Source organism: Bradyrhizobium sp. SZCCHNS2022, from assembly GCF_032377575.1.
Taxonomy (GTDB): Bacteria; Pseudomonadota; Alphaproteobacteria; order Rhizobiales; family Xanthobacteraceae; genus Bradyrhizobium; species Bradyrhizobium aeschynomenes.
Window position 1 is genome coordinate 3,017,522 of the sequence record NZ_JAUHHZ010000001.1, and the last position, 57,212, is coordinate 3,074,733.

Genomic DNA, 57,212 nt, shown 5'->3' on the forward strand with positions numbered 1-57,212 from the left:
ATCTCATCCCCCGCCAAAGTTGGAGGGATCAAGATTTCGGTTCTCGCTTGGCGGGATGGGCGGGTAACCAGGAAATTTGTACCAGCCCGGCGGGACGCCGGGATCGGAGCCGAAGGACAAGGGGCGCCGTGCATTGGCAGGATGAACCACGGCATGCCGCCACTCTTGATCGCGATGTGCCGCGGCGGATGCACTCTCCGGAAGACATAGCGCGACCAGGAGCCCAAGCATCCAAACAGAACACGCTGCAATCGAAGACATGACCCGCACTCCATCGCCTCTCTGCATGATCTCGATCTAAGGTGGCCGGCGCCTCGTCCCAATCATGTTTTATTTGCGCGCTTCACTTCCGCGTCATCTCCGCCTGAAACGGGTTTTCCGGTGTCGACAACGAGCTGGGCGGAGCCTTCCCTGGACCAACAGCCATCACCTCGGCGGCGACCTTGGCACGACCGTGCAGAGATTGAAGGATACGATCTGGGCCGGCGTGCTCCTCGGCAGCGCCGCTCGCGCGATGGCTCCACTACCGATGCGTCCGAATACGTCCTACTTCCTCTCCGACCCGGCAGCCGATGGTGTCTGCTCGGCACTCCTCCGCGGTCTGAGAATTGACGTCAGGGCGTCGCCTGCAGCGGCAGGGTGACGCGAAATTTCGCTCCATTGCGGAACGACATGTCCGGCTCGATCGAGCCGCCGTGCGAGGTCACGATGGAGCGGCAGAGCGTCAGACCGATGCCCATACCTCCCGGCTTCGTCGTCTCAAATGCTCTGAACAGCTTGTCGAGATGTTCAGGCGGAATTCCCGGGCCAGTGTCTTCGACGTCGATACGAAGGCAGTCGCCGTGACGCGCAGTCGAAACGGTCACGCGCCGAGGCCAACATTGGCCATCGGCAATCGCCTGGGCACTGTTTCTGATCAGATTGTGCATGACCTGCTGCAATTGCACTTCGTCGCCTGACACAATCGGTCGCCCCTTCTCGAGATCGAGCACCAACTCGACCTGCCGGACTTGCAAATCGTGTCTGAGAAAGATTGCGGTATCGGCAATCGCGGCGTTGATGTCGACGCTGGTCCACTGAGCCGCCTCATTGATCGCCATTCTGTGAATGCGCTGTATGATGGCGCTCGCGCGGCCCGACGCTTTCTCGATGCTGTCCAGGTCTTTGAGTACCTGATCGATGGCAGGTGGCGTCGCGCCGAGCCATCGTGCCGAAGCGCCGCTATGCGTCGTGATCGCCGCCAGGGGTTGCCTGAGTTCATGGGCAATCGATGCCGTCAATTCGCTGAGCATCGAAATGCGGGTCGCATGCGCGAATTCGTCCTGCAACTCGCGAAGCTGCGCTTCCGCATTCAGGCGGTCCGTAATGTCGAGCATGCCGACCAGACAATCGCCATCCGCATCGTCGGCCGGTGGAAATGCCATCGACATCAGGACGTTGACGACCCGCCCGTCGATGCCGCAGACCTGCGTCTCCTCGACGTAATTTGGGAAGCCGCGAAATCTGGCGTCAATCACCCGCCGCAGCGTGTCGGGGCGGGCCGTCCAATAGGTGCGAATGGGACGAATGAAATCGACGCTCGACCTGCCGCCGAAGAGTTGCACCGTCAGGTCGTTGACCTCCGCGATGGTGATGCAATCCATCGCAAAGTCGAGGAGCTCTGGATGGCGATGGAAGTGAGCCACAAGATCGCTCACGCCGGCTTCGCGGGCCTCGCCCAGGATCGCCTTTATGCCCCGCGAATCGACGCGCCACAGCGCAATCGGCATTCGCTGAAACAGCCGGCGATATCGCTCCTCGCTCTTGATCAGCTCTTCAACAGCCGCGTCGGGAAGCGGCCCTTCACAGCCCAGCAGAAGCAGGCGGTCATCGGCTTCCCGCATTCGTGCGGCCGCAAGGCGAAGCCCGACGGGACTACCCGACTTCGTCAAGAGACATACCGATACCGGCGTCACCACCGACAACTCGTCACGTCCTTTCTGCAGAAGCTCGGCCACCGCGGGACGCGATGACGTCGCAACGAAGCGAACCAGGCTAGCGCCGGCCAGTTCATCGGCTGACGAAGCCCGCATCAACCGCAGAGCCTCGCCATTCAAATCAATCAGACGAGTGTTGACCAGAAGTTCCTCGATCGAGAGGTGCTCAGCTCTCGGCAGGAACTGGCTCGGAAGCTCCACGCACCACCGGCCGACGAACTGATCGGCGAGTACCGGGTCAAGCCAATTTCGGCTCCCGGCAACCGAGTTCTCCGACGCAACCAGAAGACGACCGCGCACTTGCGCAACTGCGTCCATTGTTAAGCCCGCCTTTGACGAAATTCGAAGTCTTCTCTCGACGCCCGTCGCGCGTTACGACACCGCCTTCTCAGCCCGTAAGCGCTCATTTGTGCACGTGTCGGAAAGAGAAACCGCACTGGCATTCCGCCATTCGGATCACAGGAAACATGTTCAAGTTCTGACCGTAATCGTCAGACCGCAAACGTAGCTCCGATGCACCCGTCCATGATAAAAGCCCCGAGCGCGGCATCAATGCCGCCAGATGACTCGATTCTCACGAATTGGTGAGGGCCGAAAGCGAGCGGCGTTTCGTGATGACGGACCTTTGCGCAGATCAAGCTGGGCGAATGTGCCGCGGCGCCGCCCTATAGGTGAGGGCTTCAGATCTACGCTTCCTTTCCATGACACTGACCATTCGCATCACCAGCGTGAACTGCGCGCAAGGGCAGCGACACCATGATCGATGCGCCGGTGTGATCGCGCACGGCGACCTCTCGACCAGATCTCTCCGATGGCAGCGTCGACGCTGAAATCGGCGCGGTTGGGGATGCCGGATGGACCGTCCGAGGCCGGACACGCCATCACGACCAAAGCGATCGAGCTGGACGACAGCTTTGACAAGCATCAGGCGGGGCCATCCGTGGAAGTTCAGCCCGACGCCATGCGACTTATATTGCCGCCCCCACATGCCTTCGCTTGGCACCTCGGTCAAACATGCTGCCCTGCGGCCTCAAGAATGAGGCGGGAGATCTTTTCGGGATGGGAGATCAGCGAAAGGTGGCTTGACTGCACTTCGAGCGTCTTGGCGCCCATCCGTTTGGCCATGAAGCGCTGCAGGTCCGGATTGATCGTCCGATCCTCCGTGGAGACGGCATACCAACTTGGCTTGGAACGCCAGGCGGCCTGCGTGGTCTTGCCCGCGAGGAGCATTCTATGGAACGGCTCCTGGACAGCATAGAGCACCTTTGCCTTCGCTTCCGGCAGGTCGCCTGCGAAATCCCGCAGGAACGCCGCCTCGCTGAGGCGTCCTTCATCGCCGTCAAAGACGACGCCGGCGGACGCCGGTGGGGTCGGATAGGTCTTCGCCAATTCGGCATAGTCCTCATCTGCATCAGGCGCACGAGCGGCCACATAGACCAGAGCGGATACGTTGGGGTGCACACCTGCTTCCGTGACGATCATCCCCGCAAAGGAATGGCCGACCAGAACCGTCGGACCATCCTGGCGCGCGAGCACGCGCTGAGCCGAGGCGACGGCGTCAGGCAGGGTGGTCAGAGGGTTTTGTACGGCGGTGGCGTCCAGGCCGGCCGCCTGCAGATGCGCAATCACTTCAGACCAGCATGATCCGTCCGCGAACAACCCATGCACGAGGACGACATTGCGCGCCTTCACCGGAGCACTGGTCGCGGCCATGCCGCGGGTGGAAATGAGAGAAGCGGCGGCGCCGGCTACGAGGGTGGCAGAGAACGTCCGTCGGTTCATATTCATGATTGGTTTCCCTGTTGATCGATCGGTATCGATTGATGGACTTCAGACGCTATTGTCCCGCTGAGGGCAACCCCGACGCGTTTCAGGCTCATACGAACTAAGAGGGAAGCCGCTCACAGCGATGATCGCACTTCCAAAGTGCATCATCACGTTCAGCTGCCCGTTATTTGCCGGCGAACGTCAGCCGCATATGCTTTAACGGTGAATGCGTTAGGCAACTGGTCGATCAGAACTATATCGGAGATCGCGCTATGCACACGCAACGGACGGATTTTTTGATAGGCCGCCGAGCTGTACCAGTTCTCAGCCTGTTCTCGACTGGGAAACTCCATCAGCACGACAGCTCCGGGCCAAGCACCTTCAGTGACCGTCACCGGACCCATTGCCAACCACTTGCCGTCGTAGGGAGCTACGGTCGCCTCGACCTGATCCAGATAGTCGACGGCCGAAAGGTTCGGTACATCGCCGGGGATACGAAGGTGGTTTATGAGGTATGTTTTCATGATCCTGCCTTGCCATTGTTCAGTCCACGATGCATCCGGCCTGCTGGCCTAACTCGTTGCGCCTGTCGCAGGGGCTTGCAAATACCCAAGCCAAGCACGATTCTCATCCGCACTCATGGCCGATGCGCTGCGGCTTGAGATCCTCACTCGGACATTCCGCCAGCACACGCTTCGCGCACAAGGCGCGCTTGACGCGGCCATGCTCCTCGCCCATTTTTATCCGGCCAAGCATGATTGGCTTGCCCCGCACGCCATGAGATCAGAGTAATTCGGCGATCGGTGCGATCCATTCTACGTGTGGGTGCGCTGATAGCTTTTCGGGTTGCCCCCGTCATACCGAGGTATGATACATGGCATGTTCGTCAGATGAGCACACCGGCGCTGCACGTCCCTGCGGCCTCGCCGCTCACTGACGTCGCCGACTACGAAGGATCCCTCGATCGGCAAACGCATTTGGCGGCTCAATCCGGAATCCGAATGGATCGTCACCGAGCTGCCAGCGCTGCGCATCGTCGATGACGAGCTGTGGCAGGCGGTGAAGGCGAGGCAGACGGAGATTGCAGAAAAACACGTCATCGTGACCCGGCAGTCCGCGAGCACCATACGAACAAGCGGACGAACAGCGCACGGCGTCCGAAGTCGCAGTTCTCCGGGCTCGTCTTCTGCGGCTGTTGCGACGGTCAGTACACGTTACGGATCGCCGACCGCTTGTCTGCTCGGCCCATGTCAGCAACGGCTCATGCTCGAACGGAGGCATCCTGGCGCGGAGCGAGCTAGAACGGCGCGTCCCGGACGGACGGGCTCGGGTCCTGGCGGCCGATGTCGTTGCCGAAGCCATGCGCGCCTATGCTGAGGAGACGAACCGGCTGAACCGCGAGCGGCGGTCCAGCTGCGAGGATGGCGTGCCGAACTAGGCCGTGTACTCATAAACCGGCGGCGGCGTCCGCTTCGCTCCGATATCGACCTCCTTTGCGCAACCGCAGCAAATGTCGCGATGGGCCAACAGCGGAAGTCCGGATTCGCGCGCGGGGGCGAGGCCTACCTATCAATGGGCGAGAATGTGCGCACGACCTCATACATGCCCGGCTCAAATTTCGCGATCGTGAGCGCCTCTTCGAGAAAGGGTAGCGGTCCAGGATCCTGGCGCATGGCCTCATAGTCTTCCGCGCTGCGCCACTGCGCATACATGGTCACCTTAGTGCCGTCGAGGCTCCTATGAAGGGTCGAGGAAACAAAGCCAGGTGCCCGGCTGACGAATTCATCGGTCGCGCGCGCAAGCAAATCGAGAAGCCGGTCCTGGTTGGCTGGATCTACCGTGAAGACATTTATTAGGCTGATCATGCCGGTTCGGTCCTTTCTTTTGTTGCCTGATGCCTTGCCTATCACGAAGGGGGGAGTTCCAATAGGACCGTCACCATTTCAGCCTCGCGCCGGATCGCCCCCCCGAGGTCGTTGCTGGACGCAAATGACGCGCCCCTGAGAGAACCCTATCAAACCAAAGGTAGGCCGCACCGGGTCAAGGCCATTGATGCCCGTTGCGGGTCATTTTCGGCGCATTTGGCAGAGATTGAGGACTGGTTGATGTCGGCTCCTATCCGTAAGTGCCCTACGAAGAGAGCGGGCCAGGATCGTTGCGTTTGGCCGGACTGCCGTGATTCAAACTCCCGAACTGGGAGCTCAAATCATGCGCTACGAACTTGCCGACCATGAATGGACCGCCATCAAGCCGATGCTGCCGGACAAGCCACGTGGCGTTCCTCGGGTGAACGACAGACGGGTCCTTAATGGCATCTTTAGGGTCCTCCGATCAGGAGCACCTTGGCGTGATCTGCCGACGGCGTTTGGCCCATACACCACTTGCTACAAAGAGATAGCCACGTGCGGTCCGCGCCGCGTCAGAACCACCGGTGCACAGGGAGTGAGAAAACGCTTACTTCGTTCTGCTGGCCTTCGGCTGCAAGTTTACGCGGAAACAGGTTTGCTGCTCGTCGATTCAATCAAAACCCGTATCGCGCGAAGAGCTTGCCTAGATACGAAACGGCAACGATCAGAATGAATCCGCGCGCCTAGCCTGAACTCCGGCAGCCAGCAGCAGCGTCACTACCATCGGATCAAGGACGGCAACAAGCGCCAGCGTGAGCAGCCGGACGGCTCGCTCAAGGTCCGTGGCGGGTATGCCAACCAGCTCGGCGAGATACCGTATCGGTCCGACCTCGGCCTCGGCACGCCTGCGTTGCGCGTCAATCTTGGCTTTTTCGATCTGTAGATTGGCGAGAGTCCGGGACTCACGCTGGCGTTCCGCCGCGATGTCGGCACGTTCGCGACGCCTCTGGTCAGCAATCGTCATCGCTCCAACAGGCCGGCCAAGGCGCGTCGCCTCGTCGATGGCCGCGTCGATCTGGGCAATACGCCGGTCAATGTCGATGACCACTCGGCTCTGCATCCCGAGGCGGGCCTCAACGTCTGCGATTCTGTCGGCAATGGTCAGATCTATGGATGCGATATGGTCGAGGTGAGCGCGGGTGAGGAAGCCGAATACGCCAACGGCGTTCAGGCCCATCAACACGCCAATCATCAGGACGAGGACGAACCTCAGGAGAGACGGCGCAGACCTCCAATGCTCCGTCAGCCAGGCTGCCGCGACGAGCTTTCCGGCCTCCAGCACGGCGCCCATGATGATGACAGGCCAGAAGGCTCCGGCAAAGATCGCGGTCAGGCCGTCGATGGAAAAGGCAGCCGATACACAGGCCAGCGCGCCAGAGCCACAATCAAAGCAGCGAGCTTGACGCGTGTCGGGGAACGATGGGCTTTCTCCGCTCCGGACATCCCTGTGACGCCGGCGGCGTCGGTAACGCCGGCGGTACCATCTGTAACCGTCGGTGTTACGGTCCTAGTTACAATGATCGCTTCAGAGTTACGACTGATCAGGCCGCCGCGCTCCCAGGCTTTCAGGCGACGACTGGTCCGCATCCTATTCCAGCCCCATTGGCGTCCGAGCTCGGCGGCGCTGAAAGTCACGTGTCCCTCGGGCTGGGAGCGCAGCCAGGCCAGCGCCTCTATGTCATCGAATGGATGGGGCGGGACGGACTCGGTCATGATCAGATGCTGCTCCTTGCGTCTCGGCCCCGCGCGATCGCAGGCGCGCGAAAGCCGGTTGCTCCAAAACGATGACGCTGATCGCAGTGGCCGGAAACGGGAGCTGCCTGGCCAGACCGGCATCGGTCATTCCTCCTGCTCGGCCCGTGGAGAGAATACGGAGGAGCCATTGCGCGTAGTAATGCCGGACGGCGGGTGATTTCGCCCGCCGCTCGAAGGCGAATCGAGCCTCGCGAAACCTGCCCTGCGCGCCGGTGTCCCGCAAAGATGGCATGTCCGAATCCAGAGCGGAACGACCGAATTGCGCGACGTCGCACGCTACAGCCCTGCGGTTAACGGCCACGACGCGCGCTGTTGCTGCAGATCTGCCGCCGATCGACGCTCCATCTGAGCCACCGATATCGAGATTTGCGTGCGGCTTTAACACCAGTTTTGCTCGATGTCGGACCGGTCCGTGTTGATTTGATGCTGGCGGGCAGTCCGACAATCCATCTCGGATCTGCGGACGAATAGCATCGCCAATGCAGTTCGATCACCCTGGTTTCTGTCGATAAGTCGCTAAGAGCCTGCCCCCGGGTCCGACCGTAGCGGCAGCAAAGATGCTGCCTGCTACCCACTACTCATGTGCTACCGCGCGGTGTCTAAGCGCAGTTCGGCCTGAGATTGGAGAGGAGCGAACGTAGGGCGGGTAAGCGTCCGGCCGCTGCACATGCCTCAAGTCTTGACATGATCAGCCGGCTCCAACTCCACGGCAGCAACTCGTCGAGGCGGTTGACGGGATGGCCGTCGATCATCCGCTGCAGGACGTCCCGCAGATAGGCGTAGGGCTCGACGTCGTTCAGCTTGCTGGTCGTGATGAGCGAGCCGACCACTTCCCAGCGATGTCCGCCACCGTCGCTGCCGGCAAACAGATGGTTCTTGCGGCCAAGAGTGACGGGACGGATCGCGCGCTCGACCGGATTGGTGTCGAGCTCGACGGGGCCATCGTTCAGGAAGCGCGTCAGTCCGTGCCAACGCGAGAGCGCATAGCGGATTGCCTCGGCAAGCGTGCTGCGGCCAGACACCAGGTGGAGCTGGGCATCGAGCCTGACGTTCAGAGCATCGACGATCGGTTTGGAGAAGGTCCTGCGTTCGGCAAGACGGTAGTCAGGCGATTGGCCGCGGATGCGCGCCTCGATCGCATAGAGTTCGCCGATCCGGCGCAGGGCTTCCGTTGCCACGGGAGACGCCATGGCTTCGACGACATCGTAAAACTTGCGTCGCGAGTGGCTCCAACACGCTGCGAGCGCAATGCCCTCCTTGTCGGCCAGTTGCTCGAAGCCGGCATATCCATCGACATGCAGGATGCCCTTGAAGGCAGCAAGATGTGCGGCTGGTCGCTCGGCCTTGCGATCGGGTGCGAACAGGTAGATGGCGGCCGGAGGTTCGGGTCCGCTCCACGGCCGTTGCTCGCGCGCGTACACCCAAAGCCGTCCCGTCTTGGTTCGTCCGCGACCAGGGTCGAGTACCGGGATCGGCGTGTCATAGGCAAAGAGATGGTTGGAGGCGAACACGTTCTTGCACAGCCGTTCGTGCAAGGCCTCGAGCCACCAGCATGCGCCGCCAACCCAGTCCGCGAGCGTCGAGCGGCAGAGATCGACGCCATGACGGTCGAAGATCTGCGACTGCCGATAGAGCGGAAGGTGATCGCAGTATTTGCTGATCAACCCGTGCGCGAGCAGCGCCGGCGTCGCCAGACCGCCAGCGATCAACCGCTCCGGCGCGCCGGCTTGCACGACCTTGTTGCAGGCTCGGCAGGCGTTTTTGGGTCTGGTTGTGCGCACGACGCGAAGTGACGCTCTCACCAATCAGATGGAGAGCGCCGACTGGCCACACGAAGCCGCCCTGATCGATGCGTTTCGTGAACAGACAAAGCCCATTTCCGTCCCAGAACAGAACCTTCAGGATCGATGCCTTCTTGCCGCGGAAGGCAAACAGATGGCCGGAGAACGGATCCTTCTTGAGCGTGTCCTGGACCAGCATTGCAAGCCCGTCCATGCCCTTGCGCATGTCGGTGTGGCCGAGCGCCAGGTGCACTTTCACGCCCGCTGGAACGAACATCATGATGCTGTCTCTCCGCTCTCGATCTGCGCTCGCACGGCATCCGGATCGCTGCCGGCGGGAGCGAAGACACGCCGTCCATCATGGAGGTCGACGGCCATCATGCCCTCCGGTGGATGCACCAGATCGCGCAGGGCGCGCGCGGCGGGCATGTCGTCGGGCAGCAGGACGCGGGCGAGCTTGGAGCGCTTCTTTTGCGCAATGCCGAACTGCGCGCGCCAGCGGAACAGCAGCCCGGTGACGATCCCATGCTTGCGCGCGACGGCAGAGACCTTGGCGCCCGGCAGCTCAGTCTCCCTGGCGATCGCGAGCTTCTCCTCGTCGCTGAAGAAGCGCCGGGCCGGCATTTTAGGCGCGGCCGGATCGCCGATTTCGGCGGCTGTCAAGCGGCGTTCGGGCTGTGAGTTCCTAGCACTAGTGCTAACGGCGGGACTGGGGAGGAGATGAAGATGGCGCGCTAGTCAATCGTGACCTCGCCGGCGGCCAGTCGATCGCGCCATTTGCGCAGCGAATGCGGCGACAACTGCATCGCCGCGGCATAGGTGCGGAGCTCCATTCCGCTCCAGTTCAGCGCCTCGACATGCATGGCCCAGAACGCCTGAGACGCCCGGTTGCGTACATCCGAGGTGATCGTGAACCTGCGCTGCTTCTGCTTTCGGAGCGCCTTTTCCCGCTCGTCCCGGGCGCGCTCGCGGCGCAATTCCGTCTGATATTTCTCGAGCTTAAGCGCGGTCTCGTTGCCGGCCAGCCGCTTCAGCCAACGCCGCAGAGTGTTCTCGGTCAGACGTTGTTGTTGGCAGTATCTGCGGATTCCGAGACCGCTGCGACGCCACGCTTCGATGTGCAGCGACCACCATTCGCGGCGCGCTCTGTTCTCGAAATGTTTGGATCCCACCGGAGAATCTCCACAGCAGCAGAGAACTCGAAATGGAACGACAACACACGAGGGGGAAGGTGTGCAGAGACCGGACGGTTACAAGGCGAGAATCGAAGGCAAGATAAAAGCGCCTCTCCGCGGCGTAGAATCGGCGGTCGTAAGTTTTTGTGCTCACTCATCGCAGCATGGCACTATTCAAAGAGCTATGGTGTTGTTAGAAACAAAAATGCCTGAGAACTCAACGTCCCGAATGGCACTATTCGCAGATTGGCGAACTGCTTCGCAGAATAGGGACACACTTAGCCATGAGCGCGCGGAAAGCCCCTGGCCGACCACTGGAGCCCGGTAAAGGCTCGCGCCTTCAGCGCGACCGGCGATGCCGGTTAACCGGCCTTGGCCGGGTTACGGATGGCCTGGCCTTTGGCTTCAACGCACTCATGGCTTCTTGTGAGCGGGGCGCTCCGCTGATCACAAGGCGAAGCAGCCGAGCAGGTGTTCTTTCTGAAGGATGGAGGTTGGGAAGCGATCAAAGTGGATCGGAGTCGACGCGAATGGCCAGGAAAAGACAAACGCTGCCCGCCTAGAATCGGCTTGATTGAACCTCTACCGTTCGCCGCGCCTCAAGCCCCGCCTAATGCGTGACCTGTAGCTCAGAAGGGGAGGTGCAGCATGCCTTGGAAGTCAAATACGCTTCGTGAGGCCCGTAGCGAATTCGTGCAACTGGCTCTCGCCCCGAATGCCAACATTCAGAGCCTTTGTCGACGCTTCAATATCAGCCGGCAGACGGGCTATCAAACGCTAGAACGATATCGACTCGCTGGTGCAGAAGGTCTGGAAAGCCGATCCCGCCGGCCGCACCATACACCCCATCGCTGTCCGGATACTACCGAAACAGCTGTGCTCACCGTACGTGCGAACCACCCAACCTGGGGCGGGCGAAAAATAGCGTCCCATCTTCGATCTACGGGTAGCGTCGCCGTACCCGCGCCCTCAACCATCACCGCGATTTTGGCCCGCCATAACCAGTTGGATGGCTCTCCCGCTCAAGGCAAGTTTCTGCGCCTGCTAGGCCAGTTGCACACTCCCATAAGTCAGGAAGATCTGCCGACTTCCCTTGTGTGCCATCCAGACCTCAAAATCCTAATCGAGAAACTTGAAAAAGGTCGTCCCATCGAGCGCCGTCGCGCTCTGGCCGTTGTCGCTTCGCGCAGCGGGCTGCGGACAAGCTTGGCTTGCCGCATTCTCAAGCAGTGCCGGTCAAGCTATGTACGATCGGTTCGTCTCTTCGAGGATGGTGGGGCGGAACAGCTTTTTGCTCTTCGCATCAATCCTCACCGCAAGTTCGACAGTGAACAAATCAAACAGGCTCTGTTCAACATCCTGCACCAGCCGCCGGCTAATTTTGGCATCAATCGTACAACCTGGAAGATGGCTGATTTGGCGCGCGTCATGAGCGAGACCGGACAGCCCGCTTGCGAAGATGTAATCCGGACGATCGTAAAACGAGCCGGCTACCGCTGGCGCAAAGCGAGGATTGTGCTGACCTCGAACGACCCGGAGTTCTCGCAAAAGCTCCAGCGTATCCGTTCAATTCTTTGCAATCTCACTGCCGAGGAAGCCTTCTTCTCAATTGACGAATTCGGACCTTTTGCTGTCAAAGCCCAGCCCGGGCGCATGTTGATCGGTCCAGGGGAGCAACGTTTTGTGTCGCAATGGCAGAGATCGAAGGGCTCAATTATCGTCACTGCGGCCATCGAATTGTCATCCAACCAAGTCACGCATTTCTACAGCGTGGAAAAGAACACTGACGAAATGATCCGCATGATGGAGGCTCTCGTTGCCGAGTATAGCGATCGCAGAAAGCTTTATCTTTCGTGGGACGCTGCCTCCTGGCACGTCTCAAAGAAGCTGTTCGAACGCATCGATACACACAACGCCAGTATTGGCGGCAACGGCCCGCAGATTGATACGGCGGCGCTCCCAGCACGCGCGCAGTTCCTCAACGTGATCGAGTCGGTGTTCAGCGGTATGGCTCGTGCGATCATTCACAACAGCAACTACGAAACGGTTGACGAAGCCAAGAGGGCTATCGACCGGTACTTCTGCGAACGTAACATACACTTTAGACGCAACCCTGGGCGCGCGGGCGGCAAGCTCTGGGGCAAGGAAAGAGTGCCGGCCGAGTTCTCTCCTTCGAACAACTGTAAAGACCCTCGGCTTGGATGAACGCTTGGGAGTTCTCGCTTATCCAAGCTGCTAAGACCGTTGCGGCGGACACAGCCTCGGATGGGTTAGATGTCTCTCCCCAGCGACATGACCGCAATTGGCACAAAGCTGATGATCTCACCCGTCGAACCGGGTATCGCTGTCTTGAGACACAACGGACACCGCGCCGCTCGCCGCGACGTAGAGGATACGCCTTTGCGCCGCCATTCGCTTTCTCTTGCACGAACTACGACTTTTCCCGCTTCCATGCGTGATCGGGACCGTGAATTACTCCGTTCATGCTCGCGTAATCGGGAGTGCGGCAATGGACGATCGGAAATACCTGACTGTAGAGGAAGTCTCGGAGCGGTACCGTGGCGCAGTGAGCGTCGGGACGCTCCGCAACTGGCGAGCGCTGCGCATTGGCCCGGCCTTCGTCAAAATCGGGAAAGCGGTCCTATATCCAATTGGTGAACTCGATGCGTGGGACAAGAGAAACATGGTGTCTTGCCGTGCGCCAGGACGCCCCCCGATGACCGGGCCTGATCAGGCGTGACGATCACGATTTGTCGCGCACTACCGTCCCCACTCTCCGTCCCCACTTCATCGTCAGCCTCCAAAAGTTTACGTGTTATCAACTAGATAGCTGCCGCGCTGCGCTCATGCACAACAACCCCTCCGGCGACCCTCGCCGTCGCAAACGGATGTGCAAGACGAACAAGGCGTTCGTCCACACCGCCAACCACTCGGCATTCCCGTGACACCATGACGGCCAAGAGCAGCATCCCGACAAAGCTTCAATGCAGGACGGGACAGTTTTCGGCGAGCGTCGGCGGCAATGTCGTGAGAACGAAAGCGAAAGAATAGTAGAACATGCGTGCACAGGATTTGCACACGCCCTCCACTTAACTATTTGATTTCAAAAATCTCTCTGTCCAATCCATCATCGGCGCCACGGAGAAGCGCCAAGCCGCCATCCCTGTTTTTTCTGTAATTTCAAATCATTTAGGTGCCGCACCGAAGGCATCCGATCTCCGCCTGTGTTCGCCGATTTCCATCCCCCGCCTGTACCACAATGTCGTAACGCGGGGACCGCTTGGAGCGGAAACCGGCAACCCGGGAGGCACCTAGTGGGAATGATCTCCGCTCGCAAGCGCAAAGTCGGCACCATGCCCCTCCGGCCCAGTCCGCCTCATCAAGCGCGGCGCGGAGATCCGATCAAGCCCGGCCTTGCAATGCCCTCACGCCAACGGCTTCCGATCATACGCCAGTCTGCGAGATGAACTTGGTATTGAAGTAACCTTCCATCGCCTCGGTGCCGCCTTCTGAGCCGTAGCCGGAATCCTTGATCCCGCCGAACGGGACTTCAGGGAGCGCGAGACCGAAGCTGTTGATCGACATCATGCCGGCTTCGACCGCCGCGCCGATCGCAGTTGCAGTCTTCGTCGAGCCGGTGAAGGCATAGGAGGCGAGACCAAACGGCAGGCGGTTGGCCTCCTCGACCACTTCATCGAAGGTGGAGAAGCGCGAGATCAGCGCCAGGGGTCCGAACGGTTCCTCATTCATGGCGCGCGCCTCCTTCGGCACGTCGCTGACCACGGTAGGGGCGTAGAAATAGCCCTTGTTGCCGATCCGGTGGCCGCCGGTCTCCAGCCTGGCTCCCTTGCCAACCGCGTCCTGCACCATACCCTCGATCGCAGCAACACGGCGCGGGTTGGCGAGCGAACCCATTTTGGACTCCGGATCGAGGCCGTTGCCGACCTTGAACGCCTTGGCGCTGTCCACGAATGTGTCGACGAACTCACTGAATACCTCGTCCTGCACCAGCATGCGCGTCGGCGAGATGCAGACCTGGCCGGCATTGCGATACTTCGCCGCCGCCAGGATCTTTGCAGCCGAGGCGACATCGGCGTCCTTGAACACGATTGCCGGCGCGTGGCCGCCGAGCTCCATGGTGGCACGCTTCATGTGCAGGCCGGCGAGCGCGTTGAGCTGCTTGCCGACATGAGTGGAGCCGGTGAAGGAGATCTTCCGGATCACCGGGTGCGGGATCAGATATTCGGAGATCTCCGACGGCACGCCGTAGACGAGATTGACGACGCCATCGGGCACGCCCGCGTCCGCGAACGCCCGGATGAGTTGCGCCGGCGAGGCCGGCGTCTCCTCCGGCGCCTTGACGATGATCGAGCAGCCTGCGGCGAGCGCGGCCGAGAGCTTACGCACGACCTGGTTGATCGGGAAATTCCAGGGCGTGAACGCCGCGACTGGACCGACCGGCTCCTTCATCGCAAGCTGGTAGATGCCGGGACCGCGCGCCGGGATCAGGCGGCCATAGGCGCGCTTGGCTTCTTCGGCAAACCATTCGATGACATCGGCGGCGGCCATCGCCTCCATCTTGGCCTCGGCTAACGTCTTGCCTTGCTCCATCGTCAGCAGCGGCGCGATCTCGTCATTGCGCTCGCGCATGATCGCGGCGGCCTTGCGCATGATGCGGCAGCGCTCGAACGGCGCGACGCTGCGCCAGAGCTTGAAGCCCGCGGCCGCGGCGGCCAGCGCCTCGTCGAGGTCGGCCTTGCCAGCGTGGGCGACGGTGCCGATGACCTCTTCGGTCGCTGGATTTCTGATATCGAGGACGTTGCCCGATTGGGCGGGCCGCCACCGGCCGCCGATGAAGAGCTGCGTGTTCGAATAGGCCAATGGACTCTCCCTGTCGTTCCGTGTTGCCGGCTTCAAGCGGCGCCATGACAAATCGTATCCGCCGCCTGCGTCATCTCCGGTCCGAGGTAGAGGCGGAAGCGCGGTTCGGCGACGAGCGAGCGGAAGTCCGCCACCGGGGTGACACCACCGCCGGCCACGAACAGAAAACGGCCGGCGATCTCGGCGAGAATGTCGAGATGCCAGGAGGCCGTCGGATGCATGCAGAGGATCACCAGCCGGCCCTCGCCTGCGAGCTTGCGGAAGAAGTCGAGCATGAAGCCGATATAGCCGTCCTGGAGATTGAACTGCGGCTCGTCGAACAGATGCACGAGCGGAGTCGCCGTGGGCGACGGCGCCAGGAGCACCGACGGAACCCGCTTGCGAAAGCGCCTGACTTGATAGGACTGGTGATAGTGGATCGCGAGCCGGTCACGCTCGCGATATTTGACGGCATGGATATCGGTGCCCCCGACCAGCACGCGGCCCGAGGTCGGCGCGTTCGAGCCCGTCATCATTTCGAACAGGGTGGTCTTGCCTGCCCCGTTCGGGCCGACAACACCGACGATCCCCGACTCGTTCAGCGACAGATCGGCGTCGAGCGTGAAGGTCGGGCGGCGGACAACGCGTCCGCTGGTGTAGACCTTGCGGACGCGATCGAGGACGAGCAGAGGCGCGGACATTCAATGCACTCCCAGCAGGCGCTGCCGAAACAAGCGGTCATCGCGCAGCGCTGCCGCCTCGCCGGTCCAGACGATCCGGCCGCGGTCGAGCACGGCGGCATTGTCGGCAACCGACAGCGCAATCTCCGCATTCTGCTCGACCACCAGCGATGCGATGCCTTCCTGCTTCATGCGGGTGATGGTCGCGAGCACATCACCGACGATCTTTGGCGCAAGCCCCTGGCTCGGCTCGTCGAACAGCACCAGTCCTGGCGAGCCGACCAGCGCACGCGCGATCGCCACCATCTGCATCTCACCGCCCGACAGGTTTTCGCAGTCGCGCTCCATCAGATAGGCGAGCGGCGAGAAGATCTCGCTCGCTTCCTTGACGGTCCAGCGCCGGAAGCGCGTGCGCTTCTGCGCAATCGCGAGGTTGCGCGCCACCGAGAGGGTTGGACATAGCCGCCGGTCGTCGGGCACCCAGCCGATGCCCGCGCGAGCGATCTCATGGGTCTGTTCGCGCGTCACCTCACGGCCGTCGAACCGGACCGCGCCGCGCCGCGGTCGCGTCAGCCCGAGGATCGAGCGGAGCATGGTGGTCTTGCCGGCGCCGTTCGGCCCGAGCAGCGCAAAGACCTTTGCGTGCGCGATCGCGAGCGAGGCGCCGAACAGCGCCTGGGTCTCGCCATAGTAGGTGTCGATCGCGTCCACCTCGAGGATCACGCGAATTTTCCCAGGTTCGAACGGCGGACCCATTCGTTCCGCTGCAACTCCTGCGGCGTACCGCGCGCCACCACCTGCCCCCAATGGATGACCGAGATGCGGTCGGCGAGCGAGAACAGGAATTCCATGTCATGCTCGATGGCGACGATCGTGAGCTTGCCCTTCAGCTGCGCGACCAGGGCGGCGAGCCGCTGCACGCCGTCGGAGCCAAGGCCGGAGGTCGGCTCGTCCAGGCAGAGCACCCGTGGCGCCTGGGCCAGCGCGACCGCGATCTCCAGCGCGCGACGATCGCCATAGGAGAGATCCTTGGCGCGAACGCCCCCTTTGTCGGCAAGCCCGACCGCTGCGAGCGCTCCGGAGGCCTGGTCGAGGAGGCTGCGGTCGCCCGCCGCCGCGCGGATCATGTCGAGGCCGCGCGCGCGAAACGCGGGCAAGCCCATCATGACATTGTCGCGGGCGGAGAACTCGTCGAACAGCGTCATGATCTGGAACGAGCGGGCAATGCCCTTGGCGGCGATGCGATGCGGGCTCAGGCCGGTGACGTCCTCGCCGCCGAGCCGGATCGATCCGCGGTCAGGCTTCACGCGTCCCGTCAGAACGTTGAAGAAGGTGGTCTTGCCAGCGCCGTTCGGTCCCATCACGCCGTGGAATTCGCCTTCGGCAACGGCAAGGTCGACGCTTTCCAGCACCACGCGATCGCCGAAACGGACATGCACGCCAGCGGCCTCGATCATGCTCATCGGCCGCCTCCGAACAACAGCCGCATGGCGGAGCTGCCGCGTCGGCGCAGCGCATTCAACGAATGCTGCTGCATGGCGGCTGCGATCGCCCCCGCGATGCCCTCGGGGCGGAACAGCACGATCGCCATGAACAACAGCCCGAAATAGAGCATCCAGGCATTGGTGAACGCGCCGATCACGTCGCGTGCGGTGAGAAACAGCAGCACGCCGATCACCGGGCCCCAGAAACTGACGAGGCCGCCGCCGACCAGCGTCATCATCACGACGTAGCCGGACTGATGGAGGCTCATGACATCCGGGAATGCGGCGAGTTGCGCCATCGCGAACAGGCCGCCGGCAAAGCCGGACAGCGCGGCCGACAGCGTGAAGACCGAGGCCTTGTAGAGCCACACGTTGTATCCGAGATGGGCGGCGCGGACCTCGCTCTGCTTGATCGCCGCGATCACGCGGCCGTAGGGCGAGTGCACCAGGCGCCACAGCACGACGATGCCGACCGCGAAGACGGCGAGCACGAAATAGTAGAACGCGACATTGTCGGTGAGATCGAACGACACCACGCCGAAATCGGCCGGCAGCCGCCTGATCTTGAGCAGGCCATCCTCGCCGCCGGTGATGCGGTGCGACTTGATCGACAGCGTCCAGAAGATCTGACCGAAGGCGATCGTCATGAAGGCGTAGTAGATGCCGCGGCGATGGGAGATGAACAGCGCGACGATCGCTCCGGCGACCCCTGCGGCGAGCGCGGCGGCGGCGAGGCAGATCCAGAGATTGGCGACGATATCGAACTGGCACATCCCGAACGCGTAGGCGCCGATGCCGAAATACGCGCCGTGCCCGAACGACGGCAATCCGGCGGTGCCCAGCACCAGATTGAAGGCCAGCGCATAGAGCGCCCAGATCAGGATCTCGATCCCGAGATAGGGATACAACCCGATCCGCGCAATCCAGAGCGGCACCGTTGCAAGCACGAGCCAGAGCAGCAGCATCGTCGGCGTGACGAGGCGCACAGCATCGGACGAGGTGGTCGAACCCACGGTCATGTCCTACACCTCGAGCACGCTTTTCTTGCCCCAGAGGCCGCGCGCACGGAACGTCACGACGGCAACGAGCAGAATGTACATTGACAGCAGCGACCATTCGGACGCGTAGGCTCCGGCAAGACCGACGCACAGCCCGACCAGCAGGCCGGCCACGACGGCGCCCCAGAAGCTTCCGACGCCGCCGAGCACGATCACGAGGAACGCCGGGATGACGGCATCGACGCCCATATGCGGGCGAATGCCCCAGATCGGCGCGACGATGATGCCCGCCACCGCAGCGAGCATGGTGCCGAACACGAAGACCAGCAACCGGAGCCGCGCCAGATTGATGCCGAGCGCGCGTACGATCTCGCTGTCATGGGCGCCCGCCTTCACGGTCGCGCCGAACGAGGTCTTCTCGATCAGCAGCCAGACCAGACCGATGATCCCCGCCGCAATGCCGGCCGCGTAGAACCGATAGCTCGACCAGATCAGGTCGCCGAACAGGAAGCCGCCGTTGACGGCGGACGGCACCTGCAGGACATAGTCGCGCGTGCCCCAGACAAGGCGGATGAGTTCCTCGATCACCATCGCCGCGCCGAACGTCAACAGCAGGCCATAGAGCGGGTCCTTGCCGTAGGTGCGCCGCATGCAGACTTCGATGACCATGCCGACGAGGCTGACGACGAGGGGCGCGACGAGCAGCGCCGCCGCGTAGCGCCAGCCGAGCGGCAGCGCGAGCCACACTTTGGCGACATCCGCCGGCAGCGGCGGGCGCGGCCCGGTGAGCTGCATGGCGACATACGCTCCCAGGGCAAACAGCGAGCCATGCGCCAGATTGATCTGCTCCATCAGCCCGACGATGAGCATGAATCCGAGCGCGATCAGCGCGAACAACAGGCCGAGCGTCAGCCCGTTGACGAGGTGCGGAAGAAGGTCGAACACGGATTGTGGTCTCGCAACTTGGCATGGTCCCCGCCCGGTGCGCTTGGCCCCGGGCCGGCGGCGCGAGCGGCGCGCCGCCTTCTGCGACTTGACGAACCGCCGTCAGGAGTCGACCGTCGGCACCTGCTCATAGGGCATCAGCTTGCATTTGGCAGGCGCCGCATCGTCGGCCGCCGATTTCGGCTCCGTCCAGCTGATGATCTCGTACAGATCGGTGGCGTCGGCAGGTTTGGCATTGCGCCGTGCGAGATAGATCGTCTGCTGCATCTGGTGGGTCGCCGGGTCCATGTAGGCGTCGAAATGCTGCATGCGGTCGGTCGCGGAGACCTTGAGGGTCTCCAGCTCCTTGATGATCTTGACGTTGTTGGTCGAACCGGCGCGTTCGATGGCGCGCAGCAATTCGCGCGTTGCCATGTAGCCGTTGTAGGACACATTGCCGGGCACCGGAATCGGGCCGTCCTTGTTGACGGCCTGCCACTTCTTGACGAACTCGGCGACGCCCGGCAGCGGAAGCTTGTGATACCAAGTCGTTCCGAACACGCCAAACAAGCTGTCCGGCGCGCCCCAGACGTCCGGCCAGTCCTGCTGATTGTTGATCCAGGCCGGCTTGCCGTCGAGCTTGAGCTGCGCCACCTGCTCGCGCAGTGCCTTGATGTCGTCGCCCCCGATCGCGGTCGCAACGACATCCGGCTTGGCCTGCTGGATCTTCAGCAGATAGGCCGTGAAGTCGCGCGTATTCTGAGGCACCAGCAGATTATCGATGATCTTTCCGCCGGCCCCCTCGACCTGCGCCTTGGTGGCGGCCGACGTCGTATGGCCCCAGACATAGTCGTTGGTCAGCAGCATCCAGTTCTTGCCGATGGACTCAACCGCGTTCTTGACCGACGCCTTGGAAAAATTGGTGCCGTTGCCGTCCCAGACGAACTTGACGCGCGAGCAGTTCTCGCCTGCCTCGCTCGGCGCCGAGGAGTTGGTGTTGAGGTAGATCACGCCGTATTTGCTGGCGACCTGGGTGATCGCATTGGCGACACCGGAATGCAGCGCGCCAATGAGGATCGTGCAGTCCTCGCGGGTGATGAAGCGTTCGGCAACACGGCTGCCCGTCGCCGGGGTGGTCTCGGTATCGGCGGTGATGTAGGTGACCGGACGACCGAGCACGCCGCCTTTGGCGTTGAACTCGTCGATGGCCATCTTGATGCCGCGGAAATCATCCTGCCCGCTGTTGCCGTACTGGCCGCTGGCATCGCAGGTCAGGCCGAGCTTGATCGGCTTCGCGCCCTGCGCCCAGGCATGGTTCGCCTGCCACGGGCCAAAGAAACTCCCGCTGCCGCCGATGACGGCGGTCATCAGACTGCCCTTCAGAACGCCTCGACGTGAAATCTGACGCCTCTTCATCGTTCCCTCCCGACCGTGAAGTGTCTTGTTGTTGGCGATCAGAATATTCATTTCATTTTATGTGTAAAGTGGAATATTTGATCCACGCGACAAAATGTCGTTAGAGAGCGGACCGACCTGGAGATTCGATTGATGAACAAGGCATCCGGCCCCACGAACTATGACGAGTTGCGCGGCGCGATCGCGCAGCGTCATAGAACTCTCTCCGGCCGCCTCCAGCAGATCGCGGAGTTCGTGCTCGACCACCCGACGGACGTCGCACTCGGGACCGTCGCAGAGGTGGCCCAGCGCTCGGGCGTGCCGCCGTCTGCCATCGTGCGCTTCGCGCACGCCCTGGGCTTTGGCGGCTTCACCGAGATGCAGCAGGTATTCCGCTCGCGCCTCGTCGCCGGGGTGGCGCCAAGCTACAAGGCGCGGCTTGCGCGGATGAAGAGCGAGGAGAAGTCAGTGCTCGGCCGACAGCCGGCCGCGGTGCTGTCGCGCTTCGTCTCGGAAGCGCAATCGGCGCTGGCGGCGCTGAGCCAGTCCGTGCACGCGCGCGAGCTCGACGCCGCGACCGCGATCCTCGCCAAAGCGCGCGACATCTACCTGGTCGGCCTCGGCGGCTCGTTTCCGGTCGCAACCCACCTCGCCTACGTGCTGCGCAAGCTGGGACGGCGCGTGGTCCTGCTCGACGGCACCGGCGGCAGCATTCACGAGCAGTCGCACGCGGCGACGCGCGACGATGCGCTGGTCGCGATCAGCTTCCGCAACTACTATACCGATACGGCCCGGCTGTTTGCTGAGCTCGTCGGGCGTGGGGTGCCGACCATTTCCATCACCGACAGCCTGCTGAGCCCCATCGCCGAAGGTGCGAGCGTCGTGTTCGAGATCCAGGATATGCCCGAACCTGCGCTGCGCACGCTGGTGGCGCCGATGTGCCTGGTGCAGGCCCTGGCGATCGGCCTCGATCTCGCGGTCGACTGACATTCGTGAATGGAGAAGATCATGGCATCGCATGAGGCGACGAAGATTCTGACTGGCCGGGTCGCGCTGGTGACGGGCGCGGGACGCGGACTGGGCCGCGCCTTTGCGGAGAAGCTGGCCGCGCTCGGCGCCGACGTCGCCATCCATGGCATGCGCGAGAATGGCCCGGCGGAATACGGCGAGGGCACCACGCTGACCGCCGTCGCCGCGGAGATCGGCAACACCTTCGGCGCCCGCACCGTACGCGCGCTGGGCGACCTCACCCAGGCCGCCGACATTTCAAGAGTGGTCGCGGAAACCGAGGCGGCCCTCGGTCCGATCGACATTCTCGTCCACAATGCCGGGGGCGACATCGCGTCCGGCGGCGGCAAACCCGACCCGAACGACGCCGTCAACATCAAGGAGGCCGACGTGCGCGCGGTGCTGGACCGCAACCTGCTTTCGACGATCCTGACCTGCCAGGCCGTCGCGCGCGGCATGATGGAGCGTCGGCGCGGCCGCATCGTCACGCTGGGCTCGGTCGCCGCGTTCAAGGGCCGCACCAACAGCGCGATCTATGCGGTGGCGAAGGCGGGCGTGACGCACTACACGCGCTGCCTCGCCGATCAGCTCCGCCCCTACGACATCGCGGTCAACTGCATCGCGCCCGGCGATACCCGCACCGGCCGCTTCCTCGGCACCCGCGCCGTCGACGCGAACCGTCTGGTCGAGACCGGCACGCTCGACCGCATCGCCGCTGTCGACGAGGTCGCGCGCGTCGTCGAATTCTTCGCCGGTCCGATGGGAGCATTCGTTTCGGGTCAAGTGCTGCGCATCGACGGCGGCACTCAGTGCTGGCCGGCCTGATAGGAGCGAGGCACGCCTACCCTAACCTACGAATGGCGTCCCGTTGGATTCGACATCCGCGGGCAATGTCGATGTCGACTACGACAAATCGTGAGGCTTCTCGGATTTCTTAAGCCCGGCCAACGAATGAGCCAGGCGTTGCTCGAGGCCAACCGCCACGGAACTCCGTGGCGGCCCTTGCCTGCTTACGCAGAATGGGACCGCGGAAAGGCTAGGACCCCGCCCGAGCCTTGCTCGCGGCGATCTGGTGCAGTGCCCATCGCGCGTTCTTGCGCACGTCGGGATCGAGATCGTTGGCGACCAGCGCAAGGAATGGCTCGCCATCGGGCGCGGCGATCTCGCCGAGCGCGGCCGCTGCCTCCTTGCGCAGATTGGCCTGCTCGTGGGTAATGCAATGACCGATCGGACGCACGGCCTGCGCGATCTTCATGCGCCCGAGGCTGCGGATCGCCTTCAGGCGCACCTGCCAGAATTCATCCGCCAGGCATGCCATCAACGGATCGGCCGCGACCGCGCCATTGGCGTTGAGGCCGAGCGTCTCGGCCGCCATCTCGCGCACCATCCAGTCGGAATCCGCGAGCGCCCTGGTGATGGTCTCGGCCGCGATCCTCATGTGCGAGAACGCGAGCGCACTGACCGCGGCGCGCCGGACATGCGCGTCGGGATCGCCGATCAGCGCCGTCAGCGCCGGAATTGACTCTTCCAGCTTGAGGAAGCCGATGACGCCGATCGCCTGCACGCGGACCGCGGCATCCGGATCCTGCAATGCCTCCAGCGCCGGCTTGAGCGTATCCTTGCGCCGCAGCTCCTTCAGCGCGCGCAGCGCGCCCGTGCGAACGAAGGCATGGGCATGCTTCACGAGCGGCAGGATGGCATCGGCCGACGCGGGATCCTTGAACTCGGCCAGGCTGTCGGCAGCGGCCGCGGCGACGATCCGCTCGGGATCGACGAGCAGTTGAACCAGCGCCTCCGCCGCCTCCGGTCCATCGAACTCGCCGAGCGCCATCGCGACCTGCTGGCGCACGCCGGCGTCGGGATCGGCGACCATCTTCGCCAGATGCGCCACGGCGGCCGGATCGCCGGAATGTCCCAACGCGATGATCGCAACCCGCCGCTCCGCCGGATCGGCGGCGCCGAGCCGCTCGTCGGCGTCGTCGAGATCGTCATAGGATTCGAACGGGCTCGACATGATCACCTCAGCAGATAGGGAATGTTGACGGTGACGGCGCCGGTCGGGCAATCCGCCTCGCAGGGCATGCAGTACCAGCACTCGTCATAGGCCATGAAGGCCTTGCCGGTCATGTCGCTGATCCTGAGCACGTCGAGCGGGCAGACGTCGACGCACACCGTGCAGCCCTTGTCGGCGATGCATTTGGCGTCGTCGACGACGACCGGAACCGACGTCTGATAGGTGGCAAGAGGCATGTCTCGTTCTCCGTCTGATCGTCAGGCGCTGGCGCGGATGCGCTGCTTGTCGTAGAGGTCCTTCTCGTCGTCCGCGATCGGCACGACATAAGGCTGCACCGCGCGCTTCTCGCTGGTCATGCGACCGTCCCGCTTGCTCAGCAGCGTGTGGCAGAACCAGTTCTCGTTGTCCTTGTCCGGAAAATCGGTGCGCCAGTGATAGAGCCCCCAGCGGCTCTCCTCGCGGAACAGCGAGGCATGGGCGGCCATATCCGCACAATCCATGATCGACTGCACCTCCAGCGCACGCAGCAGCTCATGCGCGTTGCGCGCGATCATGCGCTCCTGCATGTCTTCGCGGACCTCGGCGAGCCGGCGCATACCGAGCTCGTACTTCCGCGTCACCTTCGGCGGCTGCAGATAGTCGTTGACCAGTCTGCGCGTCTTGTACTCGATCTGGTTCGGCGGAATGCCGTCCTCGCGCCTGGTCGGCGCCATCACGCGCTCGCGCTCCAGCGCGATCTCGCCGGCATCGACCGCGCCGAAATCATGATTGTCGGCGAACTCCATCGCATCGAGCCCGGCGAACGAGCCGTTGGTGAACGCGCCCAGCATGTAGTTGTGCGGCACGCTCGCCATGTCGCCGGCCGCGTAGAGGCCGGGAACGGTGGTGCGGGCGTTGTCGTCGACGAACACGCCCGACGCGCTATGGCCGGAGCAGAAGCCGATCTCGGAGATGTGCATCTCGATCGACTCCTTGCGGTAGTCGACGCCCCTTCCCTCCTGGAACAGTCCGCGTGTCGGCCGCTCGACCTTGTGCAGGGTGTGCTCGATCTCCTCGATGGTCTTGTCGTGCAGGTGCTTGAGCTGCAGGAACACCGGCCCTTTGCCCGACAGCAGCTCGTTGTAGAACTCCAGCATCATCTGGCCCGACCAATAGTCGCATTCGATGAAGCGGCGATCCTCGTTGTTGGCGGTATAGGCGCCGAAGGGACCGGCGACATAGGCGCACGCCGGACCGTTGTAGTCCTTGATCAGCGGATTGATCTGGAAGCATTCGAGATTGGCGAGCGCTGCACCCGCGTGATAGGCCATCGCGTAGCCGTCGCCGGAATTGGCGGCGTTCTCATAGGTGCCGAACATGTAGCCCGAGGTCGGCAGCCCGAGCCGGCCGGCCGCGCCCATGCACAGGATCACGGCCTTGGCCTTGATCACCAGGATCTCGGCTGTGCGCGTGTTGACGCTGACGACGCCGGCGACGCGGCCGTCGCTCGATTTCAGCAGGCGCGTCGCCATGTAGCGGTTGGAGATCAGGATGCGCGCCCGGCGCAACTGACGGTACAGCGCCTTCTTCACGGTCTCGCCGTTCGGCATCGGCAGCACATAGGTGCCGATGTGGTGCACCTTCTTGACGGCATAGTCGCCGTTCTCGTTCTTGAGGAAGCGGATGCCGAAGCTGTCCAGCTCCTCGATGATGCCGTAGCAGCTCTGGGCGTATTTATAGACGGCCTTCTGGTCGACGATGCCGTCATTGGCGATCGTGATTTCCTTGGTGTACTGCTCCGGGGTCGCATAGCCGGGGATGACGGCGTTGTTCAGGCCGTCCATGCCCATCGAGATCGCGCCGGAGCGCTTGACGTTCGCCTTCTCCAGCAGAACGACGTTCGCCTTGGGATTCTTCATCTTGGCCTTCAGGGCGGCCATCGGGCCGGCCGTGCCGCCGCCGATCACCAGCACGTCGCAGGACACCTCCGAGAGGCCGTCGACGATCTCATCCATTGCCATTCTAAGCTCCTGCTTGGCCGGCGTCACACCGGTCCGGATCAGACTTGTTCAGCGGGGGCACCCGGCGATAGCAATTAGTTGTCGCCTGAGCGCGTTTCTTCACGCCGGCCGGTCAACGCTCGACGAACGCCTTCTCGACCACGAAATGGCCCGGCGTGCTGTGGTTGCCCTCGGTGAAGCCGCGCTCCTCCAGCATCGCCTGAAGTTCGGCCAGCATCGCCGGGCTGCCGCACAGCATGACGCGATCGGTCCCGAGATCGAGATCGGGCCCGTCGATGTCGGCGAACATCTGCCCCGATGCGATCAGGTCGGTGATGCGGCCGCGGTTGCGGAACGGCTCACGCGTGACGGTCGGATAATAAAGCAGCCGGTCCCGGACCAGCGGGCCGAAGAATTCATGGCCGCGCAGGCCCTCGACGAGCTGCTCGCCATAGGCGAGCTCCGAGACCTGGCGGCAGCCATGAGCGAGCACGATGGTCTCATAGGTGTCGTAGATGTCGGGATCCTTGATCAGGCTGGCGAACGGCGCCAGCCCCGTTCCGGTCGACAGCAGCAGCAGCCGCCTGCCGGGAATGAGGTTGCCCGCGATCAGGGTTCCCGTCGCCTTGCGCCCGACCAGGATACGGTCACCTTCCTTGATCTTCTGCAGCCGCGATGTCAGCGGTCCATCCGCCACCTTGATGCTGAAGAATTCCAGCGCCTCCTCATGATTGGCGCTCGCCATGCTGTAGGCGCGCATCAGCGGCCGGCCGTCGACCTCGAGCCCGATCATCGCGAACTGCCCGTTCTGGAAGCGGAAGCCGGGATCCCGCGTGGCGGTGAAGCTGAACAGCGACTCGGTCCAATGCCGGACCGACAACACCGTCTCGCTCTGAAAAGCGCTCATCCTCGTCTCCTGCGGCGCGACACGCGCCTTGTCTCCGGTTGCTGAGCACGATCTCGCGGAAACGGCGCGGTCCGGCAATTTCGAACGCGCGACGCCGGTGGATTAGTTGCAAACTTTCTCCGCCCCACCGCTCGATCGTCCGGCGGCGACGCATCCGGCCGGGGAATCGAACCACCGAGGCAATTAGTTGCTGGGTGGGTTCGCTCCGTTTGCCTAGCCTCTCGGCAGCGGCCACGACACAACCAGGAGGCAACATGACGGATGTTGAAATCGCGGACAGCGAGGTCAGCGCGGACCTTTCGTCGTTGCTGCTGCGGAGCACGAGCGGCGCTGGTCCTGCCGTGATATCGGCCGAACGGCTGCGCCTGTCCTGCATGTGCGCGCATTGCAAGCGCGCCCGCTTCGACGGCCGCTTCCCGGCGCAGTTCCCCGGCATCGCCATCGTGGCGGTCGGAGATCTCGGCTACGGGCTGAACATCGCGTTTTCCGACGGCCACAATCGCGGCATTTATCCGACATCATACCTCCGGGAGCTGGCCGCGGCCTGAACGGCAGCGCCGCGCCGGATGGCACGAACATTGCTCCGCTTCTGATCAGCGTGATCAATGCGGAGGCAAGACATGTTGCTGCAGGCGGCCAAATCAGCTGCGGACGCCGTGCCCACGCCCCTGCCACCCGCGCGCGCGGTGACCAGCTCGTCGCTTCTGCTCACCGAGAGCCAGCAATCCATCGGCGGCCCACCGTCGCTGATCGAAAGGCTCAGCCTGCGCGAGCGTGAGCAGGTGCTCAAACAGGGCCGCCGCAAGGTGCTCAACCGCGGCCAGACGCTGTTCAGCCAGGGCGCAAAGCACGACGGCATCTTCCTGGTCGAGAGCGGCCGCATCCGGGTGTTCTACACCTCGCCGCAAGGCCGAGAGATCACGCTGGCCTATTGGCATGTCGGCAATTTCGTCGGCGGCCCGGAGGTGTTCGACACCGGCGTGCATCAATGGTCGGGCGTCGCCGCCAGCAATGCCAGCGTGATTCAGCTGCCAGGCAAGGAGCTGCGAGCGCTGGTCGCCGAGATCCCCAATCTCGCAATCGGGCTGATCGAAGGACTGAGCTTCAAGGGGAAGTGCTACTCCGCGCTGGCGCAAATGCTGGGAACACGTTCGATCACCGAGCGGCTCGCGCATCTTCTGCTGCATCTGGTCGACCTCTACGGCGTCGACGATCCCGAAGGAAAGGTCATCGCCGCGGCCTTCACCCATGCCGACATCGCTCACATGGTCGGCGCGACGCGGCAGTGGGTGACGATCAGCCTCAAGCGGATGCAGGAGAAGCGCATCGTCCAGACCCGGCGCTCGCAGATCGTGGTCTGCCGGCCCGATCTCCTGGAAGAGATGCGCGGTCAGGCCGCCGATTAGCCGGCCTGCTCATGCAAGCGGCTGTCATGTGCGAAATTGCCCAAGGAGTACGCAACCGGGATTTGACGGCAACTAATCCACCCGCTGCCGACTTCCGGATTTGCGCTCGCGGACGCGGCCTTCATCATGGCGCCATCAACCATCCAACCGAACGGGGATGAGAATGGTCCGCTGCCATCACGCGCTCTTACTGTCCGTCACCTGTCTGTCCCTGATCGCGGCGCAGCCTGTCGCAGCAGAGACCGTCACGATCGGGATCGGGACCCAGGATACGACGACCAACACGGTCACCGCCGGCACCATCGTACGGCAGCTCAAGCTGCTGGAGAAGTATCTCCCCAAGGACGGCAAATACGCCAACATCAAGTTCGAGATCGAGTGGCAGAACTTCACCTCCGGTCCGCCCGTCACCAACGGCATGATGGCGAACAAGCTGCAATTCGGCATGATGGGCGACTACCCGCTGATCGTGAACGGCTTCACCTTCGAGAACAATCCCGAAAGCAAGAGCCGGCTGATCGCGGTCGCCGCGTACAATCTCGCCGGCTCCGGCAACGGCATCGTCGTTCACAAGGACTCGCCGTACTACGAACTCTCCGATCTCAAGGGCAAGCTCGTCAGTGTCCCCTTCGGCTCGGCCGCGCACGGCATGGTCCTCAAGGCGCTTCAGGACGGCGGCTATCCGGCGGACTTCTTCCAGCTGGTGAGCCAAACGCCCGAGGTCGGATCGACCAACCTGCAGGAGAAGAAGATCGACGCCCACGCCGACTTCGTGCCGTTCGCCGAGCTGCTCCCGTTCCGCGGTTTCGCCCGGAAGATCTACGACGGCGTCCAGACCAACCTGCCGACCTTCCACGGCGTCGTCGTCCGCACCGACTTCGCCGAGAAATACCCCGAGGTCGTCGTTGCCTATATCAAGGCGGTGATCGCCGCCAACCGTTGGCTGCGCCAGGATCCGAAAGCGGCGGCTGAAAAAATCCAGGAATGGACCGGGATCAACAAGGAGGTCGTCTACATCTTCCTCGGCCCCGGCGGCAACATGACCACGGATCCGACGATCAAGCCGGCGCTGGTCGATGCCGCGGCGACCGACGTCAAGGTGCTGCAGAGCCTCGGCCGCATGAAGGAGTTCGATCCGAAGAAATGGGTCGACGACAGCTACATCCGCAAGGCCTATGCCGAGCTCAAGCTCGACTACGACAAGGAGCTCGCCAGCACCGCGAACTATGAGGTCTCCGGCGAGGACAAGTTCTGCAACAAGCCGATCACCGAGCCGCGCAAGTCCGGCGAAGTCTGGGTCGACGGCGAGGGCATCACAGCCTTCAGCAGCGCGGCCTGCACGCTGGGCGCCTATGCCGACCTCAAGGCCAAGGGCAAGAAGATCAACGTCGCCTATGTGTTCGACACCGCGCGCGGCATCAAGCTGTTCGCCGACCAGGCCTTCTTCGCCGCCGCCAATGGCGAGATCGCGCCGTTCCTGCTGAAGAAGGACGCCGAGGCCTACGCCGCGAAGATCGGCGGCAAGGTGATGGGGCTAGACGAGGCCGTGAAGCTGGCAGTGGTGGGAGGCAAGACTTGAGCAGCCCCGCCCTTATGACCTCGCCCGACCAGGCTGCGGCGGTCACCGCGCCTGGCGCCGCCATCCCGCCGAGCCGGCCGGAGTTTTCCGCCCGCGCAGCGCGCTGGTTCCGGCTCAATCAGGACCGGCTGCGAGCCTTGCTGATCGGCACCGCCTCGCTGATCGCGTTCCTGATCGCCTGGCATCTGCTGACGACCTACCGCGTCGTCTTCTTCGTGAAGTTCACCAACGTGCCGGCGCCGCTGGCGGTCTATGCGAGCTTCACCAAGGCGATCCACGATCCGAAATTCCTGATGCACATCCTGCTCAGCTGCCGCCGGATCTTCATCGGGTTCTCGCTGGCTGCACTGGTCGGCGTTCCGCTCGGTCTGATCATGGGCCGCTTCAAGCTGGTGCACGAGATCGTCTTTCCGGTCGCGGAGGTGCTGCGCCCGATCCCCGCCATCGCCTGGGTGCCGATGGCGATCATGCTGTGGCCGACCAACGAGCAGAGCATCGTCTTCATCACCTTCCTCGGCTCGTTCTTCCCGATCCTGGTCAATACGCTGCATGGCATGACGCTGGTCGATCCCGTGCTCGTGCGCGCCGCCAAATGCCTCGGCGCGCGCGAGACCTCGATCTTTCGCGAGGTCTACTTCCCGGCGTCGCTGCCGCACATCTTCACCGGCCTCACCGTCGGCATGGGCGTCGCATGGGTGTCGCTGATCGCGGCCGAGATGATCTCGGGCCAGTTCGGCATCGGCTACTTCACCTGGGAGGCGTACTCGCTGGTTCAATATGCCGACATCGCGCTCGGCATGATCGCGATCGGGGTGCTCGGGCTCGGCTCGAGCCTCGTGATCCGCGCCGCCGGACAATTGGTGATGCCCTGGAGGTCACGATGAGCCACGCCGCATTGGAGACCCGCCAAGGCCATATCGAGGTCCGCAACTTCGCCTTGAGTTATGAGACCATCGACGGCGCCGTCGAGGCCGTCACCGACACGCAGATCCATGTCGCACCCGGCGAGTTCGTCTCGATCGTCGGTCCCTCGGGCTGCGGCAAGTCGACACTGCTCAATGCCGTGGCGGGCTTCCTGAAGCCGACCTGCGGCATCGTCACGGTGGACGGCAACGCCGTCACCGGACCGAGCGCCGAACGCGGCATGGTGTTCCAGCAGTACTCGCTATTTCCGTGGAAGACGGTGCGCGAGAACGTCGAGTTCGGGTTGAAGATGCGCGGCATCCCGAAATTCGAGCGCGCACGCGCGGCGCGCACCTTGCTGGGGCTCGCGGGCCTCGAGGCGTTCGAGAACCACTATCCCGAGCGGCTTTCCGGCGGCATGAAGCAGCGTGTCGGCATCGTGCGCGCCCTCGCCACCGGCCCCAAGGTGCTGCTGCTCGACGAGCCGTTCGGCGCGCTCGATGCGCAGACGCGCATCATCATGCAGCAGATCCTCACCAACATGTGGCAGCGGCTGAAGATCTCGGTGCTGTTCGTCACCCACGACATCGACGAGGCGATTTTCCTGTCGGACCGCGTCTACTGCATGACCGCGCGCCCCGGCTCGATCAAGGCCGAGATTCAGATTCCGCTGGAGCGGCCGCGACAGCAGGCCATGATGATGTCGTCCGAGTTCCTGGCGCTGCGCCGTGGCCTGATGTCGCTGATCCGCGAGGAAAGCCTGAAGGCGATGGGCGGCGAGATCACCGATCTGGGCATGCAGGGCCTCAGCATCGAGCTGCAGGGCCATTCCATCGCCGACATTCTCTGAGGCAGCGCCTCATTCTCTGAGGCGGCGCCTGACGGGCCCGTTCAGGAGTCGCGCCGATCGATGTGAATCTTGCCCGCCTTCATCACCAGCGGGATGTGATCGCCCTGGCCGAGCAGGCAAGACACGTCGCGCAGCGGATTGCCGTCGACGACGAGAAGATCCGCAATCGCGCCCGGCGCGATGCGGCCGAGCTTGCCTTCCATGCCCAGCACCTCGGCGCCGATCACGGTGGCGCTGGCGATCGCCTCGCGGGGACCGAGAATGTCGGCGCGGATGCGAAACTCGTCGCTCTGCAGCCGCTGCGACGGGCCCAGCAGGTCGCTGCCGAAGCCCATCTTCACGCCGGCTTCGCGATAGATCTCGAGCGAGCGCAACCCGGCGTCGCGCACGTCCGCGATCTTCGCGACGCTCTCCGGCGGCAGGCCGTATTGCGCACCCTCATTGGCAAGCGCCTCATAGGTGACCAGCGTCGGAATCACGTAGACGCCGTGCTCGGCCATCAGGCGGGCGGTCGGCAGGTCGACGAGGTTGCCATGCTCGATGGTGCGCACACCGCAGCGCACCGCGCGCGCGATCGCCTCCGCCGTGTAGGCGTGCGCCAGCACGTAGGTGCCGCGTCCCCTCGCCTCGGCGACGATGGCGCGGATCTCGTCCTCGGAATAGCCGAACGCGCCGACCGGATCGGTCGGCGACGCCACCCCGCCTGACGCCATGATCTTGATCTGGTCGGCGCCCATCTGGAGCTCCTCGCGCACCGCCTTGCGCACGCCGTCGACGCCGTCGGCCACCCTCGCCAGCGCGCCGACGCGCACGCAGCAGGGACAGGGCGCGTTGTCGGAGAGGAAATCGGTGCGCGCCCGCATGTCGCCATGGCCGCCGGTCTGGCTGAGCGCACGGCCGGAGACGAACAGCCGCGGGCCTTCAGTGAGGCCGGTCTCGACCGCCTGCTTGAGCGGATAGCCGGCGCCGCCGGCGTCGCGCACCGTGGTGAAGCCGCGGCGCAACATGCCCTTCAGCAAAATCGCCGAGCGCAGGGTGACCAGCACGTTCGGCATCTGCACCTGCTGGGCGAGGTTGAGCTCGACCGCGATCGCATGGACGTGCAGGTCGATCAGGCCGGGCATCAGGGTCTTGCCCTGGAGGTCGATGGTCTGGTCGGCGCTCGCCTGCAGTGGCTTGTCCGAGACCTCCTTGATCAGGTTGCCTTCGACCAGGACGTGCCGCCCTTCGAGCAGGTCGGGCTGCAGCGGGTCGAGCAGAGCGGCGTTCTTGAACAGGATGGTCGACATCAAGGTGTCCTCGATCGGAGCGAAGCGTGCGTCAGCGGGCGAAGCGGGCCGACGATGACGGTGTTCTCCCCTATCCTGTCCTGCGGCTTCGAGCCAGCCCGGGACGGCATACCTGTCTTCTCAGCCGATCGACATCAGGCTGGCATTGCCGCCGGCAGCTGCGGTGTTGGTGGAGAGACTGACCTCGGTGACCAGCCGGTCGAGATCGTAGCAGCCGTCGCTGGTGCGCGGCGTGACGAGCGGGATGATCGGCCCGGGGCGCGCGGCGAGGTCGCGGCCGAGCGCAATCAATTCATCCGTTTCGCCTTCGGCGAGCACAGCCTGCAGATCGCGGAGCGCCCGCCAGCTGTCGACGATCCGCAGGCGGCCGCGCAACTGGCTGCTGAGCGGTCCCAACACGGCACAAGCAGGGTTGGCGCGTTCGACGAATGCGTCGTTGCCGGTCATCAGAATGACGCCGATCTGGATCAGCAGCGCCTGCTCGCTTCGCGCCAGTGCAGCGACGGCGCCGCGCGAGGTGATGCGATAGATGTTCTGCTCGCCGACGGGACCTGGCAGCTCGATCTCGAAGCCGGCCAACACCTGGGGCCCATGCGCCTCGCACGCCAGCGCGGCCTCGGCATGTCCGCTGGCGCGCAACCCGTCGAGGTAAGAGCGCGTGACTGCGTCGGGCTGCGACGCCATGAGCCGCTGGCGCGGCGGCGTCGCGAACAGCCGGCGCAGATACAGCGGGCCGCCGGCCTTCGGCCCCGTTCCGGACAGGCCGGAGCCGCCGAACGGCTGCACGCCGACGACGGCGCCGATGACGTTGCGGTTGACGTAGATGTTGCCGGCCGCGCTGCGGCTCGACGCACGCGCGATGGTCTCCGTGATCCGCGAATGGATGCCGAAGGTCAGGCCATAACCGGTGAGGTTGATCGCTTCGATGAGATCAGCGAGCTGCTCGCGACGGTAGCGCAGGACGTGGAGCACGGGGCCGAACACCTCGCGCTCGACATCGAAGATGCTGGCGATCTCGATGATTGTCGGCGCGACGAACGTGCCATGCGCCGCCTGCGGCGGCAGCGGCAGCCGCTCCACGGCATGACCGCGCGCCTGCATCGTCGCGACATGCGCCTCGAGCGTGTCGCGGGCCTCGCCGCTGATCACAGGGCCGACATCGACCGACAGCGACGCGGGATTGCCGAGTTCCAGCTCGCGCATCGCGCCGCGCAGCATCGACAGGATGCGATCGGCGACATCCTCCTGCAGGCACAGGATGCGCAGCGCCGAGCAGCGCTGGCCGGCGGAGTCGAACGCCGAGGCGATGACGTCGCCGACGACCTGCTCGGCGAGCGCCGAGGAATCCACGACCAGCGCGTTCTGGCCGCCGGTCTCCGCGATCAGCGGCACCGGCTGTCCATGGACGGTGAGGCGCTCGGCGAGCTGCTTCTGGATCAGTAGCGCGACGTCGGTCGATCCCGTGAACATCACGCCCTGCACGCGGTGATCGCCGACCAGCGCCGCGCCGACGCGGCCGTCGCCCGGCAGCAATTGCAGGACATCCGTGGGCACCCCGGCCTCATGGAGGATGCGGACCGCCGCGGCGGCGATCAGCGGTGTCTCCTCGGCCGGCTTCGCCAGCACCGGATTGCCGGCCGCGAGCGCCGCCGCGATCTGGCCGGTGAAGATCGCGAGCGGAAAATTCCACGGGCTGATGCAGACGATGGGCCCGAGCGCGTTGCAAGCGTCGTCGCCTGCGACATTCTCGATCTCGCTCGCATAGTAGCGCAGGAAATCGACGGCCTCTCGGACTTCGCCGATCGCGTTGGCATAGGTCTTGCCGGCTTCGCCCACGATGAGACCGATGAGAACGGCGCTGCGCGCCTCCATGGCGTCGGCGGCGGCACGCAGAGATCCCACGCGCGCACGCGCGGGCGTCGCCGCCCAGGCAGAGGCCGCGTCGGCTGCCCGCGCCAGCGCGGCCGCGATGTCGGATGGACTCGCGTCCCTGACCTCGCCGACGATGTCCTCGTGGTCGGCAGGATTGCGAACAAGGCGATGGCATTTGTGCTCTTCCGCCATCGACGGCATGGCTTGCCATGCGAGGCGCCCGCTCTCGGCGAGCGCTTCGCCGAGCCGCGCGAGTTCGCCTTCGTCGGACAGATCGAGGCCAGCCGAGTTCAGTCGCCTGGCGCCGAACAGCCGTCGCGGATGACGGATCTTGTCATGGGGTGCACCCGGAGCCTGCGAGGAGCGCACGAGCGCCACCGGGTCCGCGATCAGTTCGTCGACGGACACCGCCGGATCGGCGATGCGATTGACGAAGGAGGTGTTCGCGCCATTCTCCAGCAGCCGGCGCACCAGATAGGCCAGCAGCGTTTCATGCGATCCCACCGGCGCGTAGATGCGACACGGACGGTCGAGGCGGTCAGAACCGACGACCTCTTCGTAGAGCGGCTCGCCCATGCCGTGGAGACATTGAAACTCGTATTGGCCACGATAGAAATTCGGCCCCGCCATTTCGACGATCGACGCCAGGGTTCGTGCATTGTGGGTGGCAAACTGCGGAAACACCGCGTCGGGCGCCGCCAGCAGCTTGCGCGCGCAGGCGAGATAGGACACGTCGGTGTGGCTCTTCCGCGTGAACACCGGGAAGTCCTTCAAACCGTCGACCTGCGCACGCTTGATCTCGCTGTCCCAATAGGCGCCCTTGACCAGCCGCACCATCAATCGACGTTGCGAGCGGCGGGCAAGATCGACGAGCCAGTCGATGACGAAGGCGCAGCGCTTCTGATAGGCCTGGACGACGAAGCCGATGCCGTTCCAGCCGGCAAGGTCGCGATCGAGGCAGAGCGCTTCGAGCAGATCGAGGGACAGATCGAGACGGTCGGCCTCTTCGGCGTCGATGTTGAGACCGATGTCATACCGCCTGGCGAGCCCTACCAATTGCTTCAGGCGCGGCAGCAGCTCCGCCATCACCCGGTCGCGCTTGATGCGGCTGTAGCGCGGATGCAGCGCCGACAGCTTGATCGAGATGCCCGGCCCTTCATAGATGCCGCGCCCGGCCGAATGCCGTCCGATCGCATGGATCGCGGTTTCGTAGGCGGCGAAGTAGCGCGTGGCGTCGTCCGCCGTGGTCGCCGCCTCGCCCAGCATGTCGTAGGAGTAGCGGAAGCCGTGTCCCTCCCAGCGCTGGCCGTTCGACAGCGCCTCCGCAATCGTCTGGCCTGCGACGAACTGCTCGCCCATCAGACGCATGGCGAGCGTCACGCCCTTGCGGATGATCGGCTCGCCACCGCGTGCGATCAGCCGCGTCACGGCAGACGCCAGACTTTCCTCGCTGGCGGCAGCCGTCAGCCTGCCGGTCACGATCAGACCCCAGGTCGCCGCGTTCACCAGCAGAGACGGGCTGTGCCCGATGTGAGCGCGCCAGTCGCCGGTGGCGATCTTGTCGCGGATCAGCGCGTCGCGGGTCGCCGCGTCGGGGATCCGCAGCAAGGCCTCGGCCAGGCACATGAGCCCGACGCCCTCCTGGCTCGACAACGAATATTCCTGGATGAGGCCTTCGATCCCACCCGACCGCGTCCTGCCGCGCAGCCGCTGAACGAGATCCCGCGCCAGGGCGGCAGCCCGCTGCGATGGTGCCTCGGCAAGGGTCGCAAGCTCGAGCAGCGGCGCGAGGCACTCGGGTTCGGCGCGACGATAGGCCGAGGTGATCGCGGCACGCAGCCCGCTCTGCACCCGGAGCTGCGCACCGAACTGCGCAAACGGCATGGGGACGTTCTCCAGTGAATCGATCGTCTTCATTCTACCGGATACTGCCGCGTCGGTGCTCCTCTAATCCCGTCGCCCCTCGAGCATAGCGACCTTGCTCTGGACGATCGGAGCGTCCTCTTGATGAAACCCTTGTCGCGGCGGCAGGCTCGTCCAGGTGGCCCGACATGCCGGAGTTCCATTGCGAAGGTGGTGACGCTGACCTGACGGAGGCCGCGTGAGCCGCAGCGATCGGCAGTGTGCGCCATCGCCGACTGGGTCAGGTCGGAGCTACGCCACGCGCGTCGCCGAACCCGCCATTCAGAATCGCGAGGCCAGCTCGACGAGTTGCCGATGTGCCCTGTCTCGCGCCGCGCCCGTGTGCTCGGACGGCCCGCTGGTCGGCCCAAGGGCGACGAACCTGACGTCGCGGAGGCCCATGAAACGCAGCGCCTCGCGCAGATAGGGCGTGGCAAGATCCGATCGGCCGCGGCTCATGCCCGTCGCGAAGTCACCGCCGCTCGCGAGGATCACGAGCGTCGGACGGTCCTTCAACAGCGGCAGATAGCCGCGCGCAGGATCGAAACGGAAGGTGAGACCGGGCTGGTTGATGATGTCGAGCCAGTGCTTGAGCTTGTAGGGGATGCCGAAATTCCACATCGGCGTCGAGATCACGACGCGCTCGGCCAGATCGAGCCGCACCGCCATGCGCTCGGCGATCGCGAAAGCCGCGCGTTGGCTGTCGGTGAAGGCACGCCCGCCCATGCGCGCATACTTCGCCTGCAGGATTTCGCCATCGAATTCGGGCAGGCTCTCGCGCCACAAATGCATCTCGTCGACGTCCCAACCCGGCCGTGCCTGCCTGAAACGGTCGAGAAAGACGCGTGCGCCAGCGCCGGATTCGGAGTCCGTACGCGGCGAGGCGACGAGATGAAGCAGCTTGGGCATGCCCTACCCCAGCGCTTTGATCACGGCATCGGCCCGGGTGACGACGGAGACGTTCTGCAGGGCGAAGTTGATCGACGCGTTGTGCCAGTCGGCATTCATGGTCGAGCAGCAATCCTCCGGCACCACCATGAAATAGCCCTTGTCGGCGCCGGTGCGCGCGGTGTGCTCGACCGACATGTTGGTCCAGGCACCGGTGTTGATGATGACGTCTCGTCCGGTGGCTTTGAGGATCGTCTCCAGCCGCGTGCCTTCCCACGCGCTCATCCGCATCTTCTCGACGACGAAGTCGCCGCTGCGCGGCTCGAGCCCCGCAACGGGCGCCGCGCCCCAGCTGCCGCGGACCATCGCCTTGCTGTCGACCAGCCCCTCGAACAGCGGGGCGTTGAGCGTCACCCCGGGCGCGCCGGGCTCGACCACGAACCAGACATGGATGATCACGACGCCGCGCGCCCGGGCGGCCTCGGCCAGCCGACGGACGTTGTCGACCACGCGCTGCTGCTTGGCATGACCAGGCGCTCCGGACTCGGCAAAAGCACCGCCATCCATGATGACGTCGTTCTGGAGGTCCTGGATGATCATCGCACAGCGGCGCGGATCGAGCTGCATGTCGCCCGTTGCCAGTTGCGGCGCCTGCGGAGAGGACGACGTTGTGGCGCCCCCAGGCCGCGCACTCATGTACGGCTCGTGGCGCGGACCGACCTTGGTCGCGATCGCGTAGACCGAATGGGTGGCGGTGAGATAGAGCGTGCGAAACTCAGGCCCGCCCCAAGCCAGGTTGGCGACCAGCTCCGGCACGCGCACCTTGCCGAGCAGTTCGCCACCGGGCGCATAGACCCAGACGCCGCCCGGCGCGGTGACCCAGACATTGCCGCGCTGATCGCATTTCATGCCGTCGGGCACACCCGGCTCGAGCTCCGAGCGGATGCCGCTGGCGAAGACGCGGCCATTCGACAACGTACCGTCGCTGCCGACGTCGAACACGCGGATCACGGCCTGCACGGTGTCGTTGACGTAGAGCAGCTTCTCGTCCGGCGAGAAGCACAGCCCGTTGGGCTGATCGAACATGTAACGGTCGACCAGCAGAAGCGGCGCTCCGCCCCCCGGCGGCACGCAATAGACGCCCTGGAAGCCGAGCTGCCGCGGCCGCTCGACGCCATAGACCGGCATGCGGCCATACCAGGGGTCCGAGAAATAGATCGCGCCGCTGGAGTGGACGCACACATCATTCGGGCTGTTGAGCTCCTGGTTCTGAAAATGCGACGCCAGAATCTCGCGCCGCCCGTCGGGCCGCTCGCGCACCAGCGACGACGTCGCGTGCTCGCAGACGATGAGGTTGAGCTCGGCATCGTAGGTCATGCCGTTGCATTTGCTCGAGGGCCGCCGCATCTCGACGACGCCTCGCTTCGCATCCCAGCGGCGCCGCACGTCGGCCGGCATGTCCGAGAACAGCAGGAACTGCTCGGCCGGGTGCCAGATCGGTCCCTCCGTGAATTCGAATCCGGTCGCGACCTGCGCCACCGGCGCGTAGGGATCGATCAGGCTCTCGAATCCAGGACGCAAAGTGACGTGGGTCATGACGCGTCCTCACGCCGGAAACCAGTGCCGCTGTGGCAGCGATTGCACGACGGGGCCCGGCACTTGGTCGTGCAGTCGCCCGACCACCATCCCGCCCTCGATCTTGGCGGGACGGTCGTGAACGGGCAGCAGGTAGCGCGAGCTCGACAGCAGCTTCTTGATCGCCGCCTTCTCGGCGCGCTTGCTGGTGCCATGGTTGCCGGTGGTGCGCGGCTCGGCGTCCTGGATCTCGTTGAACGGCGTCACGATCTGGTCGTTGAAGTCGTAGATCACGTCGCCGCAGATGGTGGCGATGCCGTCGGCGGTGTGGACATGAACGTTCATCGATCCCTCGGTGTGGGCGTTGGCGGCGTCGCAATAGACGCCGGGCATCAGCTCCACCGGGCCAGTCAGCTCCAGATCGAGGAAACGCAGCGCGCTCTTGGTGTGCAGCCTGTCGATCAAATGCTTGATGTCCGGCGCCGGATATTGCGGATGCATCAGGCCGGAGACGGAGTATTCGAGCTCGCGGCGGTTCAGCACGACCGTCGTGTTCATCGGAAACAGATCGTCCTTGCCGGCATGATCGATGTGCAGATGGGTGTGGCAGACATAGCGGACGTCGCCCATGCGCACGCCGTGGCGCGCCAGCTGGTTCTCGATCATGTTCTCATGGTACTGCAGGCCGCGCATGCCCAGCGTCTCCATGATCTGGTTCGAGCGGTAGCCGGTGTCGACCACGACCGGATAGGGCCCGCCCAGGATCAGGAATCCGAGCGTCAGCACCCGGCGAGTACGGCCGCAGTCGCGGCCGAGCACGAGGAAGCTGGATTCCAGCTCGATATCACCATAGTCGAGAATCTTGATTTCCAGCGCCATGAGCGTTCCCTGTTGCTTTTGTTGTCGTTGCGAGCGGCGTCAGCCGAGCCGATAGACGCGCCGCGCGGTCTCTCCCATGATTTGCGTGCGTGCGCGCTCATCGAGATCCTCGATCGCTGCCTCGTAGGCCGCAACGAGCGCGCGATAATCCGTCCAGAGCTTTTCGATCGGAAAGTTCGAGCCGAACAGGCAGCGCTCGGCACCGAACATGGCGGTCGTCTCGCGCACGACGTCGGCGACGTGCGCGGGGTCGTTGCGGCGGATGAAGGTGCCGAGGCCCGAGAGCTTGCTGACGACATTGCCGCAGGCGGCGAGCCGCTGCATGCCCGCGCGCCATTGCTCGCGTCCTTCAGGCGAAAGATCCTCCAGCATGCCGGCGTGCTGCAGGATGAAGGTGACGGACGGACAGCTCTCGGCGAGGGCCGCCGCACCCGCCATCTGCGGCGCGAACACCTGCAGGTCGAACGACCAGTCGTAGTCGGCGAGCCGTGCGATGTTGGAACGGATCTTCGGATCGCTGCAGAGATCGGGCGACGCCGCGAAGCGATACAGCGGGTTGTCATGCCAATGCAGCTGCATCCGCACGCCGCGCAGCAGCGGGTAGCGCGCGAGCCGGTCGAACTGCGGCCGAGCATCCTCGACCGAGAGGTCCGCGTAAGCGACGATCGCGTGCGGGAAGCCGTGCGCATCGGCCGTGCGTTGCACCCATGCGGCTTCGTCCTCGAAGCCGTCCTTGGCCCAATTGGTCTGGACGTAGACCGACTGCGTCACGCCGCTCGCGGCGATGTCGCCGAGAAATTCTTCGATCGGATAGTCGCGCCGGATCGGCTCGTAGGGGCCGAAGATGCGCGGCTGCATCGGACCGACGAGCCAGGGCAGGTCGGCCTGGCGCCAGATGTGATGATGCGCATCGACATATCCGCTCATGCCGCCCTCCTCTGCGCCAGCGACAGCACGTGCGCGACGATCGCCTCGTCCGATCCGCCGGGAACGATGTCGTCAACGTAAGGCGCGATCGCCTGCAGCGCTTCCGTCTGTGGCTTGAATCCGGGCGCGGTCGCCAGTGGCGTCAGCCAGCTCAGGCGCCAGGCGCGCAACGACAGCTTCCAGACGGCATCGCGGAGCGCCTGATGATCGCCGCGCTCCAGCCCGTCCGAGATCACCAGCACCGCGGCGCCGCGCGCATAGGTCGAGAAGCGCGGCACCGCGAGGAACGCCTGCAGTGCCTCGCCGATCCGGGTGCCGCCGTCCCAGTCGCTGACCAGATGCGAGGCCGCGAGCAGCGCCTGCTCGCGCCGCTTCAGGCGCAACGGGCGCGTCACGCGGGTCAACCGCGTCCCGAGTGTGAACACCTCGGCCTGGGGCACCGCCTGCACCAGCACATGCGCGAGCCGCATGTTGTCCTCGGTGCGCGCCTTCATCGAGCCGGAGACGTCGATCAGCAGCAGCAGGCGGCGCAGCCGCGGCCGGCGCTTCAAGCGCCGGAGCGACAACACCTCGCCGTCACGCCGCACGCTCTCCCGCAAGGTCCTGCGCAGATCGACGAAGCCGCCGCGCCGCGCCCGCATGCGGCGGTGTCCGCGCCGCTTCGGCAACCTTGCCCGGGCTTGACGCGCGAGGCGCTGCAGGGCAGTGCCGCCGGTGGCCGCAGCAAGGCGGCGCGCGACCAGCGCCTCGGTCCGCGTGGCGGCCAACCCGGATTCGTTCTGCTCCTGGGCGCTGTCGGGATCGACGCCCTCGTCGCCCTCCTCCTGCAGCCGCACGACGTCGTCCGGCTGGTCGGTGTCGCTAAGGGCTGCCGCGTCAGTGACCCCAAAGTGAATGTCGAACAGCAGATGATAGGTCGCGAGCCGCTCGGGCGGCGGCGCCAGGGTTGCGGCTCCAGCGCGGCGAATGTCGTCGAGACTGGACGGGCCCAGCAATTCGATCGCAGCGAGAAACGCCGTGGTCTGCTCGGGCGCGATCGCGAATCCGTTCCGCCGCAGCAGCGCGGCGAAGGTGACGAAAATCTCGGTCGCTCGTGGCAGTCGCGGCTCGCTCATGTCATCGCCTCCGCGAGCAGCGCATCGAGCCGGGGCGCGACGAAGGATAGATCCTCCTCGTCCTTCAGCGCCACGCCAATCGAGCGCTTGAAGGCATCGGGCCAGCGCGCGCCGGTCTGGTTCAGGAGCGTCGCCGCTTCGGCCCAGTCGACTGCCTCCGCAATTCCCGGCGCCTTGCTCAAGGGCTCGCGCCTGAGCTTCGCGACCGCCGCCACCACGGCGCGCGCAGTCGCCTCGGCAACGCTGGAGGCCCGCATCATTACGATCCGGGCTTCGCGTTCGGCCCCCGGATAGTCGATCCAATGGTAGACGCAGCGGCGGCGCAACGCCTCATGAAGATCGCGGGTCCGGTTCGAGGTCAGCACGACGATCGGCCGCTCGGCGGCGCGCACCGTGCCGCGCTCGGGGATCGAGATCTGGAAGTCCGAGAGGAATTCGAGCAGGAACGCCTCGAACTCCTGGTCGGCGCGATCGATCTCGTCGATCAGAAGGACGGTCGAGTCCGGCGCGCGCAGACAGGCCAGCATCGGCCGCTCGATCAGGAAGCTCTCGCCATAGATGTCGATGCTCTCCTCGCCGGCCTGGCGGATCGCGAGCATCTGGCGCGGATAGTTCCACTCGTAGAGCGCAGCCGCAGCGTCGATGCCCTCATAGCATTGCAGTCGGATCAGCTTGCGGCCGAGCACGGCGGCGATCGCCTTCGCCGCCTCCGTCTTGCCGACGCCCGGCGCGCCTTCGAGCAGCAGCGGCTTGCCGAGCGCAAGCGCGAGATATGCGGCAGTGGAGAGCCCGTCGTCGGCCAGATAATAGGCTGCGCGCAACGCCTTCTCCAGCGCCTGCGGCGAGTCGATGCCGACGATGTTGCTGCGGACCACCATCGCGCCTCACCGCCGCGTCTGCGGCCGGGCGCCGCCCTGGGCCTTGATCGCACGCAGCACTCTTTCGGGCGTGATCGGCAGTTCGTCGATGCGAACCCCGACTGCGCTGAAGATCGCATTCGCGATGGCCGGCAATACCGGGTTCGCGCACATCTCGCCCGGCCCCTTGCCGCCGAACGGGCCGTCCGGCGCCGGCCGCTCCAGCACCGCGATGTCGTGCGGACAGATGTCGCCGGGTCCGGGCATCAGATATTCGACGAAGTCACGGGGCCCCTGCTTCGGATCAGGATAGTAAGGCTCCGTCGTCTCATAGAGCGCGTGGCTCATCCCCATCCAGGCGCCGCCGACCAGCTGCTGCTCGACCAGACGCGGATTGAGCGCGCGACCCAGCTCGTAGGCAGAGTCCATCCGGATCACGCCGACCTCGCCGGTCTCGTCGTCGACCTCCACCTCGGCGACGAGGCAGGCATGCGCATAGCAGGTGGCCGGCGACATCTCGCCGGTCTCGGGATCGACGTCCGACAGCGGCACCAGGAAGATGCCGCGTCCCGAGATCGTCTTGCCCTGGCGAAACTGCGCGGCGATGGCGACGTCCTTCACTGAGATCGAGCGATGCGGCGCGCCCTTGACGTGGATGTTGCCGCGACCGTCGGTCTCAAGATCCCCAGCGTTGACTTCCAGCTCCTCCGCCGCCGCCTCCATCATCACGCCGCGCGCCTCCTTGGCCGCGGCCATCACCGCATTGCCGACGCGATGGGTGCCGCGCGAAGCGAACGAGCCCATGCAATGCGGCCCGGTGTCGGAGTCCGCCGTGTCGACATAGACGTCCTCGACCGGCACGCCGAGCGTCTCGGCGCAGATCTGACGCGTCACCGACTTCATGCCCTGGCCGAGATCGATCGATGACAGCGCCACCGTGAACTTGCCGCTGGGGTTGGAATGCACCAGCGCCTGGCTCGGATCGCCGCCGAGATTCATGCCGATGGGATAGTTGATCGCCGCCATGCCGCGGCCGCGGTGCCTCGTCATCTCAGCGCCTCCTCGTGCCGAACACCGACGAGAACCGCGTCGCGCCATGTGCGGGAGCCGGTGCCGGGCTCTGTGGTGGTGGCGGCTCCGAAGACGGAGAGATCGGAAGCCCGCGGTCATAGCTCGTGCGCTGCTGCGCCGGCGCAGGCCGCGCGCTCGCCGGCTCACGTGGCGTGGACGGCACTGCCGCACGTGCTCCGCCGCCATCCTTGCGCGACGACATCCGGCGGAATTCCTCGCGGATCGGCCATTTGGCCTTCTCGGCGGCGACCTGCACGCATTCGATCAGCGCGGTGTTCTTGGCCTCGCGGCGATGCGCCTTCATGTCGCCGTCGCGATACGCATTCAGGATGCGGAACTCCATCGGATCCATGCCGATGAGATGCGCGAGCTTGTCCATCTGGCATTCGAGCGCGAAGTCCATGCCGGTGATGCCGAAACCGCGCATCGCGGTGGCCGGCGTGCGGTTGGTGTAGACGCAGTAGATGTCGCCATGCACGTTCGGGATCGTGTAGGGCCCCGGCAGATGCGCCGCACATTTCACCACCGCGTAGCTCGACAGCCGCGTATAGGCGCCGGAGTCGAAATAGCCGCGAATCTGGCGCGCAACGATCCGGCCGTCGCGCATGACGCCGTCCTTGATGTAGATGCGCTCGGCGCCGCGCGGCGGTCCGAACTGCATCTCCTCCTCGCGCCCGAGCACGTATCGCACCGGGCGACCGGTCAGCATCGCGGCGAGGATGGCGAGCGGCTCGGTCAGCGTATCGACCTTGCCGCCGAAGCCGCCACCCACCGTGCCGCCGATGAAGTGGAACGTGTTCGACGGCAGATCGAGGATCTTGGCGCAGGTGTCGAGCGAGAAGAACAGCGCCTGGGTCGAGGTGTAGACGACATAGCGGCCGTTGGTGTCGGGCGCCGCGATCGAGCCGTTGGTCTCGACCGGCGCATGCTCGATCGGCGACATCTGGTAGCGCTGTTCCAGGACGTGATCGGCTTGGGCAAGGCCACGCTCGACGTCGCCGAAGCGCAGCTTCTGGTGATCGTAGCGCTCGTGATAGGTGAACGTATTCTTCGGATAGGTCTCGTTCACCGTGGGCGCGCCGGGCTTCAGCGCGTCCTCGACGTCGAACACGGCCGGCAAGGTCTCGTAGTCGACGCGCACCTTGGCGGCCGCCTCCGCCGCCGCGCGCGGCGTCTCGGCAACGACGGCGACGATCGGCTCACCACGGTAACGCACCTTGTCGATGGCCAGCGTCGGCTCATCATCCTTGCCGAAATTGATCAGGCTGAGCAGCGTGTTCAGATTGCGCGGCACATCGGCGCCGCGGATGACCCGGCGGACGCCCTCGCTCCGCTCGGCCTCGCTGGTGTCGATGCGGCGCAGCCGCGCATGTGGCTGTGTGGACCTCACGACGCGTAGATGCAGCATGCCCTGCAGCTTGTGATCATTGAAATAGGTCGACGTGCCCGTGACGTGGCCGAGCATGTCCTGGCGCTGGGTGCCCTTGCCGATCTCATGGAGAGCGTCGTCACGCTCGTCGGCGAAGATGTCCTTGCGCAGTTCCAGCATGGCGTTCTCCTCAGGCGCTGGCGCGCAGCGATGCGGCCGCGGCCAGCACCGCATTGATGATCGGCTCGTAGCCGGTGCAGCGGCAGATGTTGCCGGAGATCGCCTCCACCACCTGCTCACGGCTCGGCTGCGGGGTCCGGTCGAGCAGCGCCTTGGCCGCCATCAGCATGCCCGGCGTGCAATAGCCGCATTGCGCGGCGAAGCCGTCGGCGAACGCGCGCTGCAGCGGATGCAGGCTCGGCCCGGTCTTGATGCCGTCGAGCGTCTCCACCGCCCGGCCCTCGACGGCTTCAGCCAGTGTCAGGCAGGAGAGATGGGCCTCGCCATCAATCAGCACCGTGCAGGCGCCACAGCCCCCCTGCCCGCAGCCGAACTTCGGCGTCACATCGCCCAGCATCTCGCGCAGCACCACCAGCAGATTGGTGCCGCCATCGACGAACAGCGCGACGTCGCGACCATTGTGCCGGAACTGAAGGGGGGTCTTGGCCATGCTCTAGCTCTCCTGTCCCGACAGCAGCCGCCGCAGATGCACGCCGACCACTTCGCGGCGATACCAGGCGCTCGCCAGCGAATTGTCGGTGGGCGCCGTTCCCTCGGCTGCCGCAGCGGCGGCGGCGCTGATTGCGCCGGCATCGAGCGGCCGGCCTTCGAGCGCGCGCTCGGCCCCCTTGGCGCGAACAGCGGTCGGCGCCATCGATCCCAGCGCGATGCGGGCGCCGGTGACGCGGCCGCCGCTCTGCGGAAGATGCGCGGCGAGCGTGATGACCGATCCACCCTTCGGCTTGATACGGGCGATCTTGCGGTAGCGGAAGGCATCGGCCGACGCCGGCCGGAGACAGGACACGGCGACGACCAGCGCACCGGCTTGACGATCGCGGGACTGCAGGAACTCCTCGAGCGGCATGTCCCGCAGACCGAAGCCGCCCTGCATCGAGACCATGCCGTCGAGCGCCAGCAGCGCCACCGTGAAGTCGCCGAACGGCGCGGGCGCGAACAGATTGCCGCCCACGGTCCCCATGTTGCGCACCGCGGGCCCGCCGATCGAACGTGCTGCCGGATGCAGGAAGCTGAGATCGCGTTCGGCAAGCACGCGGGAAAAGGTGACACCGGCGCCGATCCGGATGCGTGCACCCGCTGCATCGATGCTTTGCAGAACGCGGTCGGTCGCGCGGATGACCGTCGCAACCGAGACGTCGCCTTCGTTGAGATCGCGCATCACCAGCGTGCCGCCGCCGAGATAGCGGGTGGCGCGATCGGACGACAGCGCGGATGCCGCCTCGCTCAACGCCTGGAACGTCTTGACCGTCACCGGCATCGATTCACCTCTCGCTCATGCCGCCTGCTTCAGATGCGATCGAATCGCCTCGAAGCCGGCCTGATAGATGTCCTCGGCGACCATGCGCGTGAGCGCCTCTGACTGCTCGGGCCGCGTCGTGAAACGGCTTTCCCAGTGCCAGAATGTCCGATCACCATCGGTGACCGGCAGCAGCCGGACGTGGGCGACGTAATTGAAGAGCTGGATCGGCGTGTCGAGCAGGCAGTAGCTGAAGCTCTGCTCCAGATCGGACAGCGCCAGCAGCTGCTCACGCAGCTCGGAGCCGTCCTTGAGGCGGAAGCGCCTGATACATCCGATCTTGTCGGACGTCTGCGAACGTTCGATTGCGGACGTCGCGACCGCCGGATGCCAGCGGTCATGGCCGTTGAAGTCGCGCAGCACATCCCACACCGCCGTGGTGGGCGCGTCGATGATCGTGCTCTTGACGACGTGCGGCACGGTTCAGCCTCCGAACGCGCGCTTCAGCGCATCGAAGCCGCCCTGGAACACGCCACCGCCGATCGAGGCCACCAGATCGGCCTCGCGCTCCGGCGCGCAGTCGAACTCGGCGGTCCACTCCAGGAACGTCCTGTCACCGTCGGTGACGGGCGTCAGCCGCAAGGTCGCGACGTAGTTCGACACGCCCATCGGCGATTCCAGGATCGAATAGGTGCAGAACATGTCGTAGTCGGACAGGCCGAGCAGCTTCTCGCGGATGCGGTCGCCATTGCGCAGCCGAAAATCCCTGACGCAGCCGATCTTGTCAGCGGGTTCACCGCCCTCGATGCGGCTCTCGGCGATCGCCGGATGCCAGTTCGGCAGGCCATTGAAGTCGCGGACGCGTGCCCATACCCGGTCATTGCGAGCACTCACCACCGTGGAGACGTAGACCCTCGCCATCTCGCATCAACCCTTCTTGCGCGGACCGCGGTCGGTGGGCGGCTCCGACGGCGCGCCGTCGCCGGCTCCGCTACCGGACTCCTTGCGCGCCGCGGTGTCCTTGCGGATGCCCTGCATGTCCCTGGCCTCGCGGATCAGGCCGGGCATCTTGGCCAGGCTGCCACCTTCGACACCGATGTCCGACAGAATGGAGTCGATCAGCGGCGCCTGCACGCGGTAGCGCAGCGCCGAGTCGATCACCTCGTCGGTGGCGCTGCGACCGCCATTGCCGTTGCCACCATTTCCGTTCAGGCCGTCGACCTGGAGAATGCGGATGCCCTCGATCTTCTCCATCGGCTTGACGCTTTCGCGCACGATGCCCTCGATACGGTCGAGCAGCTTGCGCCGGAACAGCGAATAGCGCGCCTGGTCGGTCAGAACGTTCTCGGCCTCATTGAGCAGCCGCTGTGCCTCGGCCTCGACCGCCGCGCGGACCCGCTCGGCCTCGGCCGCGATCCGCGTCTCCTCGGCCTGCTTCTCGGCGAGCAGCACCTCCACCGTCTTGCGTCTGCGGGCGATCTCGCTCTCGCGCGCGGTGATCACCTTCTCCGCCGCCTCGGTCGCGCGCGTGCGCGCCTCCTCGGCCGAGACCTTGGCCGCGGATTCCTCCAGCGACTTCTGGTACAGCGCGATGGCCTTCTCCATCAGCGCCGTCTCGACATCCTTTTCGCGGTTCACTTCGAGCTTGCGCAGCTCGCGCTCCCTGCCGATACGCGCCTCGTCGAGACCTCGATCGGACGCGATGCGTGCGCGCTCCACCTCCTCACGCGCGGCGATCTCGGCTTCCTGCAGCGACTGCACGCGGGCGACCTCGAGCTGCTCGATCGACCGGCGGCGTTCCAGCCTGACCGCCTCCAGCGCCTGCTCGCGCGAGACGTCGGCGGTCTCGACCTGCTTGCGCGCGACGATCTCGGCTTCCTTGACCTGGCGATCCGCATCGATGCGCTCGGCGCGCTTGGCGGCGAGTTCGATCACCCTGAGCTCGTCGGCAAGCTCGATGGCCTTCTTCTGGTCGATGTTGAGCACCTCGCGGGTACGCGACGAGGCGATGCGCTCGGCTTCCAGCGCCAGCTCGACCTCGATGCGGCGCCGCTCGACCGCCTCGCGCCGCTTGAGATCGGCCGCCTCGACAGCTTCCGTGCGCGCGATCTCGAGGCTGCGCGTCTCCTTCTCCGAGAGGATTCGCTTCTCGGCCACCGCCTGCTCTTGGGCGATCCGCGCCGCCTCGATCGCCTCTCGCGAGGCGATGTCGGCCTGCTCGATCGTCCTGACCCGCGCGATCTCGAGCGCGCGGACTCGCTCCTCCTGCGCGATGCGGCTGGCTTCCGTCGCCTCGCGCGCGGCGATGCCGGCGATCTCGATGCCCTGATTGCGCTCGATCTCCAGCCTGCGCGTGGCATGCTCGGCGGCGATGCGCTCCGCCGACAGCGCCTGCTCGCGCGCAATGCGCGCGGCTTCGACCGCCTTCTGCGCCTCGATCTCAGCTTCCTGAATATTGCGCACCTGTGCGATTTCGGTCGCACGCGTCCGCTCATCGGAGCTGATACGCTCGAGGTTGACGATCATGGTCTGCGCGATCCGCGCCTTCTCGGTCGCCTCGCGCGCCGCGATCTCCGCCTGCTCGATGGCGCGGGTGCGCTCGATCTCGCGCCGTCGCGTCTCCTCGTCGTTGGCGATGCGCGCATCGGAGACGGCGCGGTCCTGCTGGATCCTGGCCTTCTCCACCGCCTCGCGCGCGGCGATCTCGGCTTCCTCGATGGTCCGGGTGCGCTCGATGTCGCGTTGGCGCACCTCGCGCTCGGATTCGATGCGCGCAGCATCGATGGCGCGCTGATTGGCGATGCGGGCCTTCTCGATGTCCTCGCGCGCCAGCAGCTCGCGCTCCTCGACTGCCCTGGTGCGCTCGATCTCGCGCTGCCGGGTATCGCGCTCGGCCGCGATCCGTGCTTCCGCGATCGAAAGCTCGTTGGCGATGCGCGCCTTCTCGATCGCCTCGCGCGCCGCTATCTGCGCCTGCTCGGCCTCGGTCTCGCGCAGTGCCCGCTCGCGCGCCACCTCCGTTCGCTGCAGGGCGCGGCGCATCTCGATGTCGCGCTCCTGATCCAACCGCGCCGTCTCGCTCTCCCGCTCGATCTCGAGCGCCTCGCGCTCGGCCTCCAGATTGCGGGTACGGATCTTGATCATCGAGTCCTGCTCGATGTCATTGCGCAGCTTGCGCTTGCTCTCGATGTCCTCCATCAGCCGGGTCAGGCCTTCGGCGTCGAACCGGTTCGACGGGTTGAAGAATTCGAGATCGGTCTGGTCGAGATCGGTGATCGCGACCGATTCCAGCTCCAGGCCGTTCTGTGCCAGCGCCTCGGCGGCGGCCGCCTTGACGCGTCCGACATAATCGCCGCGCTGCTCGTGCATCTGCTCCATCGTCATCTCGGCCGCAACGGAGCGCAAGGCGGAGACGAACTTGCCCGACAACAGCGCATGCAGCTTCTCCGGTTCGAGGGTGCGCCGGCCGAGCGTCGCGGCCGCAATCGACACCGCCTCCCGGGTCGGCTGCACGCGGACATAGAAATCCGCCTCGATGTCGATGCGCATCCGGTCGCGCGTGATCACGGCATCCTGCTTCGAGCGCGTGATGCCCATCGGCAGCACGTTCATGTTGACCGGGGTGTAGTCGTGGATGAACGGCATCACGAAGGCGCCGCCATTGATCACGACGCGCTCGCCGAGGAAGCCGGTCCGGACGAAGGAGACCTCCTTCGACGAGCGATGATACAGCCAGTTGACGATGTAGACGGCGACCACGATGACGATGATCGCGATGATCAGCCAAAGGATCAGCTCACCGATCAGAACCCCGGACATCCCATTCCTCCCTCAGTCTCCCATCCGGCAAACATGGCGCAAGGCGCCGTTGCTGCCGGACTTCGTGTTGCCGTCTCAGACGCGGCGCGGCCGCGAGCTGATCGCCTTGAAATGTCGCACCTGCTCCGTCAGCGCCCGCTCCACCGGCAGCCGCTCCATCGAGGATGCGCCGTAGAAGCCGTGACAGTTCTTCGCATGCTTCATGATGAAGTCGGCATCGTCGGGCTCGGCGATCGGGCCGCCATGCGCCAGCACGAGAATCTCGGGATTGACGCTGAGCGCGGCGGACGCCCAGCTGTCGATCAGCCCCGGACAGTCCTCGAGCTTCGGCGCCGTCTGCGCGCCGATCGAGCCGCCCGTGGTGAGGCCGAGATGGCAGACGATGATGTCGGCGCCCGCGATCGCCATGCCCGCGGCCTGGGCTTCATTGAAGACGTAAGGCGTCGTCAGCAGGTCCTTGTCATGCGCGCGCCCGATCATGTCGATTTCCAGCGCGTAGGAAATCCCCGTCTCCTCGAGGTTCGCACGGAAGGTGCCGTCGATCAGGCCGACCGTCGGGAAGTTCTGCACGCCGGAGAAGCCGAGCGTCTTGAGCTGATCGAGGAACACATCCATGTCGCGGAACGGATCGGTGCCGTTGACGCCGGCGAGCACCGGCGTGCTCTTGACCACCGGCAGCACCTCGCTGGCCATCTCGACCACGATCGCATTGGCATCGCCATAGGCCATCAGCCCGGCCAGCGAGCCACGCCCGGCCATGCGATAGCGGCCGGAGTTGTAGATCACGATCAGGTCGATGCCGCCGGCTTCCTCGCACTTCGCCGAGAGACCGGTGCCGGCGCCGCCGCCGATGATCGGCACGCCCCGACGCACCATGTCGCGGAACTTCTTCAACAGCGGTGCGCGCTCGTATCTCGGCATCACTCACCTCGCCTGTCTGCGCCGCGCCGGCAGTCGCCCCAGCATGGGCCTGATGGCGCCGACGATGGTCGCGACGAACTCGTTGTCGTTGATATGATGCGGCACGCGGATCAGGCGCCGGTTCGACGTCTGCCGCACGGTCTGTTCGAGGCTGCGGAACAGGGCCTCGTCCGCCTCGCGGTCGAAGAACGGCTGGCCCGGCGCATCGAGCGCGGAGACGCCCTTCTCCGGCAGGAAGAAGCGAACCGGCCCGTCCATACGGTTGAGACGCTCGCCGATCCAGCGTCCCATCTGCGCATTCTCCGCAGCCGTGGTGCGCATCAAGGTGACCTGCGGATTGTGGACGTGAAACTTGCGCCCGCGGTAGCGCTCGGGAATGGTGTCCGGCGCGCCGAAATTCACCATGTCGAGCGCGCCGACCGAGCCGACATAGGGCACGCGGCTGCGGATGATGGCGCCGAAGCGATCCTCGGTCGCCGGAAAGACACCGCCCATCAAGAGGTCGCAGACCTCGGTCGTGGTCAGGTCGACCACGCCGGCGAGCATGCCGGAATCGACCAGCTTCTCCATCGACCGGCCACCGACGCCGGTGGCGTGGAACACCAGGCACTCATAGTCGTCGCGCAGCGCGGCCGTGATCTTCTGCACGGCCGGCGTGGTGACGCCGAACATGGTGATGCCGATGGCGGGTCGCTGCGGCCTGGCGCGGTCGACAGCTGTCGATTGCTGCTGGCGGGCCGACACCATGCCGGCGAGCGCGTTGGCACCGTTGCTCAGCACCGCGCGCGAGATCGAATTGAGGCCTTGCACGTCGGTGACCGAATACATCATCGCAATGTCGGCCGGCCCGACATAGCCGCCGACATCGCCGGAAGCGACCGAGGAGATGATCAGCTTCGGCACGCCAACGGCAAGCTCGCGCATGCCCGGAGCGACCAGCGATGTGCCTCCGGAGCCTCCGGCCGAGATGATGCCGACGACATTGTCCTGCCGTCGCAGCCAGCGTGAGAAGGCTTCCGCCATCGCGGTGACGGATGCGCCGCGGTCCGGCCCGAACACGGCCGAGCCACCGCGGGGGTGATTGAGCGCAACCTCCTGCGCCGAGACATCGCAGCCCGTCTGGCGGCCGCTGGTGGAGACATCGACCAGGCGGGTGCGCAGTCCATGGCCGGCAATGATGTCGCGGATGAAGCGCAGCTCGTCGCCCTTGGTGTCGAGCGTGCCGACCACGATCACGGCCGGCGGGCCCGACGCGACCGGCACCATGCGCTCGCGGCCCGGGCGCGCCGCATCGTCGAGCCGCGTCACGCTGGTGGAGAGCGTGCGCGCCTTGGCCTCGATCAGCGCGATGGGGGCCGGCTGCGACCAGCGCGTCGGCAGCACGGGATTGGAGACGTAGACCCTGACCGGCGCGGACCTCGGCGCCGCTGGCACTGCGGGCCGGGCGACGGGCTCATCCCTGACCTGCTCCGTTCCGAGATCGGTCTCGTCGCCGGCATGCTGGCCGACACCGAGCAGACGCTGCTGCAGCTCGCGGTCGGCGGCGAGCCGCGCAGAGTCGATGATGCGGTTGATGCGGCCGTTGACCATGATCGCCACGCGCGGCGAGATCGCGGTGGCGACGCCGATATTCTGCTCGATCACGAGCACCGCCATGTCGCCGTCCTGGCCGAGACGGATCAGCATCTCCTCGACCTGGGCGACGATCACCGGCGCGAGCCCCTCCGTCGGCTCGTCCATGATCAGCAGCTGCGGATTGGTCAGCAATGCGCGGGAGATCGCGAGCATCTGCTGCTCGCCGCCCGACAGCTGACCGCCGCCATTGTTGCGCCGCTCGGCGAGCCGCGGAAACGTCTCGTAGACGCGATCGACGGTCCAGGCACCGCGGCGCAGGCCCGCCGCGAGCCGCAGATGCTCGTCGACGCTCAGGGAGCGCCACAGACGCCGTCCCTGCGGCACATAGCCGACACCGAGCCGTGCGATGCGCGCCGGGTTGAGCCCGGTTATATCATTGCCGCGCAGCCGCACGGAGCCTCCGGACGGGCGCAGCAGACCCATGATAGCCTTGCACAGCGTGGTCTTGCCCATGCCGTTGCGGCCGACCAGCGAGAACACACCGCTGTCGAGCCGGAGATCGACGCCCTGCAGCGCATGCGAATGGCCGTAGTAGACGTCGAGCCCGCGGACCTCGAGCGCTGGCGCGGAGCGGCTGCGATCATTCATGACCGCCTCCCAGATACAGCTCCTGCACCTCCGGGTCGGACTCGATCTCGTGCGGCGCGCCCTCCTTGAAGATGCGGCCGTTGTGCATCATCGTCACGCTCTCGACGACGCGCAGCGCCACGTCCATGTCGTGCTCGATGATGATGTAGCCGATGTGCGGCGGCAGCGATGTCAGGATCTCGACCAGCTCGCGCCGCTCGGTCGGCGACAGGCCCGCCGCTGGCTCGTCGAACAGGATGAAGCGCGGCGCGCCCGCGAGCGCCAGCGCAATCTCGAGCTGACGCTGCTGGCCATGGGCGAGCTCGGACACCAGCTGGTCGCGCACGGCCGTGAGATGCACCGCCTCGATCAGGCGCTCGGCTGCCTGCATCAGCGCATCGTTGGCACTCGGACGCAGCATCGAGAAGCGCGCGCGCGACACGCCGCGGCAGGCCAGATAGACGTTGTCGCGCACCGTCAGGCCGAGAAACAGGGCGGAGATCTGGTAGGTCCGGCGCAGACCGCGACGAATGCGCTCATACGGCGGAAATGCTGTGACGTCCTCGCCGAAGAAGCGGATCGTGCCCGACGTCGGCAGGAAGTCGCCGGTGACGCAGTTGAACAGCGTCGTCTTGCCGGCACCGTTCGAGCCGAGCACCGCGCGCCGCTCGCCGGGCCGCACGGTGATCGTAATGTCGGTCAGCGCAGCCAGGGCGCCGAACATCCGCGTCACGCCGCGGAGCTCGAGCGCGGCAGCCGAGCCGAGCGCCGAGAGACGGTCAGCCACCCTATCCATGGCCGTGCCCTCCCGGACGCGCCCGCGCCTCCCCACCTTCGCCGCGCTTGCGCCAGCGCTCATACAGGCCGATGACGCCGTCGGACGACCAGAACACGATGGCCAGGAAGCCGAGCCCGATCAGCAGCCGGAAGCGGTTGCCGTCGAGCCCGACCTTGACCAGGAAATCCAGCGCAAAGGTGCGCAGGATGACGAAGATGAAGGCGCCGATATAGGGGCCGACCGGACGGGTGATGCCGCCGACGACCGCGACGATCAGAATGTCGATGCAGCGCTCGACCGCGACCGAGCCCGGCGAGATCTGCCGGTAGTTCCAGACCTGCAGCACACCGCCCATTCCCGCGATCAGCGCGGCGAAGGCATAGGCGGCGATGCGGTGGGCGTTGACGTTGAAGCCCAGCGCCGCCATCCGCCTCGGATTGTCGCGCACGCCCTGCAGCGCCAGGCCGAACGGCGCGCGAGACAGATAGAGCACCGCGAAATAACAAAGCGCGGCCACCGCCAGCGTCAGGTAATAGAAGGCGACATCCATGCGCCAATCGATGCCGAGAAAATGCGGCGTCGCGATCGTGTTGATGCCGGTATGGCCGTTGAAGATCGCCCAGTTCTGGTTCGTGAAATAGTAGAAGGCCGCGCCGATCGCGAGCGTGATCATGATGGTGTAGATGCCTTCGGTGCGCACGGCGAGCGCGCCGCCGAGCGTGCCGAACAGCACCGCGAGCACCAGCGCCATCGGCGTCGCCAGCCACCACGGCCAGCCCAGGCTGATGTTGGCGTTGCCGCTGACGCCGAACACGGCGACCATGTAGCCGGCAAAGCCCGCGATGGTCAGCTGCATCAGACTGACCATGCCGCCATAGCCGGCGAGGAACATCAGGCTCAGCGCGATGGTCCCGAGGATCAGGGTCGTGCCGAAGATCTCGATCAGGAAGAAGCCGTTGGCGATGACCGGCATGATCAGCAGCAAGACGGCGACAGCCCAGGCCCACGGCTGCTCGGTCACCGACCATGCCGCCGGCCGCGCTGCTGCTCCCCCTGATGTGAGCCCCCCGTCCCGCGCCCGCGCCTCCTGGATCAGCGACATCTCATCGCCTCGCCAGCAGGCCCTGGGGCCGCAGCGCCAGCACCAGAACCATGATCAGGAAGGTCACGACGATCGCATAGGTCGGGATGTAGACCGAGCCAAGCTGCTCGGCGAGGCCGATGATCAGCGCGCCGAGCGCCGCGCCAGGGATCGATCCCATGCCTCCGACGATGACGACGACGAGCGAGGCCAGCAGAAATCGTGTGTCCTCGCCGGGCGAGATCGACTGGAACGTACCGCCGACCACCCCCGCAATGCCCGCGAGACCGGCGCCGAGCGCAAACACCAGCACGAACACGAGCTGGATCTGGACGCCGGTCGCCGCCAGGATCTCGCGATCGTCGACGCCGGCGCGGACGATCATGCCGACGCGGGTGCGGTTGAGCGCAAGCCACATCGCGATGCCGATGACGACCGAGCCGCAGAAGATCACCAGCCGAACCAGCGGATATTGCAGGAACACCGCCTCGCCCGACGATTTCATCGCGGTCATCAGGGGCAGCTGGATCGGCCCGATCAGCCAGGCCGGTGTCTGGATCTGATAGAAGTCGCCGCCGAATGCCCACAGCATCAGGTCGGCGAAGACGATGGAGAGCCCGATCGTCACCATGGTCTGGCGCAGGTCCTGCCCCTCCATGCGGCGAAACACCAGCAGCTGAAGCAGGACACCGATGACGGCAACGACGATGAAGGCGGCGATGAAGGCGAGGATCCAGGAGCCGGTCGCCGACGAGATGCCGTAGCCGACATAGCCGCCGAACAGATAGAGTGAGCCGTGTGCGAGATTGACGTTCCGCATCAGCCCGAAGATCAGCGTGAAGCCGCTCGCCACCAGGAAATAGAGGCCGCCCAATGTGATGCCGTTAAAGACTGCGCTCAGGAAGACCTTCTTGCGCCCGATCGCCTCTTCCAGTCCGGGCGGCCAGACCGCAAAGATCAGCCAGGCCGCGAGCGCGATCCCGAGAAGAATGATCAGGGACCAGATCGGGTGGCGCTCGATGAAGCGGCTCATCGATCCTCCCTCACGACCGGGAGGGCAGCTCCGTCGCCACAGTGGCCGGGCGAACCCAGCCGAAGATCGCCGGGTGTGCCGGCCATCGCTCGTCCTCCCTCGTCGGATCCTTGTCCGGATCACGTTCCGTCGAGTGTAGCGGGGGACGCGCGCGCGTATTTGATCGACAGTCTCTTTTCGCAAGGTGCGAAGCAGCACGTCAGGAGCGCAGCACCTTCGCAGCGCGGCGATAGTCGGTCGGCGCCATGCCGACATTGCCGGCGAAGAAGCGGGTGAAGCCGCTCTGCGAGGAGAAGCCGAGGTCGAAGCCGATATCGGCGATCGGCGATTCCGTCGCCACGATCGCGTCGAGCGCCCGCTCCATCAGCAGCGTGTTGAGATAGAGGTTCGGCGTCACGCCCGTCTGGCTGCGGAACAACCGATAGAAATGCGGCCGCGACAGCCCGGACTCGCGCGCGATATGATCGAGCTCGATCTCGGCGCAGGGACTGTCCGACATCAGCTTGATGCACTTGCGAACGCGGAAATCCGTCACTTCGGCACACGGCCGGTCCGGCAGGTCGTCCGAGATCCGCCAGCTCTCTTCGTAGCAGCTGTCGATCAGCTGCCGCAACTCGCCGTCGAGGCAGCCCAGGGATGGCGCGCCACATACCAGCGCCGCAGTGCGGCGAATGCAGCGATCGAGCGCCGCCGTGCGGCGAAAGCAGGTTCGGCCGAACCGCAGGCCCTGCTCGCGCGCGGCCGGCGGCGAGAACCACTCCGAGTTCACGTAGAGCACGAAGAAGATCGCGCCATTCTCCATGTCATTGGGA

Annotated in this window: 49 protein-coding genes and 3 pseudogenes (1 of these 52 cut by a window edge); 10 read left to right on the forward strand and 42 right to left on the reverse strand. The window is 65.1% G+C overall.

Features of this window, described 5'->3' with window-relative positions; translation table 11 throughout:
• Window positions 1-614 precede the first annotated feature (614 nt).
• The 4 genes from QXZ94_RS13430 to QXZ94_RS13450 form a co-directional block, all read right to left on the reverse strand.
• Entirely contained in the window at window positions 615-2,294 is a 1,680-nt protein-coding gene (locus tag QXZ94_RS13430) for an ATP-binding protein (RefSeq protein ID WP_315720803.1), read from the reverse strand.
• Between the two features lie 690 nt (window positions 2,295-2,984).
• Window positions 2,985-3,764 carry an alpha/beta hydrolase gene (locus QXZ94_RS13435; RefSeq protein ID WP_315720804.1) on the reverse strand — a complete coding sequence of 260 codons (780 nt, stop codon included), beginning with the start codon at window positions 3,762-3,764 and terminating at the stop codon, window positions 2,985-2,987.
• Window positions 3,765-3,916: 152 nt separating this feature from the next.
• The gene (locus QXZ94_RS13440; RefSeq protein ID WP_315720805.1) at window positions 3,917-4,267 is read right to left on the reverse strand and encodes a DUF1330 domain-containing protein; all 351 of its coding nucleotides are present in this window, start codon (window positions 4,265-4,267) and stop codon (window positions 3,917-3,919) included.
• 1,038 nt (window positions 4,268-5,305) lie between these two features.
• Window positions 5,306-5,608: an antibiotic biosynthesis monooxygenase family protein gene (locus tag QXZ94_RS13450; protein ID WP_142252419.1), complete on the reverse strand. Its 303-nt coding sequence runs from the start codon at window positions 5,606-5,608 to the stop codon at window positions 5,306-5,308.
• A gap of 343 nt (window positions 5,609-5,951) precedes the next feature.
• On the opposite strand from QXZ94_RS13450, the pseudogene QXZ94_RS13455 reads away from it, so the two are divergent.
• A pseudogene (locus QXZ94_RS13455) lies at window positions 5,952-6,131 on the forward strand (transposase); the annotation flags it as partial.
• Window positions 6,132-6,314: 183 nt separating this feature from the next.
• Here QXZ94_RS13455 and QXZ94_RS13460 read toward each other — a convergent pair.
• From QXZ94_RS13460 to tnpA (QXZ94_RS13485), 6 genes and pseudogenes are all read right to left on the reverse strand, one after another.
• On the reverse strand, window positions 6,315-6,941 hold the full coding sequence (locus QXZ94_RS13460; RefSeq protein WP_315720806.1) for a hypothetical protein: 627 nt from the start codon (window positions 6,939-6,941) through the stop codon (window positions 6,315-6,317).
• Between the two features lie 38 nt (window positions 6,942-6,979).
• Window positions 6,980-7,363 (reverse strand): hypothetical protein, encoded by a 384-nt coding sequence (locus tag QXZ94_RS13465; RefSeq protein ID WP_315720808.1) that lies wholly within the window; start codon window positions 7,361-7,363, stop codon window positions 6,980-6,982.
• 749 nt (window positions 7,364-8,112) lie between these two features.
• Window positions 8,113-9,207 (reverse strand): annotated as a pseudogene (gene tnpC, locus QXZ94_RS13470) (IS66 family transposase); the annotation flags it as partial.
• 28 nt (window positions 9,208-9,235) lie between these two features.
• Window positions 9,236-9,466 (reverse strand): annotated as a pseudogene (gene tnpB / locus QXZ94_RS13475) (IS66 family insertion sequence element accessory protein TnpB); the annotation flags it as partial.
• Window positions 9,463-9,849, reverse strand: a complete 387-nt coding sequence (gene tnpA / locus QXZ94_RS13480; protein WP_315720809.1) for an IS66-like element accessory protein TnpA — start codon at window positions 9,847-9,849, stop codon at window positions 9,463-9,465. The pseudogene tnpB and the gene tnpA (QXZ94_RS13480), both read right to left, overlap by 4 nt.
• Before the next feature lie 71 nt (window positions 9,850-9,920).
• Complete coding sequence (tnpA, locus tag QXZ94_RS13485) at window positions 9,921-10,358, reverse strand: IS66 family insertion sequence element accessory protein TnpA (RefSeq protein ID WP_315720810.1); 438 nt, start codon at window positions 10,356-10,358, stop codon at window positions 9,921-9,923.
• Between the two features lie 651 nt (window positions 10,359-11,009).
• Here tnpA (QXZ94_RS13485) and QXZ94_RS13490 point away from each other — a divergent pair.
• Together QXZ94_RS13490 and QXZ94_RS13495 are read left to right on the forward strand one after the other, a co-directional pair.
• Entirely contained in the window at window positions 11,010-12,566 is a 1,557-nt protein-coding gene (locus QXZ94_RS13490) for an IS630 family transposase (RefSeq protein WP_315720811.1), read from the forward strand.
• Window positions 12,567-12,870: 304 nt separating this feature from the next.
• Window positions 12,871-13,101: a helix-turn-helix domain-containing protein gene (locus QXZ94_RS13495; protein ID WP_250172760.1), complete on the forward strand. Its 231-nt coding sequence runs from the start codon at window positions 12,871-12,873 to the stop codon at window positions 13,099-13,101.
• Window positions 13,102-13,805: 704 nt separating this feature from the next.
• On the opposite strand, the gene QXZ94_RS13500 is transcribed toward QXZ94_RS13495, so the two are convergent.
• The 7 genes from QXZ94_RS13500 to QXZ94_RS13530 form a co-directional block, all read right to left on the reverse strand.
• On the reverse strand, window positions 13,806-15,242 hold the full coding sequence (locus QXZ94_RS13500) for an NAD-dependent succinate-semialdehyde dehydrogenase (RefSeq protein WP_315720812.1): 1,437 nt from the start codon (window positions 15,240-15,242) through the stop codon (window positions 13,806-13,808).
• Window positions 15,243-15,274: 32 nt separating this feature from the next.
• A complete protein-coding gene (locus QXZ94_RS13505; RefSeq protein WP_315720813.1) occupies window positions 15,275-15,922 on the reverse strand; it encodes an ATP-binding cassette domain-containing protein in 648 nt (215 codons plus the stop codon).
• Window positions 15,923-16,624, reverse strand: coding sequence for an ABC transporter ATP-binding protein (locus QXZ94_RS13510; protein ID WP_315720814.1), 702 nt, complete (start codon window positions 16,622-16,624; stop codon window positions 15,923-15,925).
• The gene (locus tag QXZ94_RS13515) at window positions 16,621-17,364 is read right to left on the reverse strand and encodes an ABC transporter ATP-binding protein (RefSeq protein WP_315720815.1); all 744 of its coding nucleotides are present in this window, start codon (window positions 17,362-17,364) and stop codon (window positions 16,621-16,623) included. Before QXZ94_RS13515 ends, QXZ94_RS13510 begins: the two co-directional genes overlap by 4 nt.
• Window positions 17,361-18,404: a branched-chain amino acid ABC transporter permease gene (locus QXZ94_RS13520; RefSeq protein WP_315720816.1), complete on the reverse strand. Its 1,044-nt coding sequence runs from the start codon at window positions 18,402-18,404 to the stop codon at window positions 17,361-17,363. The genes QXZ94_RS13515 and QXZ94_RS13520 overlap by 4 nt, the downstream gene beginning before the upstream one ends.
• Window positions 18,405-18,407: 3 nt before the next feature.
• The gene (locus tag QXZ94_RS13525; RefSeq protein WP_172134360.1) at window positions 18,408-19,328 is read right to left on the reverse strand and encodes a branched-chain amino acid ABC transporter permease; all 921 of its coding nucleotides are present in this window, start codon (window positions 19,326-19,328) and stop codon (window positions 18,408-18,410) included.
• A 102-nt stretch (window positions 19,329-19,430) separates the two neighbouring features.
• Entirely contained in the window at window positions 19,431-20,675 is a 1,245-nt protein-coding gene (locus QXZ94_RS13530; protein ID WP_315720818.1) for an ABC transporter substrate-binding protein, read from the reverse strand.
• 180 nt (window positions 20,676-20,855) lie between these two features.
• On the opposite strand from QXZ94_RS13530, the gene QXZ94_RS13535 reads away from it, so the two are divergent.
• Together QXZ94_RS13535 and QXZ94_RS13540 are read left to right on the forward strand one after the other, a co-directional pair.
• A complete protein-coding gene (locus QXZ94_RS13535; protein WP_172113393.1) occupies window positions 20,856-21,689 on the forward strand; it encodes a MurR/RpiR family transcriptional regulator in 834 nt (277 codons plus the stop codon).
• Between the two features lie 21 nt (window positions 21,690-21,710).
• Window positions 21,711-22,535, forward strand: coding sequence for an SDR family NAD(P)-dependent oxidoreductase (locus tag QXZ94_RS13540; RefSeq protein WP_315720819.1), 825 nt, complete (start codon window positions 21,711-21,713; stop codon window positions 22,533-22,535).
• Window positions 22,536-22,746: 211 nt separating this feature from the next.
• On the opposite strand, the gene QXZ94_RS13545 is transcribed toward QXZ94_RS13540, so the two are convergent.
• The 4 genes from QXZ94_RS13545 to QXZ94_RS13560 form a co-directional block, all read right to left on the reverse strand.
• The gene (locus tag QXZ94_RS13545) at window positions 22,747-23,724 is read right to left on the reverse strand and encodes a HEAT repeat domain-containing protein (RefSeq protein ID WP_315720820.1); all 978 of its coding nucleotides are present in this window, start codon (window positions 23,722-23,724) and stop codon (window positions 22,747-22,749) included.
• Window positions 23,725-23,726: 2 nt separating this feature from the next.
• Entirely contained in the window at window positions 23,727-23,960 is a 234-nt protein-coding gene (locus tag QXZ94_RS13550) for a ferredoxin family protein (RefSeq protein ID WP_006609939.1), read from the reverse strand.
• 21 nt (window positions 23,961-23,981) lie between these two features.
• Complete coding sequence (locus QXZ94_RS13555; RefSeq protein ID WP_315720821.1) at window positions 23,982-25,724, reverse strand: fumarate reductase/succinate dehydrogenase flavoprotein subunit; 1,743 nt, start codon at window positions 25,722-25,724, stop codon at window positions 23,982-23,984.
• Window positions 25,725-25,836: 112 nt separating this feature from the next.
• Window positions 25,837-26,610, reverse strand: coding sequence for a ferredoxin--NADP reductase (locus tag QXZ94_RS13560; RefSeq protein ID WP_315720822.1), 774 nt, complete (start codon window positions 26,608-26,610; stop codon window positions 25,837-25,839).
• Window positions 26,611-26,864: 254 nt separating this feature from the next.
• On the opposite strand from QXZ94_RS13560, the gene QXZ94_RS13565 reads away from it, so the two are divergent.
• The 5 genes from QXZ94_RS13565 to QXZ94_RS13585 all read left to right on the forward strand — a co-directional run bounded on the left by QXZ94_RS13565 (window position 26,865) and on the right by QXZ94_RS13585 (window position 31,348).
• Window positions 26,865-27,158: a gamma-butyrobetaine hydroxylase-like domain-containing protein gene (locus tag QXZ94_RS13565; RefSeq protein WP_315720823.1), complete on the forward strand. Its 294-nt coding sequence runs from the start codon at window positions 26,865-26,867 to the stop codon at window positions 27,156-27,158.
• Window positions 27,159-27,230: 72 nt separating this feature from the next.
• A complete protein-coding gene (locus QXZ94_RS13570; RefSeq protein WP_315720824.1) occupies window positions 27,231-28,016 on the forward strand; it encodes a Crp/Fnr family transcriptional regulator in 786 nt (261 codons plus the stop codon).
• 163 nt (window positions 28,017-28,179) lie between these two features.
• Window positions 28,180-29,595, forward strand: coding sequence for an ABC transporter substrate-binding protein (locus QXZ94_RS13575; protein ID WP_315720825.1), 1,416 nt, complete (start codon window positions 28,180-28,182; stop codon window positions 29,593-29,595).
• The gene (locus tag QXZ94_RS13580) at window positions 29,592-30,479 is read left to right on the forward strand and encodes an ABC transporter permease (RefSeq protein WP_315720826.1); all 888 of its coding nucleotides are present in this window, start codon (window positions 29,592-29,594) and stop codon (window positions 30,477-30,479) included. Before QXZ94_RS13575 ends, QXZ94_RS13580 begins: the two co-directional genes overlap by 4 nt.
• Window positions 30,476-31,348 (forward strand): ABC transporter ATP-binding protein, encoded by an 873-nt coding sequence (locus QXZ94_RS13585; protein WP_315720827.1) that lies wholly within the window; start codon window positions 30,476-30,478, stop codon window positions 31,346-31,348. Before QXZ94_RS13580 ends, QXZ94_RS13585 begins: the two co-directional genes overlap by 4 nt.
• A 41-nt stretch (window positions 31,349-31,389) precedes the next feature.
• Here the strand turns inward: QXZ94_RS13585 and QXZ94_RS13590 are convergent, their stop codons facing one another.
• From QXZ94_RS13590 to QXZ94_RS13690, 21 genes are all read right to left on the reverse strand, one after another.
• Entirely contained in the window at window positions 31,390-32,637 is a 1,248-nt protein-coding gene (locus tag QXZ94_RS13590) for an amidohydrolase family protein (protein WP_315720828.1), read from the reverse strand.
• Window positions 32,638-32,757: 120 nt separating this feature from the next.
• Window positions 32,758-36,393 carry a trifunctional transcriptional regulator/proline dehydrogenase/L-glutamate gamma-semialdehyde dehydrogenase gene (gene putA, locus QXZ94_RS13595; RefSeq protein ID WP_409998747.1) on the reverse strand — a complete coding sequence of 1,212 codons (3,636 nt, stop codon included), beginning with the start codon at window positions 36,391-36,393 and terminating at the stop codon, window positions 32,758-32,760.
• Between the two features lie 300 nt (window positions 36,394-36,693).
• Window positions 36,694-37,320, reverse strand: a complete 627-nt coding sequence (locus QXZ94_RS13600; RefSeq protein ID WP_315720830.1) for an NAD(P)H-dependent oxidoreductase — start codon at window positions 37,318-37,320, stop codon at window positions 36,694-36,696.
• A gap of 3 nt (window positions 37,321-37,323) precedes the next feature.
• Entirely contained in the window at window positions 37,324-38,895 is a 1,572-nt protein-coding gene (locus tag QXZ94_RS13605) for an isochorismatase family protein (protein WP_315720831.1), read from the reverse strand.
• Between the two features lie 9 nt (window positions 38,896-38,904).
• Window positions 38,905-39,753, reverse strand: a complete 849-nt coding sequence (locus QXZ94_RS13610; RefSeq protein WP_315720832.1) for an MBL fold metallo-hydrolase — start codon at window positions 39,751-39,753, stop codon at window positions 38,905-38,907.
• 39 nt (window positions 39,754-39,792) lie between these two features.
• Window positions 39,793-40,680, reverse strand: a complete 888-nt coding sequence (locus tag QXZ94_RS13615) for an amidohydrolase family protein (protein WP_315720833.1) — start codon at window positions 40,678-40,680, stop codon at window positions 39,793-39,795.
• On the reverse strand, window positions 40,677-41,795 hold the full coding sequence (locus QXZ94_RS13620; protein WP_315720834.1) for a VWA domain-containing protein: 1,119 nt from the start codon (window positions 41,793-41,795) through the stop codon (window positions 40,677-40,679). Before QXZ94_RS13620 ends, QXZ94_RS13615 begins: the two co-directional genes overlap by 4 nt.
• Complete coding sequence (locus QXZ94_RS13625) at window positions 41,792-42,673, reverse strand: MoxR family ATPase (protein ID WP_315720835.1); 882 nt, start codon at window positions 42,671-42,673, stop codon at window positions 41,792-41,794. Before QXZ94_RS13625 ends, QXZ94_RS13620 begins: the two co-directional genes overlap by 4 nt.
• Before the next feature lie 6 nt (window positions 42,674-42,679).
• The gene (locus QXZ94_RS13630) at window positions 42,680-43,702 is read right to left on the reverse strand and encodes a xanthine dehydrogenase family protein molybdopterin-binding subunit (protein WP_315720836.1); all 1,023 of its coding nucleotides are present in this window, start codon (window positions 43,700-43,702) and stop codon (window positions 42,680-42,682) included.
• Window position 43,703: 1 nt separating this feature from the next.
• Entirely contained in the window at window positions 43,704-45,272 is a 1,569-nt protein-coding gene (locus tag QXZ94_RS13635) for a xanthine dehydrogenase family protein molybdopterin-binding subunit (protein ID WP_315720837.1), read from the reverse strand.
• Window positions 45,273-45,282: 10 nt separating this feature from the next.
• Window positions 45,283-45,762: a (2Fe-2S)-binding protein gene (locus QXZ94_RS13640; protein WP_315720838.1), complete on the reverse strand. Its 480-nt coding sequence runs from the start codon at window positions 45,760-45,762 to the stop codon at window positions 45,283-45,285.
• Window positions 45,763-45,765: 3 nt separating this feature from the next.
• Window positions 45,766-46,587: an FAD binding domain-containing protein gene (locus QXZ94_RS13645; RefSeq protein ID WP_315720839.1), complete on the reverse strand. Its 822-nt coding sequence runs from the start codon at window positions 46,585-46,587 to the stop codon at window positions 45,766-45,768.
• A 15-nt stretch (window positions 46,588-46,602) separates the two neighbouring features.
• Window positions 46,603-47,046, reverse strand: coding sequence for an SRPBCC family protein (locus tag QXZ94_RS13650; RefSeq protein ID WP_315720840.1), 444 nt, complete (start codon window positions 47,044-47,046; stop codon window positions 46,603-46,605).
• Between the two features lie 3 nt (window positions 47,047-47,049).
• Window positions 47,050-47,487: an SRPBCC family protein gene (locus QXZ94_RS13655; RefSeq protein WP_172113371.1), complete on the reverse strand. Its 438-nt coding sequence runs from the start codon at window positions 47,485-47,487 to the stop codon at window positions 47,050-47,052.
• A 6-nt stretch (window positions 47,488-47,493) separates the two neighbouring features.
• The gene (locus QXZ94_RS13660) at window positions 47,494-50,385 is read right to left on the reverse strand and encodes a flotillin family protein (protein ID WP_315720841.1); all 2,892 of its coding nucleotides are present in this window, start codon (window positions 50,383-50,385) and stop codon (window positions 47,494-47,496) included.
• A gap of 75 nt (window positions 50,386-50,460) precedes the next feature.
• Window positions 50,461-51,306: a phosphoenolpyruvate hydrolase family protein gene (locus tag QXZ94_RS13665; RefSeq protein ID WP_315720842.1), complete on the reverse strand. Its 846-nt coding sequence runs from the start codon at window positions 51,304-51,306 to the stop codon at window positions 50,461-50,463.
• Window positions 51,307-51,309: 3 nt separating this feature from the next.
• The gene (locus tag QXZ94_RS13670; protein WP_315720843.1) at window positions 51,310-53,529 is read right to left on the reverse strand and encodes an ABC transporter permease; all 2,220 of its coding nucleotides are present in this window, start codon (window positions 53,527-53,529) and stop codon (window positions 51,310-51,312) included.
• Window positions 53,522-54,304, reverse strand: a complete 783-nt coding sequence (locus QXZ94_RS13675; protein WP_315720844.1) for an ABC transporter ATP-binding protein — start codon at window positions 54,302-54,304, stop codon at window positions 53,522-53,524. Before QXZ94_RS13675 ends, QXZ94_RS13670 begins: the two co-directional genes overlap by 8 nt.
• Window positions 54,297-55,388, reverse strand: a complete 1,092-nt coding sequence (locus QXZ94_RS13680) for a branched-chain amino acid ABC transporter permease (protein ID WP_315720845.1) — start codon at window positions 55,386-55,388, stop codon at window positions 54,297-54,299. Before QXZ94_RS13680 ends, QXZ94_RS13675 begins: the two co-directional genes overlap by 8 nt.
• 1 nt (window position 55,389) lies before the next feature.
• Window positions 55,390-56,400, reverse strand: coding sequence for a branched-chain amino acid ABC transporter permease (locus tag QXZ94_RS13685; protein ID WP_172113365.1), 1,011 nt, complete (start codon window positions 56,398-56,400; stop codon window positions 55,390-55,392).
• 199 nt (window positions 56,401-56,599) lie between these two features.
• Window positions 56,600-57,212, reverse strand: partial view of an AraC family transcriptional regulator gene (locus QXZ94_RS13690; RefSeq protein WP_315720846.1) — the 3' portion only. 212 nt of this gene lie beyond the right edge of the window; 613 of the gene's 825 nt are visible here — the last part of the coding sequence; its start codon lies off the right edge, out of view; the stop codon is at window positions 56,600-56,602.

Excerpts from the sequence above, each read along its gene's own strand:
- QXZ94_RS13635 (WP_315720837.1), bottom strand. The coding sequence starts at position 45,272 with ATGCTGGAACTGCGCAAGGACATCTTCGCCGACGAGCGTGACGACGCT.
- QXZ94_RS13630 (WP_315720836.1), bottom strand. The coding sequence starts at position 43,702 with ATGACGAGGCACCGCGGCCGCGGCATGGCGGCGATCAACTATCCCATC.
- QXZ94_RS13495 (WP_250172760.1), top strand. The coding sequence starts at position 12,871 with ATGGACGATCGGAAATACCTGACTGTAGAGGAAGTCTCGGAGCGGTAC.
- QXZ94_RS13520 (WP_315720816.1), bottom strand. The coding sequence starts at position 18,404 with ATGACCGTGGGTTCGACCACCTCGTCCGATGCTGTGCGCCTCGTCACG.
- QXZ94_RS13575 (WP_315720825.1), top strand. The coding sequence starts at position 28,180 with ATGGTCCGCTGCCATCACGCGCTCTTACTGTCCGTCACCTGTCTGTCC.
- QXZ94_RS13665 (WP_315720842.1), bottom strand. The coding sequence starts at position 51,306 with ATGCCGAGATACGAGCGCGCACCGCTGTTGAAGAAGTTCCGCGACATG.
- QXZ94_RS13535 (WP_172113393.1), top strand. The coding sequence starts at position 20,856 with ATGAACAAGGCATCCGGCCCCACGAACTATGACGAGTTGCGCGGCGCG.
- QXZ94_RS13555 (WP_315720821.1), bottom strand. The coding sequence starts at position 25,724 with ATGGCAATGGATGAGATCGTCGACGGCCTCTCGGAGGTGTCCTGCGAC.
- QXZ94_RS13530 (WP_315720818.1), bottom strand. The coding sequence starts at position 20,675 with ATGACCGCCGTCATCGGCGGCAGCGGGAGTTTCTTTGGCCCGTGGCAG.
- QXZ94_RS13685 (WP_172113365.1), bottom strand. The coding sequence starts at position 56,400 with ATGAGCCGCTTCATCGAGCGCCACCCGATCTGGTCCCTGATCATTCTT.
- QXZ94_RS13590 (WP_315720828.1), bottom strand. The coding sequence starts at position 32,637 with ATGTCGACCATCCTGTTCAAGAACGCCGCTCTGCTCGACCCGCTGCAG.
- QXZ94_RS13490 (WP_315720811.1), top strand. The coding sequence starts at position 11,010 with ATGCCTTGGAAGTCAAATACGCTTCGTGAGGCCCGTAGCGAATTCGTG.
- QXZ94_RS13605 (WP_315720831.1), bottom strand. The coding sequence starts at position 38,895 with ATGACCCACGTCACTTTGCGTCCTGGATTCGAGAGCCTGATCGATCCC.
- QXZ94_RS13655 (WP_172113371.1), bottom strand. The coding sequence starts at position 47,487 with ATGGCGAGGGTCTACGTCTCCACGGTGGTGAGTGCTCGCAATGACCGG.
- QXZ94_RS13620 (WP_315720834.1), bottom strand. The coding sequence starts at position 41,795 with ATGAGCGAGCCGCGACTGCCACGAGCGACCGAGATTTTCGTCACCTTC.
- QXZ94_RS13680 (WP_315720845.1), bottom strand. The coding sequence starts at position 55,388 with ATGTCGCTGATCCAGGAGGCGCGGGCGCGGGACGGGGGGCTCACATCA.
- QXZ94_RS13640 (WP_315720838.1), bottom strand. The coding sequence starts at position 45,762 with ATGGCCAAGACCCCCCTTCAGTTCCGGCACAATGGTCGCGACGTCGCG.
- QXZ94_RS13465 (WP_315720808.1), bottom strand. The coding sequence starts at position 7,363 with ATGACCGAGTCCGTCCCGCCCCATCCATTCGATGACATAGAGGCGCTG.
- QXZ94_RS13545 (WP_315720820.1), bottom strand. The coding sequence starts at position 23,724 with ATGTCGAGCCCGTTCGAATCCTATGACGATCTCGACGACGCCGACGAG.
- QXZ94_RS13540 (WP_315720819.1), top strand. The coding sequence starts at position 21,711 with ATGGCATCGCATGAGGCGACGAAGATTCTGACTGGCCGGGTCGCGCTG.
- QXZ94_RS13670 (WP_315720843.1), bottom strand. The coding sequence starts at position 53,529 with ATGAATGATCGCAGCCGCTCCGCGCCAGCGCTCGAGGTCCGCGGGCTC.
- QXZ94_RS13660 (WP_315720841.1), bottom strand. The coding sequence starts at position 50,385 with ATGTCCGGGGTTCTGATCGGTGAGCTGATCCTTTGGCTGATCATCGCG.
- QXZ94_RS13430 (WP_315720803.1), bottom strand. The coding sequence starts at position 2,294 with ATGGACGCAGTTGCGCAAGTGCGCGGTCGTCTTCTGGTTGCGTCGGAG.
- QXZ94_RS13560 (WP_315720822.1), bottom strand. The coding sequence starts at position 26,610 with ATGAGCGCTTTTCAGAGCGAGACGGTGTTGTCGGTCCGGCATTGGACC.
- QXZ94_RS13435 (WP_315720804.1), bottom strand. The coding sequence starts at position 3,764 with ATGAATATGAACCGACGGACGTTCTCTGCCACCCTCGTAGCCGGCGCC.
- QXZ94_RS13515 (WP_315720815.1), bottom strand. The coding sequence starts at position 17,364 with ATGAGCATGATCGAGGCCGCTGGCGTGCATGTCCGTTTCGGCGATCGC.
- putA (WP_409998747.1), bottom strand. The coding sequence starts at position 36,393 with ATGCCGTTTGCGCAGTTCGGTGCGCAGCTCCGGGTGCAGAGCGGGCTG.
- QXZ94_RS13460 (WP_315720806.1), bottom strand. The coding sequence starts at position 6,941 with ATGGGCGCCGTGCTGGAGGCCGGAAAGCTCGTCGCGGCAGCCTGGCTG.
- QXZ94_RS13675 (WP_315720844.1), bottom strand. The coding sequence starts at position 54,304 with ATGGATAGGGTGGCTGACCGTCTCTCGGCGCTCGGCTCGGCTGCCGCG.
- QXZ94_RS13615 (WP_315720833.1), bottom strand. The coding sequence starts at position 40,680 with ATGAGCGGATATGTCGATGCGCATCATCACATCTGGCGCCAGGCCGAC.
- QXZ94_RS13600 (WP_315720830.1), bottom strand. The coding sequence starts at position 37,320 with ATGCCCAAGCTGCTTCATCTCGTCGCCTCGCCGCGTACGGACTCCGAA.
- QXZ94_RS13505 (WP_315720813.1), bottom strand. The coding sequence starts at position 15,922 with ATGTCCGCGCCTCTGCTCGTCCTCGATCGCGTCCGCAAGGTCTACACC.
- QXZ94_RS13440 (WP_315720805.1), bottom strand. The coding sequence starts at position 4,267 with ATGAAAACATACCTCATAAACCACCTTCGTATCCCCGGCGATGTACCG.
- QXZ94_RS13645 (WP_315720839.1), bottom strand. The coding sequence starts at position 46,587 with ATGCCGGTGACGGTCAAGACGTTCCAGGCGTTGAGCGAGGCGGCATCC.
- QXZ94_RS13610 (WP_315720832.1), bottom strand. The coding sequence starts at position 39,753 with ATGGCGCTGGAAATCAAGATTCTCGACTATGGTGATATCGAGCTGGAA.
- QXZ94_RS13450 (WP_142252419.1), bottom strand. The coding sequence starts at position 5,608 with ATGATCAGCCTAATAAATGTCTTCACGGTAGATCCAGCCAACCAGGAC.
- QXZ94_RS13625 (WP_315720835.1), bottom strand. The coding sequence starts at position 42,673 with ATGGTGGTCCGCAGCAACATCGTCGGCATCGACTCGCCGCAGGCGCTG.
- QXZ94_RS13570 (WP_315720824.1), top strand. The coding sequence starts at position 27,231 with ATGTTGCTGCAGGCGGCCAAATCAGCTGCGGACGCCGTGCCCACGCCC.
- QXZ94_RS13550 (WP_006609939.1), bottom strand. The coding sequence starts at position 23,960 with ATGCCTCTTGCCACCTATCAGACGTCGGTTCCGGTCGTCGTCGACGAC.
- QXZ94_RS13565 (WP_315720823.1), top strand. The coding sequence starts at position 26,865 with ATGACGGATGTTGAAATCGCGGACAGCGAGGTCAGCGCGGACCTTTCG.
- QXZ94_RS13585 (WP_315720827.1), top strand. The coding sequence starts at position 30,476 with ATGAGCCACGCCGCATTGGAGACCCGCCAAGGCCATATCGAGGTCCGC.